Source organism: Bacillus sp. PK6-026 (genome assembly GCF_054161455.1).
In genome coordinates this window covers 950001-1007135 of sequence record NZ_CP096418.1, presented here as the reverse complement: position 1 = coordinate 1007135, position 57135 = coordinate 950001, and the positions used below count along the sequence as shown (strand labels likewise).

Sequence of the window (57135 nt, the reverse complement as noted above, 5' to 3'; positions counted from 1 at the left end):
ACCGGGGGAATTAAAATATGTAGAGCGTTCGCCTTCAATGATGAGTTTTTTTCCGATGAGATGAGGGTTTGTCTTTAAACCGAACTGGTCTCTGAAAGATGCGGGTATCTGCACGGGGAGTATGTTCTCAGGTGATGTTTCCTCTTTTTTATCTGCGATTGCGATGTTATAATCGTTGGCGAAATTTCCGCTGAAACGATAATGGCCGCTCGACACAGTATGCCCGACGACATACCCTTCAACGGCTGCATGCCCTTCGTTGTGCTTAATCGCTTCTTCTACGGTAATCGTTTCTGAAGCGCGCGATACGTCCGCAAACGGCGCTAAAAAAGACGCAATCATCATAAGGGTGATCGTCAAACCAGCTAAAAAACGACACTTTAGAACATTGACCATATATTCGCCTCCCGTTTTTTGCTTCCTGTCAAGTTTATCTGATAATGATAAAGAACATATAATTTTTTTGTAAAATTTTCAAAAAAGAATGAGAACAGGGATGACCGCATTCTCATTCTTTAATCGGAAGCTTCAATTTTACGGTCGTTCCTTTTCCTTCCTCGCTTTCAAAATGAATGCTTCCGCCGTGATTTTCAATAATTTTAAATGTAACCATTAATCCGAGCCCGGTTCCTTTTTCCTTCGTTGTATAAAATGGCTCCCCAAGCTTTTCAAGCACATCTTTTGAGATGCCCTTTCCCTGATCTTCAAAGGTGATGAATACGCTGTCTTTTTCAAAGTAGGAACGTATTGTGATAAAGCCTTCAACATCCTCCATCGCCTCTATCGCATTTTTTAATATGTTGAGGAAAACCTGTTTCAGTTCATTTGATACAGCAAGAATCTCAGGGAGATCTCCGCTCAGCTGTTTCTCGATCCGCACATTGTTCAGCACGGCCTGCGACTCCAATACCATGCAGACATCTTCAACAATCGAGTTGACCTGAACCGGATCAAATGTAGTCGATTTTGTTTTGGCCAATACGAGAAATTCGTTGATAATCGCTTCAAGCCTGATGAATTCGGACATCATCACTTCCGCATAGTCTTTTTGATATTTTTTAGACTGGATCATCAGCTGGAGGAACCCTTTCAGAGATGTGAGGGGATTCCGTATTTCATGAGCGATCCCGGCAGCGAGCTGCCCGACCGCTGACAGCATTTCCGATTTCATAAGCATTTTTTCAGACCGCTTTTGGTTTGTAATGTCCTCGGATATCAGCATCACCTGATGCACGTTCCCTGCGCTGTCCTCCACAGGAACAAGGGAGGTTTGCTCCCACCTGTCCTGCTGCTCCCCATCCTGGTAATGAAGATCCCCTGACCATGGTTTCTTATCAAGGACGTGCTTCCAGTAGCGATGGAGATCATCACAGTGAAAATGCTTGCGGTAAATGTCAAATACATCCCTGCCGATGATGTCATCTTGTTGTTTTCTGAGCATCCGGCAGAAGCGTTTGTTTGCATAAGTAACCGAACCGTCGACCGAAGTGAGCAATATGTTGGCCGGACTTTGATCAATAGCCTGTGAGCTGATGTGCAGGGCCTCGTTTGTCTTTTTCAGTTCAGTGACATTCGTGAACGTGACAACAATGCCTTCAATCTTTTTCCCCGAAGCATAATAAGGCATCATTTTCACGGCATACCAGCCGCCGTTTGGCATTTCGAACTCTTTTACGACCGTCTTGTTTTCATAAAGTGTCCGCTTTAAGTCATCGGCATACTCCTCATAGTTGAACCTCTCTGTCAGCTTATCGGCAGGCCTTGAAAGGTCCTCCTTTTTCAGGTCGAACATATTGGCGGCTTCTGGCGTAAATAATTTCAATTTCAATTCCTGATCCAAAAAAACGGCGGCGATGTTCGTGCTCGTCAGCAGATTGTTCAGATCATTTTTAAGGGTGTTCAGCTCATTCACTTTCTTTTCAAACGCCCTGTTTAGCGCCGTTAATTTTTTGTTTTCTTCCTGAAGCTTTTGATTGGCGGACACCAAAGCGTCGTTGGACGCTTCGAGCTCTTTTACCGTCCGGTACAGATGTTGGAGATGAAGCTGGCCGTCCTCTCCGCCGGATACCGGCGCGCGGGCAGCCTCTTCTTTTGCTTTTTCGATAAACAGCACATAAAGCTTGTGATACTGGCGGAAGAAACTTTTTAATGTCAAATGAACAAAGGATAGTTCTCCGCTTAAATAAATCGGAACGTTTTTAAACGACACTTTTTTCTCTTTTTTTGCCCGTTGTAAAGCGGCATTGACCTGCACGGATAAGCTCGCGGGAAAAGCTTGATGAATGTTGCCTTTTGAACTTTTCAAATATTGATCGGCACTTTCTGAGGACGCGACAATTTCTCCCCGGTCATTCAGGATCAGACAAGGAAACATATACTGGTCGATCAAGGAAAGATAAATATCATCCAGCCTATGAAAACCACTCAGTTCATTGATTTTTTTATATACTTCTGTTTGCACCTTCGGATACACAGAATCATTACCAAATAAACCTGACATTTTTCCAACCGTCTCACTTGAGCCCAGCATTACAAAACTCCTCCTTTTCTAAGTGCAAAATCAAAAAGGAAAACACCTTTTTTGCATTTTCATGATGATTGGCAGCTGAAATCATTTACGGAGGGAGAATCCTTTACAGATCGCGCAGGGGCAATAAAAAGTTTGCAGGCACCTTCTTTAAATGCCAAAGTTCTTCATGCCGATATCCACCCGGGCATTGCAAATCGATTGTTTTTCAGTCCATATTTAAACAAAAGTGCATGAACACAAGACCGACATCCGTCTTTTATTCTTCTTCCGGCAGCCTTTATTTGAATCCGACCTGTTTCGGCTCATTTGTTTTTTCGGATATCAAACATCCATCCACTCATCGAATTCCTTTAACTGCCGGAAGCATGCATGAACATTTCATCATCGCCCGGCAGATATGTGCTCCGTTTACAAAGGTACGAGGGATCTCAAAACCGGCCAGAATTTCCTCTCCTGATCCTCAGTTTTTTTCAGTTTGACGCCAAAATGACCTCATTTCCACTTTCGACCAATGAGATGATATATTGTCTTTGAACACAAGACCCCCATAATATTTTCTCTGAACTAAACTATTCGACGGTTAGAATAAAATCCCTTTAAATCCAGTTTATCGATTATTCCTTTTTTGAATAAACATGACGGCAAAAACGAAATATAATAGTTGAATTACATTTAAGGAGGATACGTTAGAGTGGAACAGCAAAACCAGCCGCAAATGCAAATCAATCAAGGCAATGAAGGAATGCAGCATATGAATCACGGGGGCCACGAAGTGTTTGACATGCATGAAGTGTTGTCCGGTATGATCGGCGTTCTTGAGCAATATATGATGTTCAGAGAGCATGTCAAAGATCCGGAGCTGCTCGATATTTTGGACCGGCAGCACCGGTTTATTTCGTCTCAGTACAACATCACGACAGAATGTTTCAGAACGGGGCAAAAGCCGAGTCAGGAAACGGCAACGTATATGATGAAAGAGGATCGCCAATTTGTCTACGGGTTAAAAGATGCCCAGCCGAAACAGCCGAAGCAATCCGTGCAGGCGATTGATGACGCCTGTATCAGCAGCTTTATGCTCGGCTTGATGAAAACCAATTGTTCGGCATTGGCCATGGCGGCTCCCGAAGTGACAAACCCTGTCTGCAGAAGAGTTCTGGCAGACCAGATTCCTCACTATATCGAAATGGCTTATGAAATTTTCCTTTATCAGAACAAACACGGGTACTATCAAGTTCCTCAGCTTGCACCGCAAGACATGCAGAAGATGACTTCAGCATTCGCTCCGGTGCAAGGTCAGCCGCAAATGCCTCCGAACGGGCAGCAGAGACCTATTCATTGATAATGAAAACGGCACGGAAGAGAAACGTTCCGTGCCGTTTTTTTCGCTTCATATTTCCGTTTGAATTCTTTTTCAAAGCCCAGTAAAGACTGACCGACGGCGGCCTTAAATCCGTCTTCAAAACTTCCCCGAGCAGCCGTTTCCTCGATCATGTCGAGGATGACATCCCTTCCTTTTTTCTCCACGAGCTCTTCGATCAAATAATAACTTTGCAAATAAATATCGGTTTCATATCCAATGCGTGCTTTTTGCCACTGCCTGTCGGTCTTCAGCTTGCTCAACGGAACGGCTGACGGCAAAGTCCGGATTTCTACGGCGTCATGCGCAGAAACCCATTCCGCCACTCCCTCGTGAAACCAAAGCGGATAAGCTGCCGGGTCGGCATTCAGTTCTCTCAGCTTGACGTGAAAAGCATAATGGGTATACTCATGTATCAGCACCCGTTTGTACAGGAAGACGGCGAATCCCTCGCCGCTATTCAGATGCTTTTTCTCCTCGAGCAACAGCCCGATCATCCGCATATCATTTGAGTAAAATCCGGTGATATCCTTTAATTTTGAAAATGACTCCATATCATCGCGGTTTGAAAAAAAGATCAAATCAACGCTGTCTTGAAGAGGACTCGCAAACAGTTCCCGATTCATGTCAGCTGCATCCCGAAGCGTCTCCTTTGTCAGCTCCAGGATCGTCCTATCTTCTTTAGCGTAATAAATGCTGACACTTTCATATTTAAGCATTTTCAGCGATTCTTTCAGTTTTTCTTTTTTCCCAGAAAGAACAGCTGCCTCAGGGCTCTCTTGGCTGAACACGACAAAAACGGCCAATAACAAAGCGGATAGAGTGCCCGCCATAATTAAAATAAAGGCTGCTTTCATCTCTCCCGTCACATATCATCCCTCCTCCGCGATGTGCTTCTCTGTACTACACACTATGCGGAAAGGTTCAGGAAGTGGCCTGTATGAAAAGCAGCCAACAAAAAAAGCCGCTCATTGCGGCTTTTCATTATCTTTGATTCGGGAAAATTCTGTTGATCGTTTCACCGAATTCTTCAAACATGCCCTCGATCGGTTCGCCATTTTGGATTCTGTCGCCATAATTTGTCATCCGGTCAACAAAATCAGGATTTGCCGAAACGAATACATTGTTAATGTTATTGTCTGCTTCTTTAACCTTTTTCGAGATTTTCCCTTTCAGCTCATTCGTTACGTCGCCTTTCGGATTGCCTTTCAAAACGACCGCTACATAAGCGTTGCGGTTTGTCGTAATGACGTTTGCACTTCTGACTTCTTTCAGTTCCGTCACTTTGTCTGCAGCTTTATCCGCCACTTCCATATTATTATTGTTCCGATTGGCATCGCGGTTGTCTGTCACATTCATTTGGTCGTTGACGTTTCTGCCGTCATTGACATTCGTGCGGTCGTTATCTCTGTTTGTTACATTTTGAAGCGCATTGTCCTGGTTGCGACGGTTGTTATCCGCCCCCTGGTTTGCCATGCCGCATCCGGCTGTGAACAAAAACGGAAGGAGCAAAGCAACAATCGCGCCTTTTTTCATACTGAACATTAAAATTGCCTCCTTTAATGATTGACGTATAGGTTTTTTCTTTTTCGTGTTATTTATTTGTCTAAAGCATATTTTTTATACGCGACTTTTGTTATGATCTTATTGAATGTAAAAATACCCAAATAAATCCGGAGGTGTATATAAAATGGAAAAAGCAAAAAGCATTTTGCATGTGCTGCGAATTAAAGACTTTGCGGTACATCCCGATGAGACGCAGCTTGTTTTTGATACAAATCTCAACGGAACATCAAACCTGTGGGCGATGGATCTTCCCGATGCATACCCGTACCAGCTGTCATTCTTGAATCAGGATGCAAAAGGAATCGCCTACAATCCCGACGGCTCTATTCTCTATGCCGGTTTTGACCATGACGGAAACGAACAAAGCGGACTGTACAAGCTTTCGTCAAAAAACGGGTCGTTCCATTCATTAAACGGAAATCAAACGGACCGCCACTTCGAGCCCATCCCTGTCCAAAACGCCGTTTACTACTCCTCCACAAAGGACAATCCGACATTTTTAAATACATACAGATACGATTGTCTCGCTGAAAAAGAAGAGCTTATTTTTGAAGGAAAAGACGGAACTTCAATACTGGCTGATGTAAGCCCGGGCGAGAAAGCCGTCAGCATCCATGTCTACTATGTCAACAGCCACAATGTCTGCATGATCCATACCGCTGAAGGTGTGACGACAGGAATCGTCCCCGATGAGACGCTGCCTCATATGGTTTATTCTTCCCGCTTTGCATCTGATGATCGGTTATTCGTCACGACAAACTACGAAGCCGAGTTTTCATACCTTGCCTTGTACAACGTTTCATCCGGTATTTTTGCGCCGGTGCTTTCGATTGACAAAACTGATTTAACAGCCATCCACGCTGATCCGAGTGGAACTTTCCTTTATCTGATTGGAAAAAAAGGCGTCAAAGAGGTGATGTATGAGTACAACACAGCAACAGGAGGAAGCCGGCAGGTGGACTGCCCTTGCACATCCATTTCGAAAATACACTGCGCCTCTTCGGGCACGCTGTACATTCTCGGCTCAACGCCGACCAGGCCGACTAATCTCTATGTATTAACGAAAGGACAGACGAAATGGCGGCAATTAACGAAACATTCGGTTCCGGGTTTCTCCGAACAGGAGCTGTCATATCCGGAGGTTGTGACATATCCTTCTTTTGACGGTCTCGCAATAGAAGGGCTGCTGTTTAAGCCGGGCCCGGAAGAAGCGAACGGCTGGACGATTATTTGGCCGCACGGCGGACCGCAAGATGCAGAAACCTTTATGTTCTATGATCTCTTTCAACTCGCTGCGAAAATGGGCTACCAGTTATTCGCCCCTAATTTCAGGGGATCAGCGAATTACGGCTATTCCTTCTTTAAAATGGTTGAACAAGATTGGGGAGACGGACCGCGCCTCGATATGACTGCAGGCATCGACTGGCTTATCGATCAAAAGCTTGCGGACCGCGAAAAACTTTTTTTAATGGGGGGCAGCTACGGAGGGTATATGTCGCTATTGCTTCACGGAAGGCATCCAGAGTATTTCCGCGCCGTCGTCGATATATGCGGAGTCAGCAATCTGTTTTCGTTTGTCGAATCCGTACCGGATTTCTGGCAGCCGATGATGGAAAAATGGGTCGGCAACCCTGAGCGGGATTATGAAAAACTGAAAGCCGATTCTCCTGTTACATACCTGGAGAATATGACTCAGCCGATGCTGATCATCCAAGGCGCAAACGATCCCCGCGTCGTAAAGGAAGAGTCCGATCAGGTCGTCGATCGGTTAAAAGCCATGGGGCGGAATATTGAGTATCTTGTTTTGGAAAATGAAGGGCACGGTTTTTCTAAAAGAGAAAATAAAATAAAAGCCTACCATAAAATTTTCGAATTTTTCGAAAGTAACCGCTTATATCTCGCGGCACAGCTTGAAGAATAAAACCGATCAGGACTGGGGATGGTATACGTAAAAAGGAGGTTGACCCTTTGTTTAGAAGAAGATCAGGCATCCATCCCGCTGTATTGGTTTTAGGATCAGCTGCATTGACCGCGGCTTTTTCTCCCGAAATCCGCAAAAGATTGACAGGCATGTTCGCGAAGGGCATGGGAGGTCGACAGCAAGGTAACGGCCGAAACCAGATGATGATGAATCCGGCTGACATGATCAAACAGGCTTTCAATTCCGGAGGACAGTCACAGGAACATCGCCAGTCAGGCCATACGGCAAACGACCAGCATCAATCAAGCCATATGACTGCCCCGGTTAATGTCATGAACGATCAGACTGCAAACCAGACGATGTTCGATAACGACCAAAACTATTCATAAAAAACGGCCCGCACGAGCAATCAAGCTGTGCGGGCCGTTCTTCTTTTACACTTCTGCTTCAATGATATTAGTACGGTCTTGGTACGTGTCTTTTTCAAGTTCATTTGTTGCTTTGCTTGTGACAAGTCCTGACGTCATGCTGCCGCTGACATTAAGAGCCGTACGCCCCATGTCGATGAGCGGCTCAACCGAAATCAGCAGTCCGGCAAGCGCTACGGGCATATTTAACGCCGAAAGGACGAGAAGCGCTGCAAATGTCGCACCTCCGCCGACGCCTGCCACTCCGAAAGAGCTGATCGCAACAACAGCGATAACCGTGAACAAAAATGACGGCTCAAGCGGATTTTGTCCGACCGTCGGCGCAATCATGATCGCGAGCATTGCAGGGTAAATTCCGGCACATCCGTTTTGTCCGATGGACAGTCCGAAGGAACCGGCAAAGTTTGCAATGCCTTCGGGAACACCGAGGCTGCGCTGTGTTTTAATGTTCAGCGGCAAAGCGCCTGCGCTTGATCTAGATGTAAACGCGAATACAAGGACCGGAAACGCCTTTTTCAAGTATGTGACAGGATTTAAACCGCTGAATGTAATGAGCAGCAGGTGAATGATGAACATGACGATCAGCGCCACATATGAAGCGATGACAAATTTGCCGAGCTTGGCAATGCTGTCGAGATCGCTCGTTGCAATCGTTTTTGTCATGATCGCCAATACACCGTAAGGCGTCAGCCTCAGAATCAACGTCACTACACGCATAATGATCGCATACACGGCATCAACCATCTTTTTGAAAAGCTCAGCTTGTTCAGGCTGTTTTCGATTGACCCCGAGATACGCGATTCCAAGGAAAGCCGCAAAAATAACAACGGCGATCGTTGATGTCGGTCTTGCTCCCGTAAAATCTAAAAACGGATTCCCCGGAAGAAGCTCGACAATTTGCTGTGGAAGTGTTTTGGCTTCCATGTCCTGCGATTTCTGTTCGAGTTCCGCCCCTCTCATTGACTCTGCCTGGCCTTGATCCACATGGACAGCCTGCAGGTCGAAAGCAAGTGCGGACGCGATTCCCACCGCAGCAGCGACAGCTGTCGTCGCGATCAAGAGGCCGATGATCAATCCGCTGATTTTTCCGATATTGTGCGTCAGTTTAAGCTTTGTAAAAGCACCCAAAATCGAGATGAATACAAGCGGCATAACGATCATCTGCAAAAGCTTCACATAACCGCCGCCTGCAATATTAAACCAATCAGATGTCTGCGTAATCGTTTCTGAAGACGAACCATATATAAAATGCAAAGCGAATCCAAAAACAATGCCGATTCCCAGAGCGGTAAATACCCGCTTAGAAAACGAAACATGTTTTTTTTGCATCATATAAAGGAGCGCCATCAGGCCGAGCATGACGATAATATTAATAACAACAAATAATGTCATGGTAACAAAAGCACCCCCAGAATTTTTTACATTTAAAAACTATAGTACAACAAACCTGATTGGTCAAGTAGGAATTATCGATGTATTTCAATATATGACCCGGGAATCAATTGCGCGACTGACATTTTATTCGCCGATGTCTTTCAGTGGAACAAAAGTCGGCAGCTGTGCACCGTCAAACTCTTTTTTGATCAATTCAGCGGTATCGTCTGATTGGTACAGCTCAACGATCTTTTTCAAATCTTCACGGTCCCGGTCTTCTGTTCTGGCCGCAATAATGTTGATGTACGGTGTCGCTGTTTCGTCTTCCAGTTTAATCGAATCTTTGACAGGATGGAAGCCGGCGTCAACCGCTATGCCGTTGTTGATAACAGATGCAGCGACGTCGGGAAGCACGCGCGGCGTTTGCTCTGCGGCCACCGTTGTGATTTTGAGTTTTTTAGGATTTTCTTTAATCGCATCAAGCGTTCCGTTTCCGTCAAATCCGTCCTTTAATTGAAGCAGGCCGGCGGACTCCAACAGGAGCAAGGCTCTGCCCATGTTCGTCGCTTCGCTCGGAACAGCGATTTCCGCGCCGTTTGGTATATCGTCAGGCGAATCATACTTCTCGGAATAAATGCCCATCGGAGCGATGATCGTTATGCCGATCGGCGAAAGTTCAAGATTGCGTTCCTTTTTGAATGCATTAAAGTAAGATATCGTCTGAAATGCATTGGCGTCAATGTCACCGCCCGCCAAAGCCTGGTTCGGCTGAACATAATCAGAATATTTGACGATTTCAAGCTTTAAGCCTTCTTTCTCGGCTTTTTTCTTCACAAAGTCCCAGATTCTTGTATCCGTTCCGCTGATGCCGATTTTAATGGTTTTCGCATCAGAGTCTGCCGCACACCCCGCGATCACTCCCGCAAGCAGCAGTAAAATGATAACAAATGTGAACTTTTTCATCATAGCTGTCTCCCTCTCTGTTTATCTTCTTCTCAATTTTTTGGACAGAACGTTTCCGGATGTCTGCAATCCCTGCACAACGATGACGAGAATTGCAACCGTGATGATCATCGTCAGCGTGTCAAACCTTTGGTAGCCGTATGTGATCGCCAAATCCCCAAGACCGCCGGCGCCTATCGCACCAGCCATCGCCGACGCTCCGACCAATCCGACCGTTGCCACCGTAAAACTCAGCACAAGCGAACCGAGCGCTTCCGGAATCAGAAACCGGAAGATGATCTGCCGCGGAGTCGCTCCCATTGCTTCAGCGGCTTCAATGACTCCCGGATCGACTTCAAGCAGAGAGTTCTCGACGAGCCTTGCGATGTAAGGCCCCGCATAAAAAGTCAGGGGAACAATCGCTGCCGATGTGCCGATGGACGTCCCCACAATCAGCCTTGTCACCGGAATTAAAGCAACCATCAAGATGATAAATGGAACGGAACGGAAAATGTTAATGATCATATTGACAACCGTAAAAACTGCCGGATTTTCAAGCAGATGCCCCTTCCTTGTGACAACCAGCAAAATGCCGAGCGGAATGCCGATCACGCTTGAAAATAAAAGCGAGAAAACCGTCATTTGAATCGTCTGAACCAGTGCGTCAATGATTTGGTCATATGTAACAAGCATGCTTATACCTCCCTGATGCGAATGTTTTCTCTGCGGATATATTCGAGCGCCCGCCCGATTTCACCGTCTTCCCCCTGCAGTTCAACCGTCATACTGCCAAACGGAATTCCCTGAAGCTCTGTAATCGTTCCGTGCAGAATGTTGACTTCTACGTCAAACCGCTTTGCCACTTGCGAAAGAAATGGCTTCCCGGAAGATTCGCCGACAAATTGAAGCTGGTAGAGATGCTTCACATTTAATTTTTGAATCGATTCAGGTATCTCGTGGTCGATGGCTGATTTGACAAAGCTTTTGGCCGTTTCGGTTTCCGGCGCGGAAAACACGTCAAACACGCTGCCTGATTCAATGATCCTTCCTTTTTCAATGACCGCGACTTTGTCGCAGATTTCTTTTGCCACATTCATTTCATGAGTGATCAACAAAATCGTGATGTTATATTGTTCGTTGACGCGCTTCAGCAGCTTCAAAATATCGCCGGTCGTCTGCGGGTCAAGCGCGGATGTCGCTTCATCACAGAGCAGAACCTCCGGATTTGTCGCCAGCGCCCGGGCAATGCCGACGCGCTGCTTTTGGCCGCCCGACAGCTGATCCGGATAATCGCGGGCTTTATCCTCAAGTCCGACAAAATGGAGCAGTTCCGTCACTTTTTGCTTGATTTCGGCTTTCGGTGTTTTGACAAGCGCGAGCGGCTCAGCGACATTAGCGAAAATCGTCTTTGAATTTAACAGGTTAAAATGCTGAAATACCATGCCGATCTTCCTTTTAACAGCTCGAATCTCAGCTTTCGACAGAGACATCAAGTCTCTTCCGCCGACGAATACCTTTCCGGCCGTCGGTTTTTCAAGGAAGTTCACACAGCGGATCAGCGTGCTTTTCCCTGCGCCGCTGAATCCGATGACGCCGTATATTTCCCCTTTATCTACATGAAGGTCGATTCCATTGAGCGCATGAACCTTCTGTCCGCCGCTTTCATAGACCTTTTCAACGCCTTCAAATGTAATCATGATGATCTTCCTCCTCTTTTTGGCTAACAAAAAAGGCTCCCTCTTAAAAAATAAGAAGAAGCCTTAGACGACACGAAGTAAATAGAGTGGTCCGCTCTCTTCTTATCTTCCAAGCCCGTACGGCTTGTTGGATGTGGCACAGTATTCTGCTGTATGCAGAACCCGCTGCCGAGGCTTCATAGGGCCAATTCCCTCCGCCTCTCTGAATAAGAAGTGTTGATGCATGAAGTTTTACCTAACTTTACAGCTTCTTTGAAATGTTGTCAATCAGAATTGTGAAAATTTCAAAAACCCGCTTTTTAATGCTTTATTTTTCGCCCTGATTATTAAATTTCACTTTTTTTAAAAAAATTGTGTTTAGCAGTTGTAATTTCGCTTAAACACTGGTAAAGTAAAGGTAATTATTTTTGTTCGAACTATCTTTAAGAAGAAAGTTTTGTAAGAGTTTTCGTCTTGGAAGTTTGTTTTAGAGCAAGAATAGTGAATTTAAGCGTTATCGCTTTAGGAGGAAATTTCATGCTAGAAGGTAAAGTAAAATGGTTTAACTCTGAAAAAGGTTTCGGATTCATCGAAGTTGAAGGACAAGACGATGTATTCGTTCATTTCTCTGCTATTCAAGGCGAAGGCTTCAAAACTTTGGAAGAAGGCCAATCTGTATCTTTCGAAATCGTTGAAGGAAACCGCGGACCACAAGCTGCTAACGTAACAAAAGCGTAAGCTGTGAACCGCTGATCTTCATACAGGACTGCTGACCGAATGTCAGCAGTCTTTTTATATTTAAAAAAAGCCTGACGCCCGGAAAACCGGCGTCAGGCTTTTTTTGCGAAAACCGCTTATGAAGCGATGTCTCTTTTTGTGAATGCACCAAAGGCGAGCACATGAAAAACGATAAAATAGACAGCCAGCACCACAATCGAGAATCCCAGCGTCATGTCTGAAACAAGCGGAGATCCGTCAAAGTATTGAGTGAGATCAGTGTTGGCAAATAAGATGTATTTCACCCAATCAAATTTCGTTGCGAGCAAGTTTGTCACCGTTCCGCCCATTGCCAAAAGGAAAATTGAAATACCTACGGCAAGCGAGCTGTTTCTGAAAACAGCTGAAATCATAAAGGCCATTGTCGCCATCATCAAAAGCGATATTGAATTCAGCAAATAGCTGCCGGCCAAGTGCAGCAGCAGGCTTTTTTCTTCAACGGTTCCATCGGCGTACGCCAAGTGAACCTGGCTGCCGTCGCCTGCCCCGAATAAAGCAAGGCCTGTGATACCCGCGCTTGCGAACAGAATGAAAAGCAAAGCCAATGCAAAAAGCAGAACTGTAAAATATTTTGCCAGCAAAATTTTAAAGCGGCTGATCGGCCTGATGACAAGCAGCTTCACCGTTCCCCAGTTGAATTCATTCGCAACGATTCCCGCAGCCACCGTGATCACAAACAGACCGAGGAGAGGAATGTTGCCGCTCGCGTCGCTGATGAACGACAGGGCCGAATAGTCCCCGTCTTCCGGCAAATCGTGCTTGATTCGATACTCATTAATGGCGGTCGACCGTTCATAGCTTTTTTCAAGTGCCGGATTATTGACCCCTTTAAGTTGTTCTTTCATATCTTTATTTTCCTGCATCAATTCTTTTTTCCAGTCCGGGTTTTGGTCTGTCTCTCCGATCATCTTTGTGAGAACGCCCAGCCCGATGGCAGATAACAGCAAAATCGCAATCATGACATATGTGCCTTTTCGATTAAAAATTTTGATCCATTCATTTACGATGAGATTAAACATGCTGAGCTTCCTCCTTCTCTGCGGTGATTTCCAGGAACCGGTCTTCCAGCGATTTGTTCACAGCCTTCACTTCATATAGGCGGACACCGTTGTCTGACAAGTGTTTGATCAAATCAGGCACTTCATCTTTTTGAAGGCTGAGCTCTATCCCGCCTTCCGCTTCGTCAACCTTCATCTTTTTGAAGGCAGCCGCTTCCCGCATCAGAGCCTGATTGTCATCCGCTTGAATATAATAGCGCTTCTTTTCATCCCGAGCGGGTCCGTGCACATGCTGAATATCCCGGAGCTTTCCGTTCTGGATAATGGCGATCCTGTCGCACATCAGCTCCATTTCTGAAAGCAGGTGGCTTGAAACGATGACCGCCATACCTCTTTCTCTCGTCAGCTTTCTTAAATGATCGCGAATTTCCCGGATACCGGCCGGATCAAGCCCGTTCGTCGGCTCATCGAGAATCAAGAGCTTCGGATCGTGCAAAAGGCTTTGGGCCAGGCCAAGCCTTTGTCTCATTCCTAAAGAATACGTTTTGACCTTATCGTTGATCCTGTTTTTCAATCCGACAAGCTCGACGATTTCGTCAATTTTCTGTTTCGTCACGCCTTTCGTCATGCGCGCGTATTGCTGAAGGTTTTGATAGCCCGTTAAAAATTTATACAGTTCCGGATTTTCAACGATCGCTCCGATATGCCGCGCGGCCTTTTCAAAATTTTCTTTTACGCTGACGCCGCACACGGCGATTTCACCGGCGGTGATGTTCATATGCCCGACAATCATCCGGATCGTCGTCGTTTTTCCGGCGCCGTTCGGACCTAGGAAGCCGAATATTTCGCCTGCCCGAACGTCAAAGCTCAGGCCGTCGATAATCTTTTTCCCCCTGATCGTTTTTGATACATTTTTTAATTCCAAAAGTGTTTCCACTGTTTCTCCTCCAGCCTTTTCAATTTTTTTCTTCAATAAACCGTTTCAGCCATTCCAAAAGCGACATTCCGGATTCCTCGCGCAGCTGTTCGACATCCTTTTTTTCTTCAATTCGGCCATTTAAGACGACGACGACCTCATCCAAAATTTGTTCAATTTCATGAATCTCATGGGTGGCGATGACGATTGTCTGCTTATCAAGCTCCAAATATGTAAGAAGGCTTTTGACGATCGATTCTCTCACCATCGGATCAAGACCGGAAAACGGCTCATCAAGCAGCACGACTGCTGCATCGCGCGCCAATGTGAGCGCGAGCTTCAGCCTGCCCCGGTTGCCTTTGGAAAGCTTGCCGATTTTTTTATCCCCGTCGATTTTCATGTCCTTTAACAGGTCCCACGCTTTATTTATACGGAAATCGGAAAACTGGGTTTCATAAAAGTGAATCATATCCTTGACCCGAAATGGATCGTAGAACATATCGAGCTCTGTTAAATAGGCGATGTTCTTCGTCTCCTTTCTGGCTGCCGGCCGCCCTCCGATCAGCACCGAGCCCGAATCCGGAAACGAGAGCCCTGTGATCAGCTTCAAGATCGTAGATTTGCCGCTGCCGTTCGGTCCTGTCAACCCGTAAATTTTCCCGGGAGAAAGTGACAGATCGGCCTCTTTGAGCGCATACTCTTTGCCAAACTTCTTCGTGACATTTTTCAGCTCAATCTTCATTTGGGATCTCCTTTCTGAAGAAAACGGTCAAGTTCCAACAACATGTCTTGTTTAGACAAGCCAAGCTCTTCCATGCTCTGGACAAATTGCCCGATAACTTCCGACCTCATCTCCCGCTTTAAATCATCGATGACTTCCGTATGTTCAACAACAAAGGTGCCCTGTCCCCTTCTGGTCTCCACCACGCCCATCCTTTCCATTTCATTGTAGGTTCTTTGAATCGTATTCGGATTTACCTGTGTCTGAACAGCCAGCTCACGGACCGAAGGCAATTTTTCTCCCGGTTTGATCTCTCCGCGGATCATTTTTTTAAAGAGCTGTTCGGCTATTTGCCTATAGATCGGCTTTGAAGCAGAAAATTCATTTGCCATTCTTTTACACCTCAACTCTTCTGTTCAGTAATTTGCAGGAGAGATAGAAGAGACAGACGCCTAAGACTGTGTAATACACCAGGAGAACACCCGGCAAATCAACTTGAGAAAATGTAACAGTCCATCCTGAATGTTCGTAATGAAGTTTGAATTCAGCCTTTAAAGAAATGCTCCACAATTTCTGCAATTCCTGGAATAAGCCGCTCTCGATGAACAGCGCCTCGATTAATCCGTAAGCACTGTAGATTAGCAAGGGAATGATCCAGCGGATTTTTTTGATAGCCGGATATTTTCTGAGCGCTTCATATACCGTCCACAGAAACATCACCCATGTGGAAAAACTGATGGAGCCTAAAAAGACAGCGATATTGACGAGAAGCAAATCTGACACGGAAAACAGACCGGCGCTGCTGGAGAGCAGAACGCTTCTGACAACCAGCCCGAAAATGAATAAAACAGCGTGGGAAATCAATTGGTATACGGCAGCTGAAGCAAGCTTTGACACCAGCAATAACGCACTGTTGTTCGGATTATATAACCAAAGCTGCGTCTTCCCTTCCAGACGGAGCTGAGCTAGGATCATTAAAGGACAAAACAGACTATGAAATAATAAAATGGTCACTAGCGCCCCAAAAAGAGCCATTGATTCGCCTGTATAATGAGCAAACCAAAAGCTTGCAATAATCGCACAAATCATGCACAGCATCCAAACCAAAAACCAAAACCTTGCCATGAGAAAATCTTTTTTAAATAAACCGCTGAAAGACCGCAAAACATATCCTCCTCTAGTCACTGTATCAGTGTACTACGTCAATAGTACACCGATACAGTGAAAATCGCAATCAAATATTACAAAAAAATGCAAAAAAAAAAAAAGCAAACCCGCTGGTTCCCAGCGAATTTGCCTTTAATCCTGTTCCCGCTTTTTCATGGATTTTAATGCTTTTCGGTAATCCATATCGTCCATTTCCGTTTTCTCGGAATGGTTTTTTTCCTCTTTTGGATGTTGAAGTTTTTGCAGAATCGCCCGATAGGTTTGATCATTCATTTCGAACGGATCTTGCTGATCGGCTTCAACTTGCTCAGCGACTTCTTCTTCCTGAACATGAGGAATGCCAGCTTCAGCTGCCGCGTTATCCTCATGTTCGGGTTTATCCTGTGAAGACGCCGACCGCACATTAAATACCACCAGACCGATAATGACGAGGACAGCAGCGATGATGGTCAATATAATGGTCATGTCAAATCGCTCCTCACTGTCCTGCTGTAAAGCGGTCTGTCACTTGGGCGACGCGTCTGCCTAAAGCCCGGCCCAGCTCCAGGCCTTCTTCGCCGATCAGTTCGTCACTGTCGACAGGACACGTGATACCTGCACCGTAATAAGACCCGTATAAAGCATTTTCAGGTACATTTCCAGGCAAGCCGACGACCATCATGCCTTGATGAAGCATCGGTGTTATTAAGTTGAGCATTGTCGCCTCAAGACCGCCGTGAGTTGTCGCTGTTGTGCAGAAGACTGCGCCGATCTTATTGATCAGCTTCCCTTCCGCCCAAAGGTAGCCCAGCCTGTCGATCCAAGTTTTTAATCCGGAGCTGATTGTACCGAAATGACCTGGGCAGCCCCAGATGATAGCATCCATTTCTTCGAGCTTTCTAATATCCGCCTGGCTGACATGATCGATCAGCACGTCTGCAGCCTCATGTTCCCCTGCGCCTTCCGCAATGGCTTCAGCCAGCTTTTTCGTATGCTCGCCTTCACTGTCGTAAACAACATAAATTTTCATGTCAGAACCTCCTCATTTTAAGATTCTTTCGCTTCTTTAGGAGCCGGAAGCAATGTCAGCTCCTCCGCCTTGTTCTTCCTGCGCAGCTTGTCTTTTCTGACATCCCTCAAAAACAGGCTGAGAACGAGGCCGATGACACAGAACCCGGCCGCCCACATAAATGCGTCATTGATGCCCATGACATTCGAGTTGAGCTGAGCCTGTCCGGTCAAATATTTCACGACATATTGTTGTGCTTGTTCAAGAGATATATGCATCGATTGCGCTGTTGACTGAATGGTTGACTGCAGTGTGCTCATAAATGACGGATCAGCCGTATTTGTCTGATCGGCCATTGATGCATAGTGGAATGTCGTGCGATTTGTATAAATCGTCGTGATCAAGCTCGTTCCGATCGAACCGCTGATTTGGCGAAGCGTATTCGACATCGCCGTTCCGTGGCTGTTTAAATGCTGCGGAAGCTGGTTCATGCCGGCAGTCATGATCGGCATCATCAACATGGACATCCCAAACGCCCGAATCGCATAGATCAACACGATGTGCATATACGGTGTATCGATCGTAAGCGTCGTAAATTCGTAGGTCGTCACAACAGTGATCAATAATCCGACAATCGCTAGCGGCCTTGGGCCGACTTTATCAAATAAAATTCCTGAGATCGGCGACATCACAAGCATGACAAGTGCGCCCGGCAGCATCAAAAGCCCCGATTGAAGCGCTGTAAAACCGACCAGGTTTTGCAAGTAAATCGGAATCAGGAACATTCCTGCATACAAAGCAACTGTAATGATGGCGTTGATCACGCTTGACAGTGAAAACATATCGTATTTGAACACTCTGAAGTCAAGCATCGGCTCTTTCGATTTCAACTGCTGGATGATAAAAGCGGCAATGCCGATCACACCGATCACAACTGTAGAAAGTACGAGCGGATCATCCCAGCCGTCTGAGCCGGCTTCGCTCACACCATACAGCAACGCCGCAAATCCGACAATTGAAAGAATCGCGCCCGCTGTGTCCAATTTGATTTTTTTAGGTTCCGTCATATTTTTAAATAGGAAAAAACCGAAAATAATGACGATCAAACCAACCGGCACAAGGCCGTAAAACATGATCCGCCAGCTGTAGTTTTCAATGACCCAGCCGGATAGCGTCGGACCGACAGCAGGAGCAAACATCATCGCAAGCCCGAAGATTCCCATTCCTTTCCCGCGGCTTTCCGGAGGAAAGATAAAGAGAATCGTGGTCATGACCAAAGGCTGAAGTATGCCTCCGCCGACTGCCTGAATGAGGCGTCCGGTTAACATCGTCGAGAAGTTAGGCGCAATTCCGCATATCAGCGTTCCGACCGTAAACAGCAGCATCGCCGTTAAAAACAAGCTCCGTCCGCCGAACCGCATAATCAGGAAGGCTGATAAAGGAATCAAAACGCCGTTGACAAGCATATATCCGGTTGTCAGCCATTGAATCGTTGTGGCGCTCACATTGAACTCTGTCATGAGATGAGGCATCGCCACATTCAGTAGCGTTTGGTTTAAAATGGCCAGAAACAAGCCGCCCATTAAAATGATGAGCAGTGACATATTTCCTTTTTTCTGAGAAGCCACTTATGACATCCTCCTTTCGCTCGTTTTTATTTCCCCCGGTTATTTTGAAATTTTCACGGATGCGTTCATTCCCGGCAGCACTTTGTCAGACGGGTTTTTAATTGAAATTTTCACAGGTACTTTCTGCGTCACTTTCGTGTAGTTTCCGCTTGAATTGCTTTGAGAAAGCAAGTCAAATGTTGAGTTTGTCGCATAGCCGATTTCTTCGACATTTCCTTCAAATGTAGTGCCTGAATCACCGTCAACGACGATATCGACTTTGTCCCCTTTTTCGATGTCTTTCAGGTCGTTTTCTTCAATGTTAGCTGTAATGTACAGATGATCCATGTCAATGGTTTTCGCAAGCGTTTGACCGGCTTGTACGATCTGGCCTTCTTTCGCTTCGTTTTTGACAATCGTTCCGTCCATGATCGACTTCACGTCAACCGTTTGTTCCCCTTTGATTTTCGCTGCTTTTTCGTCTTTTGAAACTTTTGATCCTTCTTTCAAATCCCAATCTGAGAGCTTCCCTGATGCAGGCGCCGTAATGTCGGCCATCTCGCCTGTCACGTGTGCTTCGTCGGTTTTCACATAGCTGATGCTGTCATAATAGAAATACGCACCTCCTGCTAAGATGGCAAGCACGATGATGAGTCCGATAATGTTCGTCGCAATTAAACGTCCTTTGCTCATGTTTATTTCTCCTTTCATATCCTTATATTTTGGATGAAGCCGGTTTGATCGGCTTCCGCGGTTTTGCGTTTTCCTATTTCCTGCCCAGCAACTTGCGGGACGTGTACTGAAAAAGTTGTTCAAAACTGAGCAAGAAAGATCGGAAGCGGTAAATTTGTTTTTACCTCTGCACAACAAAATAAATAGTTAACAAGATTAAATATTAGTTAAAGTAATAAAGAATGTCAATAACCTTGCACTTAAAATTTTGATTTAAATATTTTCCAAACAAAAAACCTCCGCTGCCGGAGGTTTCAATCGCGTTTTTTCATGTATATTGATGCCGTTCTTCATTGCTGAAGAAGCTCTTCAGAGCCTGAAAAACATCGGCTTTCTGTTTCAGCACATAATACTTGAATTTTTCGTTTTTAATATTTTTGTAGGCTGACATTAACGTTGAATGTCTGTTGTACTGGTTGACTTCGCCATAGCAAAAGATATTCGCTTTCTCCATAATCTCTCCGACAAGCTTAACGCAACGCGCATTGTCGGATGTCAAATTATCGCCGTCCGAAAAATGAAACGGATAAATGTTATAGCGTGTCGGATGGTATTTGTCTTCAATCAGTTCGAGGGATTTGCGGTATACAGATGAACAAATCGTGCCCCCGCTTTCCCCTTTCGAAAAGAAATCTTCTTCTGATACCACTTTGGCTTCAGTGTGATGGGCGATAAACTCAATATCGACCGTTTCATACTTTGTCCGTAAAAAACGTGTCATCCAAAAGAAAAAGCTTCGCGCCATATATTTTTCCCAAACGCCCATCGATCCGCTCGTATCCATCATTGCGAGCACAACGGCTTTTGATTCCGGCTTTACGGAGTCATTCCACGTTTTAAATTTTAAGTCTTCGGGGTAGATCGGATAAAATGAAGGTTTTCCCGTCATTGCATTTCGCTTAAAAGCGCTGAGCATCGTTCTTTTCTTATCGATATTACCGGTCAAACCCGTTTTGCGGATATCGTTGAACTCAATATCTTCGACAACGATATCATCCCGTTCTTTTTGTTCTAAATTCGGCAGTTCCATTTCGCTGAAGAGCGCCTCTTCCAAATCGATTAACGAAACTTCAGCTTCATAATAATCTTCACCGGCCTGGTCGCCCGCTCCCTGGCCTTTGCCGGCGCCCCGTTTATCCGAACCGTCCCTTGCGACGATATCTCCTACCTCGCTGTCGCCGTCTCCTTGGCCGGCATGTTTATTTTTATCATAGTTATAGCGGATTTTATACTCATCTAACGATCGAATCGGAATTTTGACAACATCTTTGCCGTTGGACATAATAATGCTTTCTTCTGTAATCAGGTCAGGCAGATTGTTTTTGATCGCGTCCTGCACCTTTTTCTGGTGACGCTGTTGGTCATCATACCCTTTTCGGTGGAGGGACCAGTCTTCCTGAGAAATAATAAAATGGCCATTGTCTTTATGGGACATGAATTCCCCTCCTTATTGATAATCCCCTTAAATGGCTTCGGTTTATAGCCCTGCGGATGCAAGTCTAAAATGTTTATTGTTATCTTATGCAGGTGCAAATAACTTTTGACAAACAATTTTGAAAATGGGACAAAAGGACCCGCCCTTCTCCGGACGGGTCTTCAAGTTACCGGTTTAATAAGCTTCCTACATATTTTAAGAGTTCGTTTGCGCTAGTCGAGTTGTAGCCGTGCTCATCAATGAGACGGGCGACGACCTCGTTGATTTTCTTGAGCTGCTGTTCGTCCGGCGTTTTTGTCGATGTCGTGATTTTGACGACATCTTTCAAGTCTGCGAACAGCTTTTTCTGAATGGCTTCTCTGAGCCGCTCATGCGAATTATAGTCAAACCGTTTCCCTTTTCTTGCATAGGCAGAAATGCGAATGAGAATTTCTTCGCGGAATGCCTTTTTCGCATTTTCGGAAATGCCGATTTGTTCTTCTATTGACCTCATCAGCTTTTCATCCGGATTCATTTCTTCTCCCGTCAGCGGATCGCGAAGCTTAATTTTATTGCAGTACGCTTCGACATTATCAAGATAATTGTCCATCAGCGTTTTCGCAGATTCCTCATAAGAGTACACAAACGCTTTTTGGACTTCTTTCTTCGCCATTTCGTCGTATTCTTTTCTGGCGGCGGAAATAAAGTTCAAATAACGCTCGCGGTCTTCTGCCGAAATCGATGGATGCTGGCTAAGCCCTTCTTTTAAAGAACGGAGGACATCAAGCGCATTGATCGATTCCATGTTTTTGCGGATGATCGTCGACGAGATCCGGTTGATGACATAGCGCGGATCGATTCCGCTCATTCCTTCGTCAGTGTATTCTTTTTTCAAATCCTCGACATCGACAGAATTGTAGCCTTCAACACTCTCTCCGTCATACAGCCTCATTTTTTTGACAAGATCAATGTCTGACCGCTTCGGCTCTTTCAGCCTCGTCAAAATCGAAAACATCGCAGCCACTTTTAGCGTGTGCGGCGCAATATGAACATCAGACACATCGCTTTCAGCGACCATTTTTTCATAAATTCTTTCTTCTTCTGATACTTTTAAATTATATGGAATCGGCATGACGATAATCCGCGAATGGAGCGCTTCGTTTTTCTTATTGGATATAAATGAACGGTATTCGGTTTCATTCGTGTGGGCTACGATCAATTCATCCGCTGAGATGAGCGCGAACCGGCCCGCTTTGAAATTCCCTTCCTGTGTAAGCGATAAAAGATGCCAGAGGAATTTTTCATCGCATTTCAGCATCTCTTGAAATTCCATCATTCCTCTGTTCGCTTTGTTTAATTCTCCGTCGAACCGGTATGCGCGCGGATCGGATTCCGATCCGTATTCGGCAATCGTCGAAAAATCAATGCTTCCCGTCAGATCAGCGATATCCTGCGATTTAGGGTCCGACGGACTGAACGTACCGATCCCCGTCCGTTTATCCTCTGAAAAAAAGATTCTTTCAACCTTCACGTCTTCTATTCTTCCGCCGTATTCCTGTTCCAGCCTCATCATGTTCAACGGGGACAGGTTGCCTTGAATACGAATGCCGTATTCATTGTAAAAATCGTCCCGCAGATGCTGAGGAATTAGATGAAGCGGATCTTCGTGCATTGGACAGCCCTGAATGGCGTAGACAGCCCCTTCATCTGTAAGAGAGTATGCTTCAAGCCCCCTTTTCAGCATGGTGACCAAAGTCGACTTTCCCCCGCTAACAGGCCCCATCAAAAGCAGGATTCTTTTTCTGACATCAAGGCGCTTCGCGGCCGGATGAAAGTATTCTTCAACTAGGCGTTCCAAAGGCTCTTCAAGACCAAACAGCTCTTTGTCAAAGAAGCTGTATACTTTTTTCCCGTCTTTCTCTTCAATGCCGCTGTCTTTAATCATATTGTAAACGCGGGAATGAGCAGATTGCGCGACAGTCGGATTTTCCTTTACGATTTCTAAATATTCAGCGAAGGTTCCTTCCCATTTCAGACGCTGCTCTTCCTCTCTATACTGTTCAATCTTTTTTAATATATCCATAAGAACCTCCTATATGATGATAAATGCAAGGTGCCAAGTGAATCACTGTTACATTCAATCTATGCGGAGATGTCCCTTTAGATGCTTTTCATATAAAAAATGAAATGTACTTTCCTCGAATTGACAAGGATGGAGCAAACCATTCATAATAAGAGCAGAAAAGTTCCGTCCGCAAGTGCTCCTGCGGTACGGCTGATGGCATCGGTGCAGATGACAACAAGGGAATAAGGATGAGGAGGGATTTTAATGAGAACGTTGATCATGATGGGGGTCATCCTCGCGTTCCTCGTATCCATTTTTACTGCCGGATACGAAAGTAAACCCGGCAAATAAAATTCAAAGGAAAAAGGATGGCTCACTTTTGAAGCCATCCTTTTTTCGTAACATAACACTGTTTTATTCCTGTTGATCTTCATTTACTTCAGACTTAGGAGATACCCGGCAGCTGCTTTTGTATTCAACTTTCTCAATCTTGCATCCGGGCCCTATATGCACGCGGTTTCCCCTGACCATGCGGGCCTCCGTGTTTTCCAGGTAAATATCATCTCCTTCGATTGTCCCTGCTGAGAGAAAACCTCCGTTTCTATTAAACAAGAGCCCGCGTTTTTTGACAATCTTAATATGCGTGCCGCCGATATCGCCAATCGAACTGTTTCCGAACTTTAAGCCGATGTCAATCGCGCCGGCGTTCAGCAGACCCTTTACGTCCAAGCTGCCCGTCAGTGTAAAATCCTCTGCCTCACAATCGCCTCTTACGTTCAGTGCGCCTTTGACATCGCACGTTTCAGCCGCCATATTACCCCCGATATTGATAATGCCTTTTACGGCTGCATCGCTGATGTCGGCGTCCTCAGAAACATCCGCCGTCCCGTACACTCTGGCTTTGTCAGCTTTCAGCCTCCCCCGGATCTCTGTTTCCCCGTGTACACTAAAGCTTTTGATTGTCGCATCGCCTGACAATTCGCTTGTGCCGTGTGTACTGAATTTTTCACATTCAATGTTTCCTGTGATCGTTCCTTCACCTCTGATGAGAACATGATGGAATGATCCGCCTCCGGCATTTCCGGAGCCGTGTATTTTCAAGTCGTGTTTCTTCATGTCCTATCCCTCCGCTATATTTTCCTCTTCTCTCCGACTTTTGCCGTTTCCGCCACCCGGATATCTTCCTTATACTCAATCAGGTCGATGTCGCAATTTTCGCCGATGATAACCGAATTGCCCCGGACAACTTTCGCGGCCGTATTGGCGAGTTCAATTTGATCCCCTTCAATCAGCTCGGCAGACAGTCTCGGAGGAGAAATAAGCGGCGTTAAAAACGAGAACAGCTTCGATTGATGTGCAGTGCAGACGATCCGCCGGCACCCGATTTCTTTCACTTTACTTTCACCGCCGTGAACCTTAATCTCAATTTGTTCCGCGTTTAAAAGCCCGTCGATTGTAAAATAGCCTTCCGCAGTAAAATGTTCCACTTCGCAGTCTTTGCCGATTGACGTTTTTCCGCGAACGATTGCTTCGTCGCCTTTCACATGTCCGCTAATGCCGGCATAGCCTAAAACTTTAAGCTGTTCTGCTTCGACATCGCCATCCACCTTTGCAGAACCGTCGATTCTGACCTTGGAAGCTGCGATTGCGCCGTTTAGTTTGGCGTGGCCGCTGATTCTCAGCTCACCCGCTTTCACGTCTCCGTTTACAGTCCCGGTGCCGCTGCAGCTGAACCTTTCGCAGTCAATATCGCCGTTAATCGTTCCTTTGCCGTTTAATTCAACCGTTTGATACGTGCCTCCGCCTGAACTGCCAAATCCGTTTATCAATAAATTCTCCATCTTTTGATCCTCCATTTACATGAATTTTGTTTTCAATTCTTCGCTGCTCGCTGCCAGATTGATGTCAGCGGCGACCTTGACTCCTTTTTCCAACACGATGCTGCCCTCGGTGATCAGACATGTTGCAATGCCGAGCTTCCGAAGCACAATCAGCCTCCCTTTGTTCTCCGCCTCGTGTGACATGATGACATCCAGCACCATTTTTCCTTCATCCAGGCTGATGTCGCCGGATTGGAGCAGGCCTTCCAGCACATAAGCCGCAAGCGCTTCTGTCAGATGAAATGGCTCATCGCGCTTTCCGGTGCATTCTTCAAAAAACGTCATGACCGCTTGTGAAACGATGCCTTTTTCAAGCAGTTCCCCGCGGCTCGCGCTAAGTTCGGACAGACCGGGTGTAAACATTTCCGCCATTTCATCAAGGGAAAGATTTTCTTTCATGCTTTGAATGGTTTCGATTCTTTTTAAAATGTCTTCCTTCGGAAAAAACGTTTCTTGTCCGGTGAACGTCGATTTCCGGATAAACCACTCTTCCGGTATTAAATTTTTCCGTTTCCATCTATAGAGCTGCCCGTATGAGATCGAAGTCAAATCCAGCAGCTCTTTTTTTGAAATTAAATCATCCTGAACCATCTGTTTCAGCTCCTTTACACACATTGTAACATAACACTGTTACATTAGAAAGTAAAAAAAGAACCCTCTGTTAAAAAGGGCTCTTTTCCTGATAAAGCTTACTTAAGTCAAATCTCTGTAATTCTGCTGGCGAAGCGCCTCATACACGAGGATTGCTGCAGTATTTGATAAGTTCAGTGATCTGACATGCTCTGTCATAGGCAGGCGCAGACAGCGATCCATGTTTTGTTCGATCAGCTCTTTCGGCAAGCCGTTCGTCTCTCTTCCGAAGACAAAGAAGTGATCTTCGTTTTGATCTGAATAATCAAATGAAGTGTGCGGTTTTTGACCGAATTTTGTAATGAAGAAAAAACGGCCGTCAGGATGGGCATTAAACAATTCGTCCAATGAGTCGTGGTAGACGACATTGACGAATTCCCAATAATCAAGACCTGCCCGCTTGAGCATTTTATCGTCGGTTGAAAAGCCGAGCGGTCTGATTAAATGAAGCGTTGTATCTGTTGCTGCACAAGTCCGTGCGATATTTCCTGTGTTTGCAGGAATTTCTGGTTGATATAGTACGACATGCAATGCCAAAGTATTCACCTCTGTTTTTCTGATCCGCTGTTTATTATACCACTCATTACGATTTTGTCGTATCATCTGATATATGAAAAAACGCATATCGAATCGATGAAGTATAAGCAGGCGAATCCTCGTAAGACCAGTACCTCATCCGGCAGTCGTGCGTTTGCGCGTTCACCAGCGGCATATTGCTTTTATCCTTTGCCGTCACAAGAGCCACGTGGTCAAATCTTCCGTCTCCGTTAAAATCATAGCAGATGACATCGCCTTCGATCAGCTCTTTCGCGGCCCGCTTTTGAACCGCTCGGAGGCCGGCTTTTGACTGCTTCAAAAAGGTTCTGAGCGAATGAGCGACAGTCCAGCTGTAACTCCAGGAATGGTTTTGCATCCACCAGCCTTTGCCTCTGTTCGGATAGCCGCGCATCGGCGCATCTCCCGCCCTTATGCACTGGGAAATAAAGTTTGTGCAATTGTCTTCAAAGTTTTTGTAAGCGGGATTTCGTTTATTCCAATACGTTTCTGCATAGCGCACCGCGGCCAGCCGGTCATAGCGGAACGCCCTTCCCAGCAATTCGCGCATCTCATCATCGCCGCTTTCAGGGTCAGGATAAGACTGTGCGGCCGGACGCGGGGCCTTGGAGTCTTTGATGACCATCTGATCATACAAAATGGCGCTTCTGTCTTCAATATGTTCTTCCATATACATATCATCCCCGTCTTTGCACAAGTATGCGGTATGGGTTTGATAGTTCACATGCGACGCGCCGTCTTCATCAAGCCAGTGCTCTTTTACAGCTGCTTTCATATTGGCCTTCACGATCTGCACGCCGCGGTTTTGAAAAAGCCTCCGCTTCCGTTCAATGACTTCAAAACCCCCGGCATCCTGCCAGTTTGTTTCATCATTGCCGTTGATTAAGTAATGAAGTCTGGCTTTCAGGAGCTGCTCGATGATCTGTTTCAAGGGCTACACCACCATATGTTTGTTAATTCATTTCTCATCATTAAACATATGTCAGGACAGCCCTCAATTAGTCGCACTCGTTTCTTTTAAAAGGCCGATGCCTTTTTGGATTTCAGCTTTTGCTTCTTCATCCTGCTCGTGCGCGAGCGCGCGCTCCAATTCACCCATCACATCCGCTCCGCCGATCTTTCCGACCGCCCATGCGGCGGTTCCCCTGATGACCGGCCGCGGATCTTTGTGCATCAGCTCAATCAGTTCAGGGAGAGCGTCCGTTTCTTTAAAATGGGCAAGTGCGATAATCGCATTTCTCTGAATCGGCTTTTTGCCTCTCCATGAGCCGGCCACGTGGCCGAACTTTTCTTTAAATTCGCGATTCGACATCGTCAGAAGCGGTTTTAAAAGCGGCTTGGCAATCTCAGGGTCCGGCTCCATTTCAGGATGCAGATGAAAATCGACCCCTTTATTTTTCGGGCATACCATCTGGCACGTATCACAGCCGTAGATCCTGTTCCCGATTTTCGTACGGAACTCGTCGGGCAGAAAACCTTTTGTCTGCGTCTGAAAAGCGATGCAGCGCTGGGAGTTGAGCTGCCCGGGGTTGACGAGCGCACCGGTCGGGCATGCCTCAATACATTTATTGCATGAGCCGCATTGATCTTCGATTCTCTCATCAGGCTCGAACGGAATATTCGTAATCATTTCCGCCAAGTAAACGTAAGACCCGAATTCAGGCGTAATGATCATGCAGTTCTTTCCGCTCCAGCCGATGCCCGCGCGCTCTGCGACAGCTCTGTCCGACAGCTCACCGGTGTCAACCATCGATTTCGTTCTGACATCGCTGCGCTGCGCTTTCAAAAATTCTTCCAGCTGATCAAGCTTTTCCCGCAGAACATGATGATAATCCTTTCCCCAGGAAGCTCTGCAAAAGATGCCCCTCCGTTCGCCTTTCTTGCTTCTCGGCGCATCTTTCATTTTTGAAGGGTAAGCAAGGGCGATGGCGATGATCGATTTCGCCTTCGGCAAAAGCAGATCCGGGTTCGTCCGCTTTTCAAGATCGGGTTCTTCAAAGCCTGATTCATAGCCGAGGGTCCGGTTCTCAATCAATCGTTCTTTTAATGTTTCAAAAGTATCTGCACTGGCGAACCGGATTTTATCGATGCCGATTTCCTGTGCGAATTCGATGACATCCTGTTTCAGTTTTTTCACATCCATCGTGCAGAGCCTCCTTTCTTTGTTTTCGTTTTCGCTCTCTGTATAATAGAGTGTACCATGACACGGGAGATGAATTTAAATTGGAACTTCGTTTGCAAATCGCGCCTGCTATTTTAAACCGCATTCCTTCATTTAAGGTTGGCGCTGTGTTATATCAAGATATTGAGATCACCGGCTCCCCGCAAATGCTCAAAGGCCGGCTCCGCCTTTTTCAGGAATCGCTGTTTTTTGACTATGCCGATCGCAGTCCCGAAGATGAATCGGCCGTTAAAGAATGGCATGATGCCTTCCGTGAGCTGAACCCGTCTTATTCAGGACGGGAAAGCGGACTCGAACGGATGCTGAAAGATATCAAAGAACAACGCTTTGTTGAGCCGAAAAATTCAGCGATTGATTTGAGCCGTTTTTTCTCCCTCAAATATTTGATACCGGTTCATATATATGATGCCCGGAAATTAAACGGTCCGATCAAAATCGAACCCGGCAGTCCCGGCGAGATCATCACGTTCTCCGATGATGCTGGAGCATTCGGCACGATCACCGGAAACCTCAGCCTTCATCATGCAGGAACGGATACAAAAGATGCCTTGCAGCTCGTCTTTTTCAGGCCCTCATTATCTATAGAAGAATCCCGCCGCCTGCTCGAGTCTTTAACAAAAATGTTCGAACAAATTCACGGCGGCGAACATATCTCAACCGTCTTTCCTTAAAAACCTGTTCTTAAAGAGAGCAGGTTTTTTACGATGATTTCATACATGAAAAAACGCAATGCTTCGTTTAATCTGAGAAACGAAACACTGCGTTATAAACAGTATGTATGGAGCGGGTGATGGGAATCGAACCCACGACATCAGCTTGGAAGGCTGAGGTTTTACCACTAAACTACACCCGCATATGATCTCTAAAAACAACATCATCGTTTTGACTTTTATTATGTTACACGTTTATTAAAATTTCGTCAAGGGTATATTAAAAATTTGTCGAAAAAAAACCGCCGATATGAACATCGGCAGCTTTTTTCCGGACATTGACAGATTACCAGCTGGATTTCTTCACACCTGGTACCTGGCCTTTATATGCTAACTCTCTGAACGCGATCCGCGACATTTTAAACTTTCTCATATATCCTCTCGGCCTTCCGGTCACTTCGCAGCGGTTATGCAGCCTTGATGGCGCCGAGTCGCGCGGAAGCTTGCTCAAAGCTCTGTAATCGCCTTTTTCTTTTAGTTCTTTTCTGAGTTCCGCATATTGTTCAACAAGCTTTTGGCGCTTTTTTTCTTTAGCAATTTTTGATTTCTTGGCCACTCTGAGTATCCTCCTTCTCAATAAAGCGTAATGATTACGATTTAAATTTATCACAACCCGTCTTCCGATGCAAATAAAAAAAGCCTGCCTCAAGTAGCAAGCTCTTTTAAGATTCACCCTTTTTTTTCTGATAAATTGATGAAATCGCGGCCGTTATAATAAAAATGCCGATAAACAGCCCGATCATAATGAAGAAAAAGTTGGGCTTCACCTGGAATGAAAAAGCCGATTCGCTCTCCATGACAAACGACAAACTGTTAAACAGGATATCGTTGCTCGTTTGATTTGAAAAAAGATGATAAAACAAAAGCGCAGCCGCAAGCATCGGAAATGCGAGAAAGCTTGAGAAACTGGCAAAGATTAGTCCCTGCTTTAAAGAGTTTGTATTCATGATGATTTACCTCCAATTCCTCTGATCATCAGCTGTTTCATAATCGACTTTCCGTCACCCATAAACGGAAGCAGATACATCATATGCAGAGCATAAGTGGAAAAGAACAGAAGCATGCCGACCGAGACCGCGTTTTCCTGAAGAAAAAAGATCGTAAACAGCACGCCGGCTATTCCGAGCGCCCCTGGTATAAGCGGCCCCAACGCCGTAATCCAAATCGACTTTTTATCATACGGCGATATGACAGGCCTGATAAATTTGACGGACATCATATCAGCCGCTAAAAACCCTTGAGGCCCGTTTTTTTCCGACAAATTTCCGGTGCGCGATGCCGTGCACCACTTCATGAAGTGCTGTGCCGGTGATCAACCCGAAATAGATGACGGAAAAATAAGCGGCAATGCTGATGATTGAACCGTCCGGAACGAAAATGTAAGCCGAAAGCGACAGCATCAAAAAGACGAGCCAGAAAACAATAATTTTCTTAGAAATCACATGAAGAAATTTCATATACAAAAACAGAAATGAATCAGAATCGCTTGAAAACCTTTCCTTGTAGCGAATATGGTACTGGCCGAAAAACTGATAGAGAAAACCGAGGAAAGACGGGCGTTCACCGTACTTCCAATTGATTAAATAGTTGCGGTTGAGCCCTGTCAGCAATTGGTGCAAATCCTTTAGCAACACCTCTTCACTGACGCGAAAGACGCCGGCCAGATCCCCGGCTATCTCCAGTTCGTCTTTTTTTCCGTCGACTTCTTTCAGCATTTGATAGGCTGTCGGATTGATGGGAAAATCCGCATCGAGATCACGATCTGAAATATGCTTCCGATCCAGCTTCACATGCTCTGGAAAATAGGGAATTTTTTTGATTCCGACCAGTGCTTTCAACATCCTAATGATCATAATGGTACCTCCATTTAAACCCTCCGTATAACAGCAGGATCAGCAGTAATTCGAGACACGGTATGAGAAACAGCAGCGCTTCGCCCGTGACTTTATCGACCGCATAATTCACGATGAAAAACAGCGGAATCATAAAGATGAGGAGCATTCCGAAAGAGAAGATCCCCATATAAGGGTTGTTGCGGTCAAGCGGAAAAATAATGCCCGCTAAATAGAACATCGCAATTGCATTTAATAGCACTGCAATCGTCTTTACAAAGACCGCAAAGCTCTCAGGAAAAGTCCACGTCAACACGGAAAACAAGCAGAGTTGAATGAGGCCAAGCACACACAGCCCGAGATACTTTGACCACAAAACCGTTGTTATTTTCAAGTGCATCGCCTTGTACACCTGCATCATCCGCAGATCATTCCCATATGAATTGAAGGCGATGATGCCCGTCACGCCTCCAAGCACCAAATAGCTCTCCCCGGTAAATCCGAACTGAAATTTGTATTTTAAAAAGCATAGAGCCAAAAGTAAAAAAATGAAGTTTAAAATATTTTCTTCATTTCTGGCCTGTGATTTTATTTCTTTCACCGCCAAAGACAGCGGTTTTGACGACGGGATTTTAATAAATGAAAACAGTTTGGATGATTTTTTTTCAGTGAGGATCGGCACAACATTCAGCGACATAAACGAAGCAGTTACTGCGGCTGCCAAGATCAGCACCACCAGTATGATTCCGGCGCCTGCCGGCTGACCGTTCAGCACGAGAAACAGCGGCGCTGCAAAATACGTCAGATTATAATCAAAGGTTGAATAAGCGTTCTGAATCTTCCCCAGATCAAAAGAGGTGAATCCGTAAATAACAGCTAATACGACAAGAACAAACATTGAGAAAAATTTTTGCAGCGGAAAACCGAATTTCAAGATCACCATATACACCAGGTTATAAACAAGGTTGAGAAGCGAAAAGAAAAAAATGATCTGCACAAAAAGCAGGGCAAAAAACGTAAAAGCAAACCAAAAGCCTACACCGCTGGCGACAAAATTCGGAATCAGCAGAATAGACATGATAAACAGGACAAGGAATGAAACCGCGCCGGCAAACGGAATAAAATATCCGAGACTCCTCTCGAAAGCCGTCAGCGGGAACCAGCTCAGCTGCATGGAGAAGCTGTTCTGTTCAGGCGTCCTTACTTTAAATAAAATGAAGAAAACAAACGTAAAAATCGAGACGTTCATGAACATTGAAATCACGAACAACCCGAGTGAGCGAATTTCTCCATTCAGAAAAGCGCTTAAAAACATCCCCGTAAAGCTGTAGCCAATGATGCTCCCCATCGCAACCGCCAAAATTAAAAAAAGGGCGGCGATCATTTTTTTGGTGCCGGTATTTAAGAGCTTGCCCATTTCCTTCTGCCACATTTTCAGCATCATTTTAGAAATTTCGAATGATTTGATCAAAATGCGCACCCCTATCACTCAGCATCGAAGCTTTCAAGAACACTTCTTCAAGCGAATTACAGCTGTATTTAACCTTTAATTCTTTGACTTTTCCTTCATCCATCTTGACGCCTTTGGAAATAATCGCAATCTTATCGCACAATTCTTCCGCAGAAAGCATGTCATGAGTCGCAAGCAGTATCGATCCTTGTGTGGCCGCATAGCGCTTCATCAGCTTTTTCGTATTGATGACCGCTTCAATATCAAGCCCGCGAAACGGCTCATCCATGATGACAAATTCGCTCTCCAGCATAAAAGCAGCGATCAGCTGCGTCTTTTTTTTCATTCCGTGTGAGTACGTTTCAATCGGCTCCTGCAAAGCCTCTTTCATATCGAAAAGCTCAATTAATTGTCTCCGCTTTTCATTTGATGTACAATTATACATAGAAGAAACAAAATCCAAATATTCGGCAGCTGAAAGGGCATCCGGCAAAAGCAGTTCATCGGGAACATACGCCAGCTTTTGCTTGAATTCCGCCGTCGTGTTCTGCAGGTCATCCAAAAGAATGGTTCCTTCACTAGGCGTAATGATTCCTAAAATGGAATTAATAATCGACGTCTTTCCTGAACCGTTCGGACCCGCTATCGCGACAATCTGGTTTTTTTCAATCTTTATATGAAACCCGCTAACGGCAGTCACATTGTTTTTATATGTTTTAGATAGGTTATCTATAATAAACATAATGCCTCCAGGGTATGATTAATGTCAGGAAGACTTAACCGCCCCCCACAGACGGTTAAGCCTCATCAAATATGTCTCTTGTTGTGAACAGATACTTTAAGTATGGCTATTTCCTACATTCAATGTTGACTTTCAAACCGCTGACCCATTGGACGGATCCTGTGAAGCTGCCGTTTCCGTTAACTACACACCATACAGCGGCGCCAAGAACAACAGTTGCGCCAAGTGCCAAAAGCACTGCAACAAACACCAAGAACCAAGCCTGATCTTCGATCGACGGATTGACAGAATAGTCAACCTGAGGTGCTGCGTATGTCATTTTTCCCCCTCCTTTCTATCAAGTAACCAAAGAGTAACATATCCAAAATCATACTGAAATCTATGAAATTTCCTATTTCATAAACACTACGTTCCAACTATTTATTTAAGGATCTCGCGGTTTTTCAATCTAATGGCCCACGCTTTTCGGCTTGGAAGAGAAGATGAAAGCCCCGTTTCCACTTTATGATGTCTTTATAATCTTTTTGTCTTATTTCTCCTCCTTCTTTCTCTCTCATTTTTTCTTTTTATAAATCTCGTGTCTTTCAAGGATGTTAAGGAAAAAGAACCAGCTAATAAGACCCTCTTTCTCCTGAAATCCGAACCCCAAAATACCCCCAAAGTCCCTTTTTTTCAAAAAGTGAGATAATTCTATTTTCTCTATTCCATTTCTGTTAATTTTATGTATAAATTTAAATGTTACAGTTAATAACCTGCCGATCCTAGATCAAAAGATGTTGATTACATTGTAAAATCAAGTTAACATTATGTCAAACCCATTTAACAATATGTCAAATATACTATATAAACGAAGAATTGCAGGTGGTAGGATGAACAACAGGGTTAGAGAATTGAGAGCAAGGTACGGGTATTCACAGGAAGCCCTTGCAAACGCGATCGGAGTTACAAGGCAGACAGTTGCGGCCATTGAAAAAGGCAATTACATCCCGTCGCTTCTTTTGGCTTTGAAAATTTGCGATGAATTTCAATTAAAAATGGAAGACGTATTTTGGTTAGAGGGAGGCAAACACGAATGAATATGATCACACGGACTTTCTTTCACATCCTTCTGTTCGGACTCGCATGCTGGACGTTTATAACCTTTTTTCACACATCGGAACAAATCGCCAAAAGCTTGAAAACAAACGCTTCAGAGCTCCATTTTGTTTTTAACCTGATTCCCATCCTTCTCTTTGGGCTCGCGCTTTCGATTTACACATACTTGGAGAAAAAAAGCGGTTCACGCAAGCAGCGCTTTATGCTCGTCCCTGACGAATTTAAAGAACAGGATGAAAGAGAACAGATGATTACCGCAAAAGCATGCAGAACATCTTATATCGTGCTGTATGTGGCGATGCCAGTCGCAGCGCTTCTATTGATCTTTTACCCGTTTTTCCAAGCCAGGATCCCGTATTTCCCGATCATCGTCATCTTTGTGCTGATCATTATTCAGCATCTTTCGTATATGTTTTCATTTTATAAAAACAGATAAAAAACTCCAGAATGTCTGGAGTTTTTTTATTTAAATCGTTTTTTCCTTTTGCCTCGTCGGAAAATGGTCATTTCCGATGACTTCGCCAGACGCTTTTCTTTGAAGTTTCGGGCGAAACGGAAGGAGCGGAAAGACCTTTTCGGCAAAATGGTACGCTTCTTCAAGATGAGGATAACCTGAGAAGATAAAGGATTCGATGCCGAGATCAGCATATTCTTTTATCCGGCAGGCCACCGTTTCCGGATCACCGACGAGCGCTGTCCCCGCTCCGCCTCTGACCAGTCCGATGCCCGCCCAAAGATTCGGGCTGATCTCAAGATTGGTTCTGTTTCCCTGATGAAGCTGAACCATCCTCTTTTGCCCTGATGAATCCGTCCGTTTCATCGCGTTTTGGGCTGCGGCAATCGTTTCATCATCCAAGTGGCTGATCAGTCTATTTGCCGCCTGCCACGCCTCTTGTTCCGTTTCTCTGACGATTACGTGCAGTCTAATTCCAAAACGGACGTTCCTCCCTTCTTTTTCAGCCTGTCTTTTGACAGATTGGATTTTTTCTTTAACGAGATGGGGCGGCTCTCCCCATGTTAAATAGACATCCGCGTGTTTGGCGGCAGTCTCCTGCCCGGCCTTTGACGAACCCCCAAAATAGATCGGCGGATGAGGGTGTTGGGCGGGCGGAAAGAGTAAGCGGCCGTTTTCGGTCTTCAAGTGTTTCCCCGAATAGCTGACAGTCTCGCCTTTTAAAAGCGACCGCCATATGTCGAGAAACTCATTTGTCGCTTCATACCGTTCATCATGGCTGATAAACAGGCCGTCGCCGGCTAATTCATACGGATCACCGCCGGCGACCACATTGATGAGGAGTCTGCCCTCTGCAAGCCGGTCGAATGTGGAAGCCATCCGCGCCGCAACCGACGGCTGCATCAAACCGGGTCTTACAGCGACTAAAAACTTCAGATTTTTCGTGACTGACGCCAGAGCGGCGGCGGTAATCCACGGATCTTCGCACGATCTTCCCGTCGGCAAAAGAACCCCTGTATACCCAAGCCGGTCAGCCGCTTGCGCTACCTGCTGAAAATAGGTGTGATCTGCGGCTCTGCCTCCCGTGTCTGTGCCGAGATAACGTCCGTCCCCATGAGTAGGAATAAACCATAAAATGTCCAAAAAGATCTCCCCTTTACTTTTGATTACCTTGATAGCTGTTTCTCCAGCCAAGGCACTTTTTCTCCAGAATTCTGACGAATGAATCCGTCAGCTTGCCGACGGCTGCGAAAATCAAAATTCCGACAAACACCTTATCGGTTTGTGAAAACTGTCTGGCATCCATAATCATATAGCCGACTCCCGCGCTTGATCCCATCAGTTCGGCAACAACAAGGCCCAGCCACGAAACACCGAGCGACAGGCGGATGCCTAAGAGGATGTTCGGAAGCGATGCGGGAAGAATCAGCTTAGTCACCTGCTTCAGCCAATGGAACTCCAATACTCTCGCCACATCGAACAGTTTCGAATCGACGCCCCTGATTCCTGAAAATGTGTTGATATATACCGGGAAGAAGGCGCCGAGCGCGATCAAGAGCACCTTTGACAGTTCGTCGAAACCGAACCATAAGATAAACAGCGGCGTGACGGCGAGATGCGGAACGGTTCTCAGCATTTGCAGAGAGGGATCGAGATAATCCTCGGCGATTTTTGAAAAGCCGATTACAAGCCCCAGCAGGAGCCCGAGTCCGGCTCCCAGGAAAAAGCCGAGCGCGGCGCGCTGAATGCTGATGCCTAAATGAGTGAAAAGCTCTCCTGATACGATGAGATCCCGAAATGTAAGCAATATATCTAAAGGAGCCGGAAGCACGGTTTTTGATATGAGCTCAAATGACCCGACAAGCTGCCATAATAAAATCAATATCACGGGTAATACAATTCCCTTCCCCCATGCCAGCCGAAAAGCGGCCGGTCTCAGTTTTGCGCCTGCTTTCGGCTGGATCGAGGGGGTGCTTGATGAAACAGCCCTCATTTGTCATCTCCTCCTTTCAGCGCTTTTTTAATAAATGAATTGTCAACCACTTCTTTTACATCAATCTCTTTGTTAATCGCTTTTAATTCGAATTGAAAATCGGCAGTCTCCTGCTGCGTTTCAATAATGCGGTCTGTGATCGGCTCATTTAACGGTTCGGTGTTATTCAGCACGTTTTCAACGACCTTTTTGTCGAGATTTTTAATTTTCGCATACGCTTCAACTGCTTCTTTCTTATGGTTTTTATGCCATTTCACGGCCTTGTCATACACCTTCAGAAAACGGATCACCTCATCAGGATACTTCTCGGCAAATTCGCTTCGTACAAGCGTAAAACCCGGGGAATACTTGTCGATTTGTTCCCCGTCAACCAATATTGCCGCGTCACTTTTGATCGTTTTAAGGGACAAAAACGGCTCCCAAATCGACCATGCATCAATCGCGCCGCTGTCAAATGCCGGCATGGCTTCGTCAGGCTGAAGCTGAATGATGTTGACGTCTGTTGGCTCCAGACCTGCTTTATCGATCACTTTATACAGAAAATCGAACCCGCTGCTGCCTTTTGCCACCGCCACCTTCTTTCCTTTCAAATCTTTTATGTCATCGATGCCGCTCCCTTTTTTCACAAGAATGCCGTTCGCCTTTAAACCGTCTTGCGAAAGACCGATTTCTTTAAAATCAATGCCAGCCGCCTGCCCTGCGATCACCGGTGAATTTCCAACCTGGGAAAAATCAAGTTTACCTGCGGCAAGACCTTCAAACTGCGGCGGACCGCTTTGAAACTCTGTCCATTTCACTTGAATCCCTTCTTTTGCGAACTCTTTTTCAAACCAGCCTTTTTCTTTTGCAAGGAGCAACGGGCTTAAGCTTTGCTGCACTCCGATGTTGATCTCTTTTAAATCTCCGCCCCCTCCGCTTGATTGGGCTGCTGAACAGCCCGCAAGAAGCATCAGGCAGCCCAGCATATACAACGGCCATTTTTTCACGTTTTTCCGCTCCTTTCTGCTCAAATCCCTGAACCTTCCTGAAAGCTGAATGTTTCCGTTGTCTCGAATTCTTTCAGCACTTTTTGTCTGATTGATTGAAAAACGGGCGATGTTCTGCTGCGCGGAAATGGCAGATCGACCGGAATCAGCTTGTGGATTCTCCCCGGCTTTGCGGTAAGAATCGCGACCCGGTTGGCTAAATAAACCGATTCGTCAATATCGTGCGTCACGAGGATCATCGTCATCTTCTTTTCTCGCCAAATGTCTGTCAGAACATCCTGGAGATGCTTTCTCGTAAAGGCGTCCAAGGCGCCGAAGGGTTCATCAAGCAGCAAAATCTCAGGCTCCCTGAGCAAAGCCCTGGCAATCGCGACCCGCTGCGACATACCTCCGGACAGCTCGCGTGGATACTGTTTCTCCGCGCCTTTCAGCCGCACCGTTTCAATCAATTCATCGACTTTTTTTCGCACCGCCGGTTCTTTCAGGCTTAAATCTGCGGCGATATTTTGCTCGACCGTCAGCCATGGAAAAAGCCGATGCTCCTGAAAGATGAAACCTTGCTGAATCCCCGGGCCCTTGATTTCTCTTCCGTTCATGCTGATTCGCCCTTCATAATTCCCGTCAAGACCGGCAGCGATTTTTAAGAGCGTGCTTTTCCCGCATCCGCTTGGACCGATGACAGTCAGAAATTCGCCGTTTTCGACCGTCAGTTTCACGTCTTGAAGCACGCTTGTTTTAAGGCTGCCGTTTCCAAATGCTTTTTCTTTTACACGAATTGATAAAGACATCTTGTTCCCCTTTCTTTTCTAAACTGAAAATAAAAAACTCTTATCCCAATTGAGATAAGAGCCTTCGGTTGACCGATCAGCGCTGATGGAATTTTCCGAAATATTAAACAACATACTAATTCATATTATTCCGACCTGTCAACCCCATATTATAAAAAAACAGATGAAAGGTTCCCCTTTCATCTGCAGTATTGCCCGTTTTTAACTGTAAATGCTGCCGCCTGCTTTTTTAAATTCCTTCGCCTTCTCTTCCAATCCTTTTTGAATAGCCTTTTGTTCATCAAGGTCGTTTTCCTTGGCATAGTCGCGAATATCCTGGGAAATTCTCATACTGCAAAATTTAGGCCCGCACATTGAACAAAAGTGTGCCGTTTTGGCGCCTTCCGCCGGAAGGGTTTCATCATGGTATTCAAGCGCTCTTTCCGGATCGAGCGACAAATTGAACTGGTCCCGCCAGCGGAATTCAAAGCGCGCCTTGGAAAGCGCGTCATCGCGGATTTGCGCGCCGGGGTGCCCTTTGGCAAGGTCAGCCGCATGGGCCGCGATTTTGTATGTTATGACGCCTTCGCGGACATCGTCTTTGTTCGGCAGTCCCAAATGCTCCTTCGGCGTCACATAGCAAAGCATGGCCGTGCCGTACCAGCCGATCATCGCCGCTCCGATTGCCGATGTAATATGATCGTAGCCCGGTGCAATATCGGTCGTCAGCGGGCCGAGCGTGTAAAACGGCGCCTCTTTGCAAATTTCCATCTGCTTGTCGACATTCTCTTTAATTTTATGCATCGGCACGTGTCCCGGTCCTTCGATCATCACTTGAACATCATGCTTCCAGGCGATTTCCGTCAGCTCGCCGAGCGTCTCCAATTCGGCAAATTGGGCCTCATCATTCGCATCCGCAATCGAGCCGGGCCGAAGGCCGTCCCCGAGCGAAAATGCGATATCGTATGTTTTCATAATCTCGCAAATCTCTTCAAAATGAGTGTACAGAAAGCTTTCCTCATGATGAGCCAAACACCATTGCGCCATAATTGCCCCGCCGCGGGATACGACTCCAGTGACGCGCTTTGCCGTCAGCGGCACATACCGAAGAAGGACGCCGGCATGAATCGTAAAATAATCAACGCCTTGCTCAGCCTGCTCGATTAATGTATCGCGGTAAATCTCCCAAGTGAGATCTTCCGCGACGCCGTTTACTTTTTCAAGCGCCTGATAAATTGGCACAGTCCCTACAGGAACTGGACAATTGCGGATGATCCACTCCCTCGTTGTATGAATATCTTTACCTGTGGACAAGTCCATCATCGTATCGGCGCCCCAGCGGATGGCCCATGTCATTTTTTCTACTTCTTCTTCAATCGAAGAGGTGACAGCGGAATTGCCGATGTTGGCATTGATTTTCACGTGGAAGTTGCGGCCGATAATCATCGGTTCGCTTTCCGGATGGTTGATATTTGACGGAATAATCGCCCGTCCGCTTGCCACTTCATCACGAACAAATTCGGGAGATACATGCTCTCGGATCGCGATAAATTCCATCTCGGGCGTAATGATCCCCTTTCTTGCATAATGCAGCTGGGTGACATTTTGACTTTTTTTTGCGCGCAGCGGTTTTCGTTTCAACCCTGGATAGCTGTTGCTCGCTTTCTCTTTGCTTTTATAGCCGTTATCCTCCGGTCTGATTTCTCTGCCTTCATATTCTTCGGTATCGCCGCGCTCCCTGATCCAGGTCGCCCGCAAAGGTTTCAGCCCCTTAAGAATATCAACCTCTGCATTCGCGTCCGTATAGGGACCGCTCGTGTCGTAGACGCGGACAGGCTGATTTTCTTCGGCGCCAAATGAACCCGTCGTCGGACTTAGCGAAATTTCTCTCATCGGCACTTGAATGTCAGGTCGCGCCCCTTCGACATACACTTTGCGGCTCCCTGAAAAACTTGACATAATCGAGATGTTTTTTTGCTGTACTGACTCCTGTTTCATGTAAAAATCCTTCCCCTCTAAAAAATTGATCAGGACGAAACTCCGGAACAGCACCAGCACAAAAAAACCAGGCTCATATGATGAACCTGGTTTTACAGTCAGTAAAATCACTGGAAGACAGACGGACCATACCCATTCTCCATCTTCTCCCGAATCCTTTTTACTTCCCCACGCTGGTACGAACCAGATCAGGTCCAAAGGGTTAAGAAACACATGTTTCTCTCTCAGCCCGCAGTCGGGCACCCCTAGTAAAGCTATTCAATTCATTTTTTATCGTAACACACCGATTTGGCAAGTGAAAAGGATGGAAAAATATATGAATCTTTTTCACTATAGCGGCACACCCAATTATTATAAATTGCGATGAAGCACATCAAGTATATGTTTCAAATCCGTCGCCTCAATTTGGCCAGGTGCGGATGCTTTTTTCGCTGCGCCGAACGTCACGGCCGAGCCAAATACCTCTCCGGCGAGCCGGCTGATCAAGCCTTTTCCGGCCATCGACATCGTGATAATCGGCCGCTTCGCATACCGCTCATGCATCATATGAGTCGCCTCAAGCAACACCAGCACATCTGCCGGTGTTTCAGGCATCACCGCGATCTTAGGGAAATCGGCGCCAAGATCCTGGGCTTTTCGGAGACGGGAAACGATCTCTTCCGCTCTCGGCGTCTTCCCGAAATCGTGGTTGGATATAATGACAAAGACATGCTGCATATGAGCCGATTGAACTAGTTTTTCCACATGATGCTCTTCATTGAACAGCTCGACATCAATCACATCTGCCAGCCCTGTTTTTACTACGGCATGATTCAAGGAAAAGTAAAATTCCTTACTGACTTCTTTTTCGCCGCCTTCCTCCGCGCTGCGAAATGTAAATATCAACGGGATATCCTTTAAGATCTCCCGGATGTCAGCCAATACCTTTTTCACTTTGTCAACGTCTTCGACATCCTCAAAAAAATCCGCCCGCCATTCGGCAAGATCCGGATTAATCGATAGAAGAAAAGCAGCTTCTTCTTTCAATTGTTCATGCGTTTTTCCGATGAGCGGCACGCAAATTTTCGGGGCTCCTTCTCCGATGGCCACCCCTCTGATCTTCACCGTATTCAACAACGGCCTCACTCCTGTTCTCTATATTACAAGGGTCTTTGCATTAACGGTACCGAAGATTGGCCGTAAGCACAAGCAGAAATTAAGAAAGAAGGCTAAACGCTTAAAGCACTCATATACCAACATGAGATCACCTTTCGATAGCTTGCTTGTTTAAAAATGAATCTACTATTCCTTGCAGAATATGACTCATTTCTTCAGGAGTTTCCTTCCGGCCTCTCTCAAACCATTTTGAAAGGATGTTCCAAAAGCCCCCTGCGCTGAATGAAAGCCCGTACTCCAAGTCGATTTTGCTTTTAAAATGAAAGGTTTCTTCTTTAAATTTTTTATGAAGATCCGGTAGAAGTTCATTATATTTCTCAACAATCAAATAAAACAAATGGTTCTGATGAAGGGCTTGTAAAAAATCGGCATGTCGGCTCCAAAAGTTGAAGTATGCATGTCCAAGACTGGATAAGTCAATATGTTTTTCCTGAACAATGTAATTGGAATACTCACTGCAAAGCTGCTCAAAATAGCGGTCTAATATATCTTTTTTTGAATGGAAATGCCGATAAAATGTTCTTCTGTCAAGCTGCGCTTTTTCCGCTATCTCTGTAATGGTGATGTCTGAAAAGCTTTTTTCCTTCATAAGCTCCAACAATGATAGCGTCAGCCAGCTTTTAGATTGCTGAGCTGTTTTTGAGGGCATTTGCTTCATATTCTCTCTCCTGTCGCACTTTTTATGGCAATGTAGCACTTTTCGTTGGCTCATTGACTTTGTTCTCTATGAAATGTCACAATTGTGGCACATAAGAGGGGGAATGTAAATGGAAAACATGCAATTTATAGCTTGGATGCTGCCGATATTATTTATACTGCATGATTTTGAAGAGATGGTGATGGTCGAGGCATGGGGCAAAAGATATCGAAGCAAACTGAAACAACTGAAAAAAGCTCCATTTGGACATGCCAAAACCGCTTCTTTTGTTTGCGCTGTGCTCGAAGAATTTATACTAGCTGTTGGTGTAACTGTTCTCAGTATTTATTTTAATCAATATATTATCTGGTTTGGTTTCTTTTTTGCTTTTACTGTTCATTTCCTTGTTCATATCGTCCTATGGTTCACATTTAAACATTATGTACCCGGCATATTAACGTCGATCTTTATGCTGCCATTTTGTTGCTATCTGCTGACCGCTGCCGCAGAGATAGAAAAATTCAGTTTTCCTGCAATGATCTTATCAGCCCTATCCGGAACACTTATCGTCTTTTTTAACCTTAAGTTTCTGCATAAAAAAATGGGGAGGATTCAAGAAAGGCTGGAAGCATATGGCCGCATATGAAAAGCAGGCACTTACGGAAGCTTCCGGCCCTTTGACTAGAAGCAAAGCAAACGATGAAGACCCGTCAGACACGAAAAAACTGCCCTTCAAAAGAAAGGCAGCATGATCTAAAATCATGGCACTGCTAACGATGGTTCAATGTTCGTTCCAAAGCTTGTCTATCCAGCTGTTTAGACGAGACACCTCCACTGCGGGAGCCGCTTGCACTTCAGCTGTCCAGCCTCTCATCGTTTTGATGATGGAGCATTTTCGGTTTTTCCGGGACCGGCATTGAAAATCGAATTCGCCAGCAACCGATATTGATGCTGCGGATGATCGTCATTGGTTAGATCGTTAGCGAAAACAGTTAAGTTCTTGTTGTTATCTTTATACGTGAAAGCCATAATCTTTCCTTTGGCAGCATCATGTCCAGGCCACCAGCCTGCCTTGAAGAAGTGATCTTCATCAGCAATCACCGCAAGCACTTTTGCCGTTTTAGGAACAGCGGTAATATAAGAACCAGTGACTGTGTAGAAGTATTCCTGTTTATTGTAAGGAGCTGTAATAGCATGATCTTGCATGACATTTGCCAAGAAGACGCCTTCGTATCTCTCCCATTCAGGTCCTTTAAAAGAAAATCCGGGTATCCACTTCTGAACATTCGTCATCCCCATGTTTCCAAATGCAATGTAAGGCTTTCCTTTATTAACATATTTAGAAGAGTCGAACGTATTGACAAGCACATCTGCGCCCGCCTGTTCTGAGGTGACGTTAAAGCCCAGATTTTTCAGTACATATGCCGCTTCACCCAGTGCTCCTACAGTAGAAGCCTTGAGGACTTTGCCGCTTGGTTTCTTATGGCCGGATGCGCTCACGTCGAGATAGTACTTGGAAGCCAATGGGGCCAGGTCCTTGTAGGCAACCGCGAAGTCGCCCGCTTGATAGCCTGATCCGCTCTTGGTGAGCATTGTAACGGTCTTGCCGGCTGCCAGTAACTCGTTGACTGCCTTTATCGCATCATTGCTTGTGTTCTGGATCAGCACATAAGCTGAGCGTTTTGGCATTTTAGTCCCCGGAAACGACACGGAGGTGATGGCAGAAGTCTTGCCTTTGAACACCCCGGCATCTCGAATGACATAACGGTCAAAACCTCGCATATCATGGAAATTTTGAATCATCTCACCGGCTATCATTTCATAATCAGATACATCTATTCCATCATACAAGACCAAGTTCGCGAGGCCGCGGTTTGCCTGGTGCATGTTTACAATAAATGATCCTGCCGGATATGTTTTTCCGTCAACGGTTACCGCTTTTGTTGATCGTTCAATCTTTACGCCGTTGCGAAGGAAGTACTCAACCATCTTATAGGTTTCCAACACATTCTTTTGAATATTTTTATCGACCGGCAGTACGTAATATTCCGGGAAGAAGTTTTGATTGCCCTGCCGCGGTCGGCCGATCTCTTCGTTTTTGGCGTTGACCAAGTAATGATCGACAGCGCGATCATCGATATTGTCCACGCCGCGCTCGAATATTTTTAATTGGTTCAGAAACAGTTCTTCTTTTTTTTCCGCTACATATTTTGCAGCTGCCGCAGAACTGTAATACAGAGCTTTGGTAGACTCTTCATTCGACTCGGGCGTTTCCAGCGTGTGACCCATCGCACCGTGATACATGGCGAATGCAGCGGTATATGCTGCAGATGCATCATCCCATCCCGAAGCCGTGCCTTTTGACACATAATTTGGATCTTTCGCAGTTTTCCGATGTTCTTCATAAGGAATATGATAGTAGTCATACTTCGTATTAGCAATCCCGGCCTCACCCATAGCCTTTGCCTGTTCCACCATGTGGTCAATCAAAAGGTCATACTCAACATTCGGGTTATGAGGCGGAGTAGAAGGCTCAATCAGGAAATTGGCATCGAACCCGTGCATATCCAGAAAAGACAGCGGCGACCACTTCGCGATTTGTTCCGTTACGCTGCGCGTTTCAGGCTGGGTTTGATAAGAATTATCCCGGTTCAAATCGAAATCCTCAGCATTGGAACGTGTTGTATGAACCCGGCCATCCGGGTTGTCCGTATAAACGAACAGGAAAAAAACATGTTCCAATGCATCGTCTATATTCAACGTTGTCTTGCTTTTCTTGCCATTCGGCAGGACTGTATCGTACGTCATGCTCTTATCCAATGCCATTGACTTAAAGTAATTCATGATCGCATCGACGCCAGGCGCTTCATTCGGATGAATATTGTTCAACCAGATCGGCACCTGATAGTCGCCAAATGCGCCGGATTTAATGTCGGCCTGCAATTTCTTCGGGTCATTGAGCATGGCAGGGTGAGTCACCTTCTGATACTTATCGACAGCGGCTTTATCTTTGGCAAGCACTGTCAAATAGATATCACGGCCTTCGACCGATTTTCCAATAGAAGTCGTTTTGATATATCTGTTGTTTTTTTGCGCAGCTTTTGCTGTAACGGCATCGATCTCCGGTTTCAGCTCATCGTAAGTGCGGAAGCTGTCATATGGCGTCAATTTTACGGGAGCATGGGCAACCACTCGTCCGTTCACTGTTGCCGCCAAATCATATGTGCCCATCAGCGATGCGTATAGCGGACGTTGCAATCGCGGCTCTGACAGGTTGTCTGTATCGTATGGAAGATCGAAATTGATGTTAGCATGAACCTTGCCGTTGGTCACTTTTACATGGCTAACAGTAATGAAAGGTGCACCGCTGTAATCACGGACCTTATATTTTTTCCATTGAGACAGCGGTTTGCCGTCATACGTCCAGCTTAAGCTCTTCACATCAACACCTTGCGGAAGCTTAAACGCAGCATGAAGCGTTCGTTTCTCTGTCATCGAAGCAACATTGTTGTCCAGTTTTAGCTTCTGAGATTTTTTAGTCTTTACTTTTGTCTGCTGACCGGACGCCGTCCCCTTGCCAGTCTGCGCCATAGCAACACCGGGGGTTATCGCTCCAAGCAGCATCATAAGCGACAAAACCAAGATCAGATAACACTTTGTGAACGAATTCTTAAACATAGAAAAATGCCATCCCCATTTCGTGATATTTTCAAATTGCAAACTTGATAAGAGAAAACCATTACAAGAGTGAGGAGTTCTGGCTGCATTTCATTTGCCTGCCTCACACTCTGATTCAGCATGCCCTCCTCCTCCAATATCTTCCGGAGCTCCCGACAGGCTAACAGCCTGAAGGAACTGCCTCCTTAGACGGTTTCTTCAGGTAAAATGTTAAAAGACCGCCTACCTGGATGTCGTCGTTCCCGTGACGGGTCCCAAGGTGCTGAAGGCCCGGTCAAAGCGGCGCATCGCTGTCTCAAGCGGACCGGCAGGAAGCCGTGCAATCAGCCACCCTGTCACCGTCACCATGGCCGCGACGAACAGATCACTGAATGGAATGGCCCCGATATCATACTTGGCCCCCGAGATTTCAAGAGTCCATATAACAACAAACTGAGCTGCATACATCGTCAACGCCACACGTCCGACTCCCGCGAACGGCTTTAACACGGCAGAGTTTTTCTGCTGCACGAGACATACCAATCCAAGCACCAGAAAGGCAACCCCAAGCCCCAGCATCGTCTGGAAAGTTGACGCACTGTGCGGAGCGATCGAAAGAAGATTGTGCCACAACGGCGGTGCCACGTTGTGCGGCCAGATTGCATACTGATCCGGCTCAGCGCCGGCGGTGCCTTGAACACTTACGAGCCACTCTTCGAATGAACGGCTCAGCCCCGGAAGAACGAAAGTGCCCAAAACTTTAGAGACGATAACCATGATTGTGCCGCTGCCCACTAGCGAGAGTGCGGTCCGCATCCTGGTCAAATCGAAGCGCCCGATTGCCATACCGGCGACAAAAGCGGGTGCAAGTGCGAGCGCCGACATCGGGCCGCCTGCCATATCACCAAGTAAGTATGCTTTCGACAGGACGCTGCCTCCGAGAATCATCAGCGGCGGGCTCACTGCAAGCAAAACAGCTGCTGTTGTAACTAACACACGTGTCGAACGACGAATCAGCACCAACGCCAGCACAAACAGTGCCGCATAAGCTGGCAAAATCACCCCGAACGGAGTATTCAGCATGATGAGAAGGTATCCTATAATATCGATAAATACCGCGCGGGCAAGCATTCGCGTCCGAAATGCGGCCGGCTCCATTCCTCGATCCAACATGCGCCCGGCCATGATCGAATAGGAGATGCCGCCGCAAAGCACAAATAGAAGCGTCGTATTCCCGGAAACGATTGAACCGTTCGTTTCGTTCAAGGCGAAGTGCTGCAAATACATCCCGATGACCGCCAGCCCCCGAGCTGCATCAAGTGCCACAATACGCCCTGTCCCCCGCGCTTTTTCACGCTTGAACTTCTGACCTTCAGCCGAGTCCCGGGTGACAATTTCAACGAGCGCACCGTCCTGAAGCGGAGTTGATAAATCTACAAGCTTTCCGTTTAATTTACCTGCAACCGCATTTTCCAGGCCACAGCTAATAGAAGCAGCGACATCTTCAATGCTTGCTTCCTCCTCAAATTCTCTGACGGACCCGTCAGGCAATTTAATGCGAATTGACAACTGTATTCCTCCTCAAAAAATTAATCCTTTACGTGTTCCATTGTTCCTTTGTCTATATCTGGATGAGATCTGGCTGTATTCAATATAGCGGGCAGATGTCGCTAAAGTTTGATCAACTTGTAAACAAAACGTAAAAAGGCGATCGGAGGATCGGGACATATCATTGCATAAAGAAAAGCACCTTGCTGATGACAAGGTGCCTTATTCTCACTAAAATGTGATGATTTGATTGGATGAATTTCAATGGTGCTGAATGAAGAATGAGAGTGCGGACAACAACAATTGATCATTGTGTTTATTTTGGCGGTTTTCCGCTTTGTTGAGGAATAAACAAAAAGAGCGTTTCTTTTATATGGAACGCTCTTTCGTCGTTTGGCAATACGGTTTTCAGCGATATCGGTGGTCAGGGTCGAATATACCCAGAGAACCATTGATATTTCAAGGTTTTTGTCTGCCTTTGTGCAAAATTTGCGCGAAAAATTTTAAATTGCTAATAATGCGGACCGTACATATTCAAAGATTGATATGATGAAAATTCCAACACAAGGGGCGAAGAAAAATGAGTATCAACACAATCGTTCTGCTTTATACAAGTCGTCCAAGATTTTGGCATAGGTTCGTTTTCAAACTAAAATAATTCTTTCACCAAAAAGGCAGGCCAACAAATGACCTGCCCAAACACAATTATGTTGCGAGCCTAGATGCCACAGAAAATTCTGCATGTTGTTGTTCAACAGATGTGTGAATGGAAGCGTCCGACACGACCAACAAGCCCAATGCAAGGGTCAGCGAAAGAAACAGCTTAGATTTCATACAGAAAGTCGCCCCTTTTGATTTGTTTCTGAGCCTGCACCATCTGATCATAAAAAAATATGGAATCATTTGGCCGCTCATTCCTAGTATAGAATAGAGCTGCTTCTAATGCCAGTTCCTCAAGATAGGGGTAACCACGACTATCCCGTAATGGTTTCATTGTTTCTAGTACCTCTGACTTATTAGATGATTTTATATACAGTACTTCTAAAACGTCCAACAGACACAGGAATAATTCATCTTCAAATACCCGCGCACTTTCAAGCGCCTTTTCATAAAATTTTCGTCCTTCAATATTTTCGTTATTTCGAAAGTGAATTAAAGCCAAATCATAATAAGCCTGAGTCAGTTCCTTTGCCTTTATTTCCTTTGCTACATCAATCGCCTTATGAAAGTATTCAATAGCTTTTGTTGGTCTCTCCATTGCATTATAACAATATGCGACATTTAAAAGAGCCTTTGCAACGATCGCCTTGTTTTGAATGTCTTCCGCGGATTCCTTAGCGCTTAAAAGATGCGGTAAAGCTTGATCATGCGTTGATAAATCAATGTAATTCCCAGCAACAACGAATAGACAATTGATTCTTCGAATCACATATGCATCATAGGATTTATAAATATCATAAGCGAGAGACACATAATACATTGACATATGAGTTTGTTTCATATGATAAAACACTTCAGCCATCTTATAATAGAATTCTGCTTTTTCTATTTTATCTGAAACTTTCGTCAACTTTTTTTCCGCTGCTCTATAACCCTTAATTGCCTTTATGTATTTTCCTCGTGAAAAATGATACATTCCGGTGAAAAAGGAAAAATAGTATTCGAGCAAGCCTGACAATTTTCTTCCCTGTCCCTCAATTTCCCTAAGATAATCCGATTTGCTCAGCTTTTTTTCTGCCGGGAAAAGATATTCCAACATTAACTCATGTCTAAAATTCATAAGCTGATAATAGGAAAGCAAGTCTTGATCTTCTTCCATTCTTTCTATAGCTAAGTGAACTTCCGCCTTTAATTGTTCTGCTTCTATTACGTTTAATTTTTGAATTTCGTTGTACCAGCGGTTTATTTTGATTCCAACTTCAGAAGACGGGATAGTCTCCAACTGCCATCATTCCCTTCCAACTAACATCCTTTTTATGTAAAGATTAACATACAATTCATAATTGTAAAACTTCTATCATCCCAAAAAATGAGATTTTCGTGATACCGAAAGACAGATTTAAAACAAATGGCTTTTGGTTTAGTCACAGAGCCTAAAGAATGCTATAACAAACTTGTTTACGGTAATCGAAATGAATTAATAGAAGTAATGACCTAAGTCCAATGATTCATTTTCATGGTTGAACAGGATATATTCACCAAGTCCTTTCTATAAAGTGGTAAACTATATACTGATTGTAATGAAAAGTATTAGAGGAGAATGCCATGAAGACTCTGGATGTTCAGGCGCTGCACCATGCAATTGATCAAACGCTGGAACAATTATAACAACAATCAGACGAATTCGATAAAGTTAAAAAGGCCGTTGAGGGGATCACATCACTTGATGATGCTTTAAAAGGAAAAGGCGGCGACGCGATCCGCGCCTTTTACGAGGAATGTCACACCCCTTTTCTGCGGTTCTATGACACTTTCATAGAGGAATACAGTTCCACGCTGAAGAAAATGAAAAGCGCGTTGAATTCCCTGGAACCAAACCATAACGGATTTATTTCACAGTCCTTTCTCGAACATGAACTTGAGAATGGCTTAAATGCGGCTGATCGAACAACAAAACATTTGGTTTCCAAGACCAACGCGACGATCGCAAAAGTCAGCCATATCGTTGATTTACCGGATTTAAATGACAGCGGTTTTCATGAACAGAATCAGAAAGCATTAAAGGAAATCAGTACGACTCTTGAAAAGCTGCATGCGTTTGACCGTGAGCAAACCAACGCCCTCAAAACGGCTGAAAACGATCTTGAGACGATGCAAAAATACATCGCGCGGCTCGAAAAGATGTATACCGGCCCCAAAATAGAAATCACCAGTTATCAAAAAGGCACGATTTTAAAGCCGGATGAGATGGATACCTTAAGTGGAAATCAAGAAACAGCGATGGGTGCCATGCTGAAAAAAGTCGGAGACAAAGAAGATGCGGACATTAACACTCTCGCCGATCCAGATCGATTAAAAAAATTGGCGACACAAAAGGTTGCCAAGAAAGAGTACACCCAAGAGGAATTGAATGAACTGAAAAAAGATTATAGAGTATTTAACGATACGCTTTACCGGGCATACATAGATGGTGATACAATCGTCAAGATAGAACCCGCCTACACCCTTCCAGAGAATGTGGAACAAAGCGACTTTGCTAAATATTTCGATACGGCGATGGAATTTACAGGTGTGTATGATGCAGTAAGAGCAGCGTTTGGATACGACCTTGCGACAGGCGAAATCGTTAAAGATAATGGTGATCGTTTGATGGCCGGATTGAGTGTCACCCCTATCGGAAAGGCATTTAAGTACGGAAAGCGCGGCTTCAAGTTATTTAAAGGTGAAGAGGCGGCAAAGAAGGTTGCCAAGGTTGGAAAACTCCCTAATAACTTTGCAGACAAAGAGAAATTAGTGAGTCATTTTAATAAGCACGGAAATGAATTTCAAGGTCTGTATAGAAATGCTGATGAATACTTAAACGGAGCTAGAGACGTAGTAAAAAATGGTATTAAGGTTGAATATAAATATAAAGATGGAATTAGAACTGGTTATGTCAGATTTATGGGAAACAGCCGAAGAGGTGATGCCAAATTTGAATTTGTTGGCACAAATCACGACGGACAAATAACGACTTACCATACTCAAAGCGGAAAGAAATTTTGGAAAACCATTAATAATAAGAATGTTCCTATAATAAATCCAGTCGATAAATAAAAGGCGGTTGATAGTAATGTATAATGCAAAACTAAAAAAGTTACACCCACATATAGAGGAAGAGGTTACTCTTGAAATAAACGGATTTGAATTTACTGGATTTTCAACTATCTGTCCCTATGTCATTGAAGAAGGGAAAGAATATCCTGTTTTTATTAGCTTCACCGTTTTAGATCAGTTAGACCTTCTAGAGTTAGATGAAGAAAATAAAGAATTAGCACGAATTGAAGATAGTTATAGATATTATATACGCGGGATACTACATGAAAATTATATTGATGCAGGGATAAAAATCTATGATGACGACGGATACTTTAATGATTATAAATATTTGATAGGTAAACCTGTAGAGTTATTAGTCGACAGAATAGCAGTTGAGTTTCTTGATAATAACTAATGACCAGATTGACAAGAAACCATTTAAGAATAAAGTAGCAATGAATTATCAACAAATGATACAGAATTGATATTTCATAATTTGGCTAATAAATACGCGAATGGGAAAAATTTAGCGTAATATCTGTGGAGAGAATGGGCAGTTGTTGACTTCGGCCAAAAAATAGGTAAAGCATATGGATGACATGAAAACTGGTAAATATATTGAAACTACTAGGGGAACAATACATTATTCAAAAGACGGTGCTCATATAGTTCCTGCGAAACCATCAGAACCATAACAAAAGGATTGATACTCATAAAATAAAGGAGTTTCAATATGCAAGATAATTATGATATTTTTGAAGAGTTAAGCGATTTTTTGGATGGCACATTTCATCAGGATATGGGGTCCCCAGAACAAGCACTGAATGAGTTTATTAGTGAATCCAGCAAAGAATGCTTGGCTTTCACAATACAATTTTGTCAAGAGTTTTTAAATAGTGACATATCTGATCAAGAGAAAGAAGACTTTATAAAATCGCACTGCGAAATTTATTTTCCTGCTATCGGATTAACTCCAATACAATGGTTAAGAAGTGTAATAGAGCAAATAAAAGAAGCTATTTAAAAGAAAAAGACTTGAAAGGCCCACTTTTTTACGAGAGGGCCTTTTTTATTACTTCAAGTAAGGATTCAAGTTTTGCCTTTGTCTTCGGCCCGTAAATGTTGTCGGCTTTCGCATATTGGTTCTTTACACCTCTAATACGCTTTTGAGGACTCTAATTTGTGGGGTAGTCACAGAAAACACGGCCCTATGCTGGCAGGCGGGGCATTGAATATACCAAATTTCAACGCCATTCTCCCTTTTCTCCTCCCGCAATAAAACCCCATGAACCTCACCGCAATACTCGCATTTCGATTCCATCCAGATCATCTCCCTAAAATAAAAGCGCCCTCCCGTAAGCGTGCTGCTTTATAGAAAGGTGTCAATTTATTATGTAAGTGAAAGGTTAGGACATGCTGATATAGAAACCACGTCAAATACATATGTTCACTTAATTAAAGAGCTTCGGGAAAGAGATGAAACTGAGACAGTAAACATTTTTGAAGATATGGCTGTTGAGGAAGTTGAAAAGCCTGAAGAAGTTGAGTATGTGTAAAGAATGTGCAAAACCATTTCAAATCATAACATTTTCTATCCAATTTAAAAGAGCTAAGGATACTGGTGGTCGGGGTCGAACCGACACTCCCGAAGGAACACGATTTTGAGTGGTGCCGATTCTATTAGAAAGCCTTAGTCCACAGTATATTCGATATAATAAGCCATTACGGTCTATCATGGCGTAAGATTCGTATTTTAGACATAACTATAGTATACAAATTCAAACTGCGAAAGGTAACCGAAAGCAAAAAAAGACGGCTGTAATAGCCGCCCTCTTACTGTTGTATTTTTGTTTTATGAGCCCGCTCCTCTTGAGGCAAGTAATGTTACTGAGTCTGCTGTTTGGATACTTTCTGCGAGGAAGTCTACTGCGCTGGTTAAAACGAGTCCAAGCGATGCAGTAAGGAAAGCAGTTACAATAAGTTTTTTCATTTAAAGAACCTCCTTTCCTGTTAGTTTACTTGATTTTATTGCTTTTTCCAAGAAGTATGTGGAATATTTGTAATTATTTAATGAGCTGTAGACGTTGGCCACATCCTCAGCAAGCGCCTCAATGTCTACGTAAGCCTCTCTCTCCTCGAGCATTTCGATAAACTCTTTGACTTGCGGTACACCCTCGAGGGGAGCGCTATAGCATATATTTAGAATCGAGAATTTGAGCGAAAAGTTGATATTATTCGTTTTCTGAGCAAACTCAAAACCAAGATGAACCCACTTAAGCGCCTTATCAACCTCACCTATCTTATAAGTTGACCTAGCTGACTCGTATATGCACTGCATGTACATAATAGGCGCATTTTTTTCGATATCATCCGTTTTAAATGAGAGGTCGAAATACTCGAGTGCTTCTTCATGTTTATCCTCTTGAATTTTTAAAAAGCCGAGATCATAGTAGACAGCCGCCAGCAGATGAATATCGCCCATCTTGATCAGTCTTTCTGCGCAACTCTTAAGCATATTTTCAGCTCTTGTTAAACGTCCGTCGTCTATATAATTGAGTGCGAGCAGTACCGTACAGTTTATCGACTGTGTCTTATATTCTTCATAAGCCCTATAAATGCTCTTCGCGATTGAAAGATGATGAAAAGAAAGTAGAGTTGTTTTCGTAAAATAATAGAGATTTCCAAGCTTATAATGAAACTCGGCCTTTTCGATTTCATCTTCGACATTATCGAGCTGCCGCTCGGCAACTCTAAAACAATTAAGCGCTTTAGAGTAGTTGCTCCTCGCACTTTCATACATTCCTTTAAAGAGAAAGTAATAGTATCGTAACAAACCGTCTGTCTTCGCCTTATCTTCAGCAATAGGCGGAAGCTGCGGCTCCCCCGCGACGTCTTCCATTAATACTCTGAACCTGTAATCAAGTAGATTAAAGTAAAGCAAAACATCCTGATCTTCTTCCATTACGTTTAAAAGGCCTTTTATTCTGTCCCTAAGTTCTACGGCATTTGAAACATCTCTCTTTTTTATGTGAACATACCACTGATTGATGAGATTGGCTACGTTCACAGAGGCTACTGTTTTCATTGTCAAACCTCCCACACTTTACTGCCTCTATCGCTATGAGAACATTTTACAGAAAGTTACCAATCTTTGCAAAGGAATTTGTATAATTTACTTTTTACCCTATAAATGGATAATAAAAAGTGAGGGCTTGCCTATATAATTTATTGTGCGATTGCCGCCCTAGGAAGTTACGGCAAACTTATTTGTCCTTTTCTCAAATGTTTCTTATTTCAATGACAGACTCTCTATCGAGAGTAATAAACATTGCTTCTGCCTAGACATACCCTCGGATAGAAATATACTTTTTAAGCTGCTTCTTCATTATGGCGTAATCGATACACTTCTTTCTTGATCCCCTTTTGCATTTCTTACGTGTATGACTGATTCTTCTCTTCGATTTTTACAACTGTTAAATTTTAGGCTTGCGAACTCATTCTCCCGAATACCTGTCTTCAATAAGAGCAGCATCATTGAATAGTCTCGGTTACCTGTGAATGTTCTAAGATTCGGCTGGCTTAAAAGTTGCTTCTCTTATTGTCGACTGAATTAGTGATCCGGTCTTTAAGGAATTTTAGTCCTCCTCTGCGTATATATCCAATGATATACCACTGCTCCTGACGAGGGATCGCCAGATACATTTTGCTCCTGTAAGAGTTTCTGCACCTTATTAAGCTCATTTCGATAATATCTCACGGTATGTTCTCGCAGCTTCCAGAACTCGCAGTCCTTAAGAAAAAATTCTTACGGACTCGTTCCAAGATAAAGAATAAATAAAAAGAGCGTTCCCTTTATAAGGAACGCTCTTTCATCGTTTGGCAATACGATGATTAGTGATACCGGTGGTCGGGGTCGAACCGACACTCCCGAAGGAACACGATTTTGAGTCGTGCGCGTCTGCCAATTCCGCCACACCGGCATGTGTGTGATCAATGGTGCCGAGGGCCGGACTTGAACCGGCACGGTAGTCACCTACCGCAGGATTTTAAGTCCTGTGTGTCTGCCAATTCCACCACCCCGGCACGAGGCAAATAAGGCGACACCCGGATTCGAACCGGGGATAAAGGTTTTGCAGACCTCTGCCTTACCACTTGGCTATGCCGCCATCATTTTAAGAATTGGAGCGGAAGACGGGATTCGAACCCGCGACCCCCACCTTGGCAAGGTGGTGTTCTACCACTGAACTACTTCCGCATTTTAACTAATATTCATCTTATCATATGCAGGATGATAAAGAAAGATGAAAACTGGGCTAGCTGGATTCGAACCAGCGCATGACGGAGTCAAAGTCCGTTGCCTTACCGCTTGGCTATAGCCCAATATGAAGGGCGATTGATGGGAATCGAACCCACGAGTGCCAGAGCCACAATCTGGTGCGTTAACCACTTCGCCACAACCGCCATAAATTGTGAATTAAAATTGGCAGGGGCAGTAGGAATCGAACCCACACCGGAGGTTTTGGAGACCTCTGTTCTACCGTTAAACTATGCCCCTAAAAACATGGTGGAGGGGGACGGATTCGAACCGCCGAACCCTGAGGGAGCGGATTTACAGTCCGCCGCGTTTAGCCACTTCGCTACCCCTCCAAAACAGTGCCGGCCAGAGGACTTGAACCCCCAACCTACTGATTACAAGTCAGTTGCTCTACCAATTGAGCTAGACCGGCAAATGGTGGCTCGGGACGGAATCGAACCGCCGACACACGGATTTTCAGTCCGTTGCTCTACCAACTGAGCTACCGAGCCTTTATTTAAATGGCGGTCCGGACGGGACTCGAACCCGCGACCTCCTGCGTGACAGGCAGGCATTCTAACCAACTGAACTACCGGACCATTTTGGCAATGAATTTAATTTGGTTGCGGGGGCAGGATTTGAACCTGCGACCTTCGGGTTATGAGCCCGACGAGCTACCGAACTGCTCCACCCCGCGATAATATGATTTTCATAGAAATGGTGGAGGATGACGGGATCGAACCGCCGACCCTCTGCTTGTAAGGCAGATGCTCTCCCAGCTGAGCTAATCCTCCGAAGTACAGGACGTACAAGTGCATGCGTTGCAACAGGACGTTGCGATCTTAGCATGCCTTCCTTTAAAAAGCTTCGGTGTAAACCTGATGCTTTTTAGCGTGCTGTCCAAAAAAGAATGGTGACCCGTACGGGATTCGAACCCGTGTTACCGCCGTGAAAGGGCGGTGTCTTAACCACTTGACCAACGGGCCAGATGTATTTAAAGTGGCGGAGAGCAAGGGATTCGAACCCTTGAGACGGCGTTGGCCGCCTACACGATTTCCAATCGTGCTCCTTCGACCACTCGGACAGCTCTCCAATAAATGGCTCCGCAGGCAGGATTCGAACCTGCGACCGATCGGTTAACAGCCGATAGCTCTACCACTGAGCTACTGCGGAATAATGCCTGCCTGGCGATGTCCTACTCTCGCAGGGGGAATCCCCCAACTACCATCGGCGCTGAAGAGCTTAACTTCCGTGTTCGGCATGGGAACGGGTGTGACCTCTTCGCCATCATCACCAGACAATTTAGTGACAAAGATCATTATACTATGTATTTGAAAAAATGCAAGTGCATTTTTCGAGAAATTATTCTCTCAAAACTAGATAACGGTCAGACGATTCACAAACATTTAGGTTAAGTCCTCGATCGATTAGTATCTGTCAGCTCCATGTGTCGCCACACTTCCACCTCAGACCTATCAACCTGATCATCTTTCAGGGATCTTACTTCCTTGCGGAATGGGAAATCTCATCTTGAGGGGGGCTTCATGCTTAGATGCTTTCAGCACTTATCCCGTCCGCACATAGCTACCCAGCGATGCCCTTGGCAGAACAACTGGTACACCAGCGGTGCGTCCATCCCGGTCCTCTCGTACT

The 57135-nt window shown here is 45.0% G+C and carries 54 protein-coding genes, 17 tRNA genes, 2 rRNA genes, 3 pseudogenes and 2 riboswitches (2 of these 78 running past the window's edge); of the genes and pseudogenes, 13 read left to right on the top strand and 63 right to left on the bottom strand.

What is annotated here, in order from left to right; genetic code table 11:
- Both M1D59_RS05090 and M1D59_RS05085 read right to left on the bottom strand, forming a co-directional pair.
- Positions 1–396: the beginning of a 5'-nucleotidase C-terminal domain-containing protein gene (locus M1D59_RS05090; protein ID WP_458117847.1), read on the bottom strand. It extends 3207 nt beyond the left edge of the window; the window shows 396 of its 3603 coding nt (coding positions 1–396); the start codon lies at positions 394–396; its stop codon lies off the left edge, out of view.
- Between the two features lie 112 nt (positions 397–508).
- A complete protein-coding gene (locus M1D59_RS05085) occupies positions 509–2530 on the bottom strand; it encodes an ATP-binding protein (protein WP_411239087.1) in 2022 nt (673 codons plus the stop codon).
- Positions 2531–3221: 691 nt separating this feature from the next.
- Between M1D59_RS05085 and M1D59_RS05080 the strand changes: the two genes are divergently transcribed.
- Entirely contained in the window at positions 3222–3869 is a 648-nt protein-coding gene (locus tag M1D59_RS05080) for a spore coat protein (RefSeq protein ID WP_020450692.1), read from the top strand.
- Here the strand turns inward: M1D59_RS05080 and M1D59_RS05075 are convergent.
- Both M1D59_RS05075 and M1D59_RS05070 read right to left on the bottom strand, forming a co-directional pair.
- Positions 3863–4756, bottom strand: a complete 894-nt coding sequence (locus M1D59_RS05075) for a hypothetical protein (protein WP_396279055.1) — start codon at positions 4754–4756, stop codon at positions 3863–3865. The two genes, M1D59_RS05080 and M1D59_RS05075, sit on opposite strands and share 7 nt — an antisense overlap.
- A gap of 115 nt (positions 4757–4871) precedes the next feature.
- A complete protein-coding gene (locus M1D59_RS05070) occupies positions 4872–5432 on the bottom strand; it encodes a YhcN/YlaJ family sporulation lipoprotein (protein ID WP_095289854.1) in 561 nt (186 codons plus the stop codon).
- 145 nt (positions 5433–5577) lie between these two features.
- On the opposite strand from M1D59_RS05070, the gene M1D59_RS05065 reads away from it, so the two are divergent.
- Both M1D59_RS05065 and M1D59_RS05060 read left to right on the top strand, forming a co-directional pair.
- The gene (locus M1D59_RS05065) at positions 5578–7374 is read left to right on the top strand and encodes an alpha/beta fold hydrolase (RefSeq protein WP_458117846.1); all 1797 of its coding nucleotides are present in this window, start codon (positions 5578–5580) and stop codon (positions 7372–7374) included.
- Between the two features lie 47 nt (positions 7375–7421).
- Entirely contained in the window at positions 7422–7763 is a 342-nt protein-coding gene (locus M1D59_RS05060) for a hypothetical protein (RefSeq protein ID WP_020450688.1), read from the top strand.
- Between the two features lie 45 nt (positions 7764–7808).
- Here M1D59_RS05060 and M1D59_RS05055 read toward each other — a convergent pair whose 3' ends face one another.
- The 4 genes from M1D59_RS05055 to M1D59_RS05040 form a co-directional block, all read right to left on the bottom strand.
- Entirely contained in the window at positions 7809–9194 is a 1386-nt protein-coding gene (locus tag M1D59_RS05055; protein ID WP_020450687.1) for an L-cystine transporter, read from the bottom strand.
- 126 nt (positions 9195–9320) lie between these two features.
- The gene (locus M1D59_RS05050) at positions 9321–10139 is read right to left on the bottom strand and encodes a MetQ/NlpA family ABC transporter substrate-binding protein (RefSeq protein WP_458117845.1); all 819 of its coding nucleotides are present in this window, start codon (positions 10137–10139) and stop codon (positions 9321–9323) included.
- Positions 10140–10160: 21 nt separating this feature from the next.
- Positions 10161–10811, bottom strand: a complete 651-nt coding sequence (locus M1D59_RS05045; protein WP_020450685.1) for a methionine ABC transporter permease — start codon at positions 10809–10811, stop codon at positions 10161–10163.
- A gap of 2 nt (positions 10812–10813) precedes the next feature.
- The gene (locus M1D59_RS05040; RefSeq protein ID WP_023856483.1) at positions 10814–11815 is read right to left on the bottom strand and encodes a methionine ABC transporter ATP-binding protein; all 1002 of its coding nucleotides are present in this window, start codon (positions 11813–11815) and stop codon (positions 10814–10816) included.
- A 99-nt stretch (positions 11816–11914) separates the two neighbouring features.
- Positions 11915–12028, bottom strand: a riboswitch (SAM riboswitch).
- Between the two features lie 303 nt (positions 12029–12331).
- On the opposite strand from M1D59_RS05040, the gene cspB reads away from it, so the two are divergent.
- Positions 12332–12532, top strand: coding sequence for a cold shock-like protein CspB (gene cspB / locus M1D59_RS05035; RefSeq protein ID WP_003155376.1), 201 nt, complete (start codon positions 12332–12334; stop codon positions 12530–12532).
- A gap of 116 nt (positions 12533–12648) precedes the next feature.
- On the opposite strand, the gene M1D59_RS05030 is transcribed toward cspB, so the two are convergent.
- The 17 genes from M1D59_RS05030 to queG all read right to left on the bottom strand — a co-directional run bounded on the left by M1D59_RS05030 (position 12649) and on the right by queG (position 28387).
- Positions 12649–13590: an ABC transporter permease gene (locus tag M1D59_RS05030; protein WP_101560629.1), complete on the bottom strand. Its 942-nt coding sequence runs from the start codon at positions 13588–13590 to the stop codon at positions 12649–12651.
- Positions 13583–14506, bottom strand: a complete 924-nt coding sequence (locus M1D59_RS05025) for an ABC transporter ATP-binding protein (protein ID WP_023856481.1) — start codon at positions 14504–14506, stop codon at positions 13583–13585. Before M1D59_RS05025 ends, M1D59_RS05030 begins: the two co-directional genes overlap by 8 nt.
- 19 nt (positions 14507–14525) lie before the next feature.
- Complete coding sequence (locus tag M1D59_RS05020) at positions 14526–15227, bottom strand: ABC transporter ATP-binding protein (protein WP_023856480.1); 702 nt, start codon at positions 15225–15227, stop codon at positions 14526–14528.
- The gene (locus tag M1D59_RS05015) at positions 15224–15598 is read right to left on the bottom strand and encodes a GntR family transcriptional regulator (RefSeq protein ID WP_023856479.1); all 375 of its coding nucleotides are present in this window, start codon (positions 15596–15598) and stop codon (positions 15224–15226) included. Before M1D59_RS05015 ends, M1D59_RS05020 begins: the two co-directional genes overlap by 4 nt.
- A gap of 4 nt (positions 15599–15602) precedes the next feature.
- Positions 15603–16370: a hypothetical protein gene (locus tag M1D59_RS05010; RefSeq protein ID WP_051303785.1), complete on the bottom strand. Its 768-nt coding sequence runs from the start codon at positions 16368–16370 to the stop codon at positions 15603–15605.
- Positions 16371–16505: 135 nt separating this feature from the next.
- Positions 16506–16838 carry a hypothetical protein gene (locus M1D59_RS05005; protein ID WP_039072544.1) on the bottom strand — a complete coding sequence of 111 codons (333 nt, stop codon included), beginning with the start codon at positions 16836–16838 and terminating at the stop codon, positions 16506–16508.
- A gap of 13 nt (positions 16839–16851) precedes the next feature.
- Positions 16852–17382, bottom strand: coding sequence for an NAD(P)H-dependent oxidoreductase (locus tag M1D59_RS05000; RefSeq protein ID WP_020450678.1), 531 nt, complete (start codon positions 17380–17382; stop codon positions 16852–16854).
- A 17-nt stretch (positions 17383–17399) separates the two neighbouring features.
- Entirely contained in the window at positions 17400–18965 is a 1566-nt protein-coding gene (locus M1D59_RS04995) for a DHA2 family efflux MFS transporter permease subunit (protein WP_217626294.1), read from the bottom strand.
- Positions 18966–19028: 63 nt separating this feature from the next.
- Positions 19029–19661, bottom strand: a complete 633-nt coding sequence (locus tag M1D59_RS04990) for an HlyD family secretion protein (RefSeq protein ID WP_020450676.1) — start codon at positions 19659–19661, stop codon at positions 19029–19031.
- 307 nt (positions 19662–19968) lie between these two features.
- Entirely contained in the window at positions 19969–21135 is a 1167-nt protein-coding gene (gene yhbH, locus M1D59_RS04985) for a sporulation protein YhbH (protein WP_020450675.1), read from the bottom strand.
- Positions 21136–21301: 166 nt separating this feature from the next.
- A complete protein-coding gene (gene prkA, locus M1D59_RS04980) occupies positions 21302–23197 on the bottom strand; it encodes a serine/threonine protein kinase PrkA (protein WP_026580010.1) in 1896 nt (631 codons plus the stop codon).
- A 396-nt stretch (positions 23198–23593) separates the two neighbouring features.
- Positions 23594–24295, bottom strand: a complete 702-nt coding sequence (locus tag M1D59_RS04975) for a hypothetical protein (RefSeq protein ID WP_020450673.1) — start codon at positions 24293–24295, stop codon at positions 23594–23596.
- Between the two features lie 14 nt (positions 24296–24309).
- Positions 24310–25020, bottom strand: coding sequence for a polymer-forming cytoskeletal protein (locus M1D59_RS04970; protein WP_025811860.1), 711 nt, complete (start codon positions 25018–25020; stop codon positions 24310–24312).
- A 15-nt stretch (positions 25021–25035) separates the two neighbouring features.
- Positions 25036–25650, bottom strand: a complete 615-nt coding sequence (locus M1D59_RS04965) for a YhbD family protein (protein ID WP_458117844.1) — start codon at positions 25648–25650, stop codon at positions 25036–25038.
- Positions 25651–25752: 102 nt separating this feature from the next.
- Positions 25753–26235 carry a tRNA (uridine(34)/cytosine(34)/5-carboxymethylaminomethyluridine(34)-2'-O)-methyltransferase TrmL gene (gene trmL / locus M1D59_RS04960; protein WP_101560627.1) on the bottom strand — a complete coding sequence of 161 codons (483 nt, stop codon included), beginning with the start codon at positions 26233–26235 and terminating at the stop codon, positions 25753–25755.
- A 37-nt stretch (positions 26236–26272) separates the two neighbouring features.
- Positions 26273–27175, bottom strand: a complete 903-nt coding sequence (locus tag M1D59_RS04955) for an amidase domain-containing protein (RefSeq protein WP_023856472.1) — start codon at positions 27173–27175, stop codon at positions 26273–26275.
- A 63-nt stretch (positions 27176–27238) separates the two neighbouring features.
- On the bottom strand, positions 27239–28387 hold the full coding sequence (queG, locus tag M1D59_RS04950; protein ID WP_020450668.1) for a tRNA epoxyqueuosine(34) reductase QueG: 1149 nt from the start codon (positions 28385–28387) through the stop codon (positions 27239–27241).
- 80 nt (positions 28388–28467) lie between these two features.
- Between queG and M1D59_RS04945 the strand changes: the two genes are divergently transcribed.
- Entirely contained in the window at positions 28468–29097 is a 630-nt protein-coding gene (locus tag M1D59_RS04945) for a hypothetical protein (protein ID WP_458117843.1), read from the top strand.
- Between the two features lie 108 nt (positions 29098–29205).
- Here the strand turns inward: M1D59_RS04945 and M1D59_RS04940 are convergent.
- The 8 genes from M1D59_RS04940 to M1D59_RS04905 all read right to left on the bottom strand — a co-directional run bounded on the left by M1D59_RS04940 (position 29206) and on the right by M1D59_RS04905 (position 33479).
- Positions 29206–29279, bottom strand: a tRNA-Gly gene (locus M1D59_RS04940).
- 143 nt (positions 29280–29422) lie between these two features.
- On the bottom strand, positions 29423–29692 hold the full coding sequence (gene rpsN, locus M1D59_RS04935) for a 30S ribosomal protein S14 (protein WP_023856470.1): 270 nt from the start codon (positions 29690–29692) through the stop codon (positions 29423–29425).
- Between the two features lie 106 nt (positions 29693–29798).
- Positions 29799–30083: a hypothetical protein gene (locus tag M1D59_RS04930; protein WP_011197680.1), complete on the bottom strand. Its 285-nt coding sequence runs from the start codon at positions 30081–30083 to the stop codon at positions 29799–29801.
- A complete protein-coding gene (locus tag M1D59_RS04925; RefSeq protein ID WP_458117842.1) occupies positions 30080–30352 on the bottom strand; it encodes a hypothetical protein in 273 nt (90 codons plus the stop codon). The genes M1D59_RS04930 and M1D59_RS04925 overlap by 4 nt, the downstream gene beginning before the upstream one ends.
- 4 nt (positions 30353–30356) lie before the next feature.
- Positions 30357–30989: a PqqD family protein gene (locus M1D59_RS04920; RefSeq protein ID WP_458117841.1), complete on the bottom strand. Its 633-nt coding sequence runs from the start codon at positions 30987–30989 to the stop codon at positions 30357–30359.
- The gene (locus tag M1D59_RS04915; protein WP_144498047.1) at positions 30979–32448 is read right to left on the bottom strand and encodes a hypothetical protein; all 1470 of its coding nucleotides are present in this window, start codon (positions 32446–32448) and stop codon (positions 30979–30981) included. Before M1D59_RS04915 ends, M1D59_RS04920 begins: the two co-directional genes overlap by 11 nt.
- Positions 32414–33160, bottom strand: coding sequence for an ABC transporter ATP-binding protein (locus M1D59_RS04910; RefSeq protein ID WP_020450663.1), 747 nt, complete (start codon positions 33158–33160; stop codon positions 32414–32416). The genes M1D59_RS04915 and M1D59_RS04910 overlap by 35 nt, the downstream gene beginning before the upstream one ends.
- 106 nt (positions 33161–33266) lie before the next feature.
- Positions 33267–33479, bottom strand: a complete 213-nt coding sequence (locus tag M1D59_RS04905) for a hypothetical protein (RefSeq protein ID WP_020450662.1) — start codon at positions 33477–33479, stop codon at positions 33267–33269.
- A 550-nt stretch (positions 33480–34029) separates the two neighbouring features.
- On the opposite strand from M1D59_RS04905, the gene M1D59_RS04900 reads away from it, so the two are divergent.
- Together M1D59_RS04900 and M1D59_RS04895 are read left to right on the top strand one after the other, a co-directional pair.
- Positions 34030–34236 (top strand): helix-turn-helix transcriptional regulator, encoded by a 207-nt coding sequence (locus M1D59_RS04900; protein ID WP_035339153.1) that lies wholly within the window; start codon positions 34030–34032, stop codon positions 34234–34236.
- Positions 34233–34691 (top strand): hypothetical protein, encoded by a 459-nt coding sequence (locus M1D59_RS04895; protein WP_025811868.1) that lies wholly within the window; start codon positions 34233–34235, stop codon positions 34689–34691. The genes M1D59_RS04900 and M1D59_RS04895 overlap by 4 nt, the downstream gene beginning before the upstream one ends.
- A 30-nt stretch (positions 34692–34721) precedes the next feature.
- On the opposite strand, the gene ssuD is transcribed toward M1D59_RS04895, so the two are convergent.
- The 7 genes from ssuD to M1D59_RS04860 form a co-directional block, all read right to left on the bottom strand.
- The gene (gene ssuD, locus M1D59_RS04890) at positions 34722–35852 is read right to left on the bottom strand and encodes an FMNH2-dependent alkanesulfonate monooxygenase (RefSeq protein ID WP_020450658.1); all 1131 of its coding nucleotides are present in this window, start codon (positions 35850–35852) and stop codon (positions 34722–34724) included.
- A 13-nt stretch (positions 35853–35865) separates the two neighbouring features.
- On the bottom strand, positions 35866–36702 hold the full coding sequence (locus M1D59_RS04885; protein WP_020450657.1) for an ABC transporter permease: 837 nt from the start codon (positions 36700–36702) through the stop codon (positions 35866–35868).
- Positions 36699–37667 carry an aliphatic sulfonate ABC transporter substrate-binding protein gene (locus tag M1D59_RS04880; RefSeq protein WP_216921109.1) on the bottom strand — a complete coding sequence of 323 codons (969 nt, stop codon included), beginning with the start codon at positions 37665–37667 and terminating at the stop codon, positions 36699–36701. The genes M1D59_RS04885 and M1D59_RS04880 overlap by 4 nt, the downstream gene beginning before the upstream one ends.
- A 41-nt stretch (positions 37668–37708) precedes the next feature.
- Positions 37709–38476 carry an ABC transporter ATP-binding protein gene (locus M1D59_RS04875; RefSeq protein WP_025811874.1) on the bottom strand — a complete coding sequence of 256 codons (768 nt, stop codon included), beginning with the start codon at positions 38474–38476 and terminating at the stop codon, positions 37709–37711.
- A 201-nt stretch (positions 38477–38677) separates the two neighbouring features.
- Entirely contained in the window at positions 38678–40453 is a 1776-nt protein-coding gene (gene thiC / locus M1D59_RS04870; protein WP_035339446.1) for a phosphomethylpyrimidine synthase ThiC, read from the bottom strand.
- A 148-nt stretch (positions 40454–40601) separates the two neighbouring features.
- Positions 40602–40710, bottom strand: a riboswitch (TPP riboswitch).
- A gap of 94 nt (positions 40711–40804) precedes the next feature.
- A complete protein-coding gene (gene aroD, locus M1D59_RS04865; RefSeq protein WP_025811878.1) occupies positions 40805–41569 on the bottom strand; it encodes a type I 3-dehydroquinate dehydratase in 765 nt (254 codons plus the stop codon).
- 127 nt (positions 41570–41696) lie between these two features.
- Positions 41697–42266, bottom strand: coding sequence for a TetR/AcrR family transcriptional regulator (locus M1D59_RS04860; RefSeq protein WP_035339157.1), 570 nt, complete (start codon positions 42264–42266; stop codon positions 41697–41699).
- A 109-nt stretch (positions 42267–42375) separates the two neighbouring features.
- On the opposite strand from M1D59_RS04860, the gene M1D59_RS04855 reads away from it, so the two are divergent.
- Entirely contained in the window at positions 42376–42891 is a 516-nt protein-coding gene (locus tag M1D59_RS04855) for an HXXEE domain-containing protein (RefSeq protein WP_271725600.1), read from the top strand.
- Positions 42892–43115: 224 nt separating this feature from the next.
- Here M1D59_RS04855 and M1D59_RS04850 read toward each other — a convergent pair whose 3' ends face one another.
- From M1D59_RS04850 to M1D59_RS04840, 3 genes are all read right to left on the bottom strand, one after another.
- A complete protein-coding gene (locus M1D59_RS04850) occupies positions 43116–45923 on the bottom strand; it encodes a M14 family metallopeptidase (RefSeq protein WP_103749091.1) in 2808 nt (935 codons plus the stop codon).
- A 222-nt stretch (positions 45924–46145) separates the two neighbouring features.
- A complete protein-coding gene (locus M1D59_RS04845; RefSeq protein WP_271725602.1) occupies positions 46146–47471 on the bottom strand; it encodes a TGS domain-containing protein in 1326 nt (441 codons plus the stop codon).
- Between the two features lie 802 nt (positions 47472–48273).
- Positions 48274–49392, bottom strand: coding sequence for a response regulator aspartate phosphatase (locus tag M1D59_RS04840; protein ID WP_458117840.1), 1119 nt, complete (start codon positions 49390–49392; stop codon positions 48274–48276).
- A gap of 323 nt (positions 49393–49715) precedes the next feature.
- Here M1D59_RS04840 and M1D59_RS04835 point away from each other — a divergent pair.
- The 5 genes and pseudogenes from M1D59_RS04835 to M1D59_RS04815 form a co-directional block, all read left to right on the top strand.
- Positions 49716–50879: pseudogene (locus M1D59_RS04835) on the top strand (ribonuclease YeeF family protein); the annotation flags it as partial.
- Between the two features lie 343 nt (positions 50880–51222).
- Positions 51223–51603 (top strand): hypothetical protein, encoded by a 381-nt coding sequence (locus tag M1D59_RS04830; protein WP_103749092.1) that lies wholly within the window; start codon positions 51223–51225, stop codon positions 51601–51603.
- A gap of 144 nt (positions 51604–51747) precedes the next feature.
- Positions 51748–51883, top strand: a pseudogene (locus M1D59_RS04825) (polymorphic toxin type 50 domain-containing protein); the annotation flags it as partial.
- Between the two features lie 38 nt (positions 51884–51921).
- Complete coding sequence (locus tag M1D59_RS04820) at positions 51922–52212, top strand: contact-dependent growth inhibition system immunity protein (RefSeq protein ID WP_458117839.1); 291 nt, start codon at positions 51922–51924, stop codon at positions 52210–52212.
- 334 nt (positions 52213–52546) lie between these two features.
- Positions 52547–52744 (top strand): annotated as a pseudogene (locus M1D59_RS04815) (hypothetical protein); the annotation flags it as partial.
- Between the two features lie 296 nt (positions 52745–53040).
- Here M1D59_RS04815 and M1D59_RS04810 read toward each other — a convergent pair.
- The 20 genes from M1D59_RS04810 to M1D59_RS04715 form a co-directional block, all read right to left on the bottom strand.
- Positions 53041–53178: a hypothetical protein gene (locus tag M1D59_RS04810; protein ID WP_458117838.1), complete on the bottom strand. Its 138-nt coding sequence runs from the start codon at positions 53176–53178 to the stop codon at positions 53041–53043.
- Positions 53179–54273 carry a response regulator aspartate phosphatase gene (locus M1D59_RS04805; RefSeq protein ID WP_023856453.1) on the bottom strand — a complete coding sequence of 365 codons (1095 nt, stop codon included), beginning with the start codon at positions 54271–54273 and terminating at the stop codon, positions 53179–53181.
- An 813-nt stretch (positions 54274–55086) separates the two neighbouring features.
- Positions 55087–55168: transfer RNA gene (locus M1D59_RS04800), tRNA-Leu, on the bottom strand.
- Between the two features lie 14 nt (positions 55169–55182).
- Positions 55183–55271, bottom strand: a tRNA-Leu gene (locus tag M1D59_RS04795).
- Between the two features lie 12 nt (positions 55272–55283).
- Positions 55284–55354 (bottom strand) — tRNA-Cys (locus M1D59_RS04790).
- Positions 55355–55368: 14 nt separating this feature from the next.
- Positions 55369–55443, bottom strand: a tRNA-Gly gene (locus tag M1D59_RS04785).
- 53 nt (positions 55444–55496) lie between these two features.
- A tRNA-Gln gene (locus M1D59_RS04780) sits at positions 55497–55568 on the bottom strand.
- Between the two features lie 8 nt (positions 55569–55576).
- A tRNA-His gene (locus M1D59_RS04775) sits at positions 55577–55649 on the bottom strand.
- A gap of 20 nt (positions 55650–55669) precedes the next feature.
- Positions 55670–55743 (bottom strand) — tRNA-Trp (locus M1D59_RS04770).
- A 7-nt stretch (positions 55744–55750) separates the two neighbouring features.
- Positions 55751–55835, bottom strand: a tRNA-Tyr gene (locus M1D59_RS04765).
- 7 nt (positions 55836–55842) lie between these two features.
- A tRNA-Thr gene (locus M1D59_RS04760) sits at positions 55843–55915 on the bottom strand.
- A 3-nt stretch (positions 55916–55918) separates the two neighbouring features.
- Positions 55919–55994, bottom strand: a tRNA-Phe gene (locus tag M1D59_RS04755).
- Positions 55995–56004: 10 nt separating this feature from the next.
- Positions 56005–56081 (bottom strand) — tRNA-Asp (locus M1D59_RS04750).
- A 21-nt stretch (positions 56082–56102) separates the two neighbouring features.
- A tRNA-Met gene (locus M1D59_RS04745) sits at positions 56103–56179 on the bottom strand.
- Positions 56180–56200: 21 nt separating this feature from the next.
- A tRNA-Val gene (locus M1D59_RS04740) sits at positions 56201–56276 on the bottom strand.
- Between the two features lie 117 nt (positions 56277–56393).
- A tRNA-Glu gene (locus M1D59_RS04735) sits at positions 56394–56468 on the bottom strand.
- Between the two features lie 14 nt (positions 56469–56482).
- A tRNA-Ser gene (locus tag M1D59_RS04730) sits at positions 56483–56574 on the bottom strand.
- A gap of 6 nt (positions 56575–56580) precedes the next feature.
- A tRNA-Asn gene (locus tag M1D59_RS04725) sits at positions 56581–56655 on the bottom strand.
- Positions 56656–56664: 9 nt separating this feature from the next.
- A 5S ribosomal RNA gene (gene rrf, locus M1D59_RS04720) occupies positions 56665–56780 on the bottom strand.
- 109 nt (positions 56781–56889) lie between these two features.
- Positions 56890–57135: ribosomal RNA gene (locus tag M1D59_RS04715) — 23S ribosomal RNA — on the bottom strand; it runs 2684 nt beyond the window's last position.

Excerpts from the sequence above, each read along its gene's own strand:
- M1D59_RS05085 (WP_411239087.1), bottom strand. The coding sequence starts at position 2,530 with ATGCTGGGCTCAAGTGAGACGGTTGGAAAAATGTCAGGTTTATTTGGT.
- M1D59_RS05070 (WP_095289854.1), bottom strand. The coding sequence starts at position 5,432 with ATGTTCAGTATGAAAAAAGGCGCGATTGTTGCTTTGCTCCTTCCGTTT.
- M1D59_RS05065 (WP_458117846.1), top strand. The coding sequence starts at position 5,578 with ATGGAAAAAGCAAAAAGCATTTTGCATGTGCTGCGAATTAAAGACTTT.
- M1D59_RS05055 (WP_020450687.1), bottom strand. The coding sequence starts at position 9,194 with ATGACATTATTTGTTGTTATTAATATTATCGTCATGCTCGGCCTGATG.
- M1D59_RS05050 (WP_458117845.1), bottom strand. The coding sequence starts at position 10,139 with ATGAAAAAGTTCACATTTGTTATCATTTTACTGCTGCTTGCGGGAGTG.
- M1D59_RS05045 (WP_020450685.1), bottom strand. The coding sequence starts at position 10,811 with ATGCTTGTTACATATGACCAAATCATTGACGCACTGGTTCAGACGATT.
- M1D59_RS05040 (WP_023856483.1), bottom strand. The coding sequence starts at position 11,815 with ATGATTACATTTGAAGGCGTTGAAAAGGTCTATGAAAGCGGCGGACAG.
- cspB (WP_003155376.1), top strand. The coding sequence starts at position 12,332 with ATGCTAGAAGGTAAAGTAAAATGGTTTAACTCTGAAAAAGGTTTCGGA.
- M1D59_RS05030 (WP_101560629.1), bottom strand. The coding sequence starts at position 13,590 with ATGTTTAATCTCATCGTAAATGAATGGATCAAAATTTTTAATCGAAAA.
- M1D59_RS05020 (WP_023856480.1), bottom strand. The coding sequence starts at position 15,227 with ATGAAGATTGAGCTGAAAAATGTCACGAAGAAGTTTGGCAAAGAGTAT.
- M1D59_RS05015 (WP_023856479.1), bottom strand. The coding sequence starts at position 15,598 with ATGGCAAATGAATTTTCTGCTTCAAAGCCGATCTATAGGCAAATAGCC.
- M1D59_RS05005 (WP_039072544.1), bottom strand. The coding sequence starts at position 16,838 with ATGACCATTATATTGACCATCATCGCTGCTGTCCTCGTCATTATCGGT.
- M1D59_RS05000 (WP_020450678.1), bottom strand. The coding sequence starts at position 17,382 with ATGAAAATTTATGTTGTTTACGACAGTGAAGGCGAGCATACGAAAAAG.
- M1D59_RS04995 (WP_217626294.1), bottom strand. The coding sequence starts at position 18,965 with ATGTCACTGCTCATCATTTTAATGGGCGGCTTGTTTCTGGCCATTTTA.
- M1D59_RS04990 (WP_020450676.1), bottom strand. The coding sequence starts at position 19,661 with ATGAGCAAAGGACGTTTAATTGCGACGAACATTATCGGACTCATCATC.
- yhbH (WP_020450675.1), bottom strand. The coding sequence starts at position 21,135 with ATGTCCCATAAAGACAATGGCCATTTTATTATTTCTCAGGAAGACTGG.
- prkA (WP_026580010.1), bottom strand. The coding sequence starts at position 23,197 with ATGGATATATTAAAAAAGATTGAACAGTATAGAGAGGAAGAGCAGCGT.
- M1D59_RS04975 (WP_020450673.1), bottom strand. The coding sequence starts at position 24,295 with ATGAAGAAACACGACTTGAAAATACACGGCTCCGGAAATGCCGGAGGC.
- M1D59_RS04970 (WP_025811860.1), bottom strand. The coding sequence starts at position 25,020 with ATGGAGAATTTATTGATAAACGGATTTGGCAGTTCAGGCGGAGGCACG.
- M1D59_RS04965 (WP_458117844.1), bottom strand. The coding sequence starts at position 25,650 with ATGGTTCAGGATGATTTAATTTCAAAAAAAGAGCTGCTGGATTTGACT.
- queG (WP_020450668.1), bottom strand. The coding sequence starts at position 28,387 with ATGGATGTGAAAAAACTGAAACAGGATGTCATCGAATTCGCACAGGAA.
- M1D59_RS04930 (WP_011197680.1), bottom strand. The coding sequence starts at position 30,083 with ATGAATACAAACTCTTTAAAGCAGGGACTAATCTTTGCCAGTTTCTCA.
- M1D59_RS04925 (WP_458117842.1), bottom strand. The coding sequence starts at position 30,352 with ATGTCCGTCAAATTTATCAGGCCTGTCATATCGCCGTATGATAAAAAG.
- M1D59_RS04920 (WP_458117841.1), bottom strand. The coding sequence starts at position 30,989 with ATGATCATTAGGATGTTGAAAGCACTGGTCGGAATCAAAAAAATTCCC.
- M1D59_RS04910 (WP_020450663.1), bottom strand. The coding sequence starts at position 33,160 with ATGTTTATTATAGATAACCTATCTAAAACATATAAAAACAATGTGACT.
- M1D59_RS04905 (WP_020450662.1), bottom strand. The coding sequence starts at position 33,479 with ATGACATACGCAGCACCTCAGGTTGACTATTCTGTCAATCCGTCGATC.
- M1D59_RS04900 (WP_035339153.1), top strand. The coding sequence starts at position 34,030 with ATGAACAACAGGGTTAGAGAATTGAGAGCAAGGTACGGGTATTCACAG.
- M1D59_RS04895 (WP_025811868.1), top strand. The coding sequence starts at position 34,233 with ATGAATATGATCACACGGACTTTCTTTCACATCCTTCTGTTCGGACTC.
- M1D59_RS04885 (WP_020450657.1), bottom strand. The coding sequence starts at position 36,702 with ATGAGGGCTGTTTCATCAAGCACCCCCTCGATCCAGCCGAAAGCAGGC.
- M1D59_RS04880 (WP_216921109.1), bottom strand. The coding sequence starts at position 37,667 with ATGCTGGGCTGCCTGATGCTTCTTGCGGGCTGTTCAGCAGCCCAATCA.
- M1D59_RS04875 (WP_025811874.1), bottom strand. The coding sequence starts at position 38,476 with ATGTCTTTATCAATTCGTGTAAAAGAAAAAGCATTTGGAAACGGCAGC.
- thiC (WP_035339446.1), bottom strand. The coding sequence starts at position 40,453 with ATGAAACAGGAGTCAGTACAGCAAAAAAACATCTCGATTATGTCAAGT.
- M1D59_RS04860 (WP_035339157.1), bottom strand. The coding sequence starts at position 42,266 with ATGAAGCAAATGCCCTCAAAAACAGCTCAGCAATCTAAAAGCTGGCTG.
- M1D59_RS04855 (WP_271725600.1), top strand. The coding sequence starts at position 42,376 with ATGGAAAACATGCAATTTATAGCTTGGATGCTGCCGATATTATTTATA.
- M1D59_RS04850 (WP_103749091.1), bottom strand. The coding sequence starts at position 45,923 with ATGTTTAAGAATTCGTTCACAAAGTGTTATCTGATCTTGGTTTTGTCG.
- M1D59_RS04830 (WP_103749092.1), top strand. The coding sequence starts at position 51,223 with ATGTATAATGCAAAACTAAAAAAGTTACACCCACATATAGAGGAAGAG.
- M1D59_RS04820 (WP_458117839.1), top strand. The coding sequence starts at position 51,922 with ATGCAAGATAATTATGATATTTTTGAAGAGTTAAGCGATTTTTTGGAT.
- M1D59_RS04810 (WP_458117838.1), bottom strand. The coding sequence starts at position 53,178 with ATGAAAAAACTTATTGTAACTGCTTTCCTTACTGCATCGCTTGGACTC.
- M1D59_RS04805 (WP_023856453.1), bottom strand. The coding sequence starts at position 54,273 with ATGAAAACAGTAGCCTCTGTGAACGTAGCCAATCTCATCAATCAGTGG.